53 protein-coding genes (1 of these 53 only partly in view) are annotated in these 55,505 nt (G+C 65.9%); 20 read left to right on the top strand and 33 right to left on the bottom strand.

Annotation, left to right across the window (positions count from 1 at the left end; all coding sequences use genetic code 11):
• Window positions 1-502: 502 nt before the first annotated feature.
• A complete protein-coding gene (locus tag O5M90_RS00575) occupies window positions 503-1,042 on the top strand; it encodes a hypothetical protein (protein WP_269838490.1) in 540 nt (179 codons plus the stop codon).
• Window positions 1,042-1,152, top strand: coding sequence for a hypothetical protein (locus O5M90_RS00580; RefSeq protein WP_440401767.1), 111 nt, complete (start codon window positions 1,042-1,044; stop codon window positions 1,150-1,152). The genes O5M90_RS00575 and O5M90_RS00580 overlap by 1 nt, the downstream gene beginning before the upstream one ends.
• A 69-nt stretch (window positions 1,153-1,221) precedes the next feature.
• Here O5M90_RS00580 and O5M90_RS00585 read toward each other — a convergent pair whose 3' ends face one another.
• On the bottom strand, window positions 1,222-2,007 hold the full coding sequence (locus O5M90_RS00585) for a helix-turn-helix transcriptional regulator (RefSeq protein ID WP_269838491.1): 786 nt from the start codon (window positions 2,005-2,007) through the stop codon (window positions 1,222-1,224).
• Here O5M90_RS00585 and O5M90_RS00590 point away from each other — a divergent pair.
• The 5 genes from O5M90_RS00590 to O5M90_RS00610 all read left to right on the top strand — a co-directional run bounded on the left by O5M90_RS00590 (window position 2,006) and on the right by O5M90_RS00610 (window position 10,210).
• On the top strand, window positions 2,006-2,329 hold the full coding sequence (locus tag O5M90_RS00590) for a hypothetical protein (RefSeq protein WP_269838492.1): 324 nt from the start codon (window positions 2,006-2,008) through the stop codon (window positions 2,327-2,329). The genes O5M90_RS00585 and O5M90_RS00590 overlap by 2 nt on opposite strands.
• 363 nt (window positions 2,330-2,692) lie before the next feature.
• Complete coding sequence (locus O5M90_RS00595; protein ID WP_262973531.1) at window positions 2,693-3,193, top strand: RNA polymerase sigma factor; 501 nt, start codon at window positions 2,693-2,695, stop codon at window positions 3,191-3,193.
• Between the two features lie 2 nt (window positions 3,194-3,195).
• A complete protein-coding gene (locus O5M90_RS00600; protein ID WP_269838493.1) occupies window positions 3,196-4,296 on the top strand; it encodes a FecR family protein in 1,101 nt (366 codons plus the stop codon).
• 73 nt (window positions 4,297-4,369) lie between these two features.
• Window positions 4,370-7,444 carry a TonB-dependent receptor gene (locus tag O5M90_RS00605; protein ID WP_269838494.1) on the top strand — a complete coding sequence of 1,025 codons (3,075 nt, stop codon included), beginning with the start codon at window positions 4,370-4,372 and terminating at the stop codon, window positions 7,442-7,444.
• A 150-nt stretch (window positions 7,445-7,594) separates the two neighbouring features.
• On the top strand, window positions 7,595-10,210 hold the full coding sequence (locus O5M90_RS00610; RefSeq protein ID WP_440401768.1) for a hypothetical protein: 2,616 nt from the start codon (window positions 7,595-7,597) through the stop codon (window positions 10,208-10,210).
• 265 nt (window positions 10,211-10,475) lie between these two features.
• Here the strand turns inward: O5M90_RS00610 and O5M90_RS00615 are convergent, their stop codons facing one another.
• The 5 genes from O5M90_RS00615 to O5M90_RS00635 form a co-directional block, all read right to left on the bottom strand.
• Window positions 10,476-11,630: a Fic family protein gene (locus O5M90_RS00615; protein WP_440401769.1), complete on the bottom strand. Its 1,155-nt coding sequence runs from the start codon at window positions 11,628-11,630 to the stop codon at window positions 10,476-10,478.
• A gap of 133 nt (window positions 11,631-11,763) precedes the next feature.
• Window positions 11,764-13,632 carry an ABC transporter ATP-binding protein gene (locus O5M90_RS00620; protein WP_440401770.1) on the bottom strand — a complete coding sequence of 623 codons (1,869 nt, stop codon included), beginning with the start codon at window positions 13,630-13,632 and terminating at the stop codon, window positions 11,764-11,766.
• Window positions 13,633-13,663: 31 nt separating this feature from the next.
• Window positions 13,664-15,379, bottom strand: coding sequence for an asparagine synthase-related protein (locus tag O5M90_RS00625; protein ID WP_269838499.1), 1,716 nt, complete (start codon window positions 15,377-15,379; stop codon window positions 13,664-13,666).
• A gap of 122 nt (window positions 15,380-15,501) precedes the next feature.
• The gene (locus tag O5M90_RS00630; RefSeq protein ID WP_269838500.1) at window positions 15,502-16,449 is read right to left on the bottom strand and encodes a lasso peptide biosynthesis B2 protein; all 948 of its coding nucleotides are present in this window, start codon (window positions 16,447-16,449) and stop codon (window positions 15,502-15,504) included.
• Between the two features lie 22 nt (window positions 16,450-16,471).
• On the bottom strand, window positions 16,472-16,606 hold the full coding sequence (locus O5M90_RS00635; protein ID WP_269838501.1) for a hypothetical protein: 135 nt from the start codon (window positions 16,604-16,606) through the stop codon (window positions 16,472-16,474).
• Window positions 16,607-16,914: 308 nt separating this feature from the next.
• On the opposite strand from O5M90_RS00635, the gene O5M90_RS00640 reads away from it, so the two are divergent.
• Both O5M90_RS00640 and O5M90_RS00645 read left to right on the top strand, forming a co-directional pair.
• A complete protein-coding gene (locus tag O5M90_RS00640; protein ID WP_269838502.1) occupies window positions 16,915-17,949 on the top strand; it encodes a hypothetical protein in 1,035 nt (344 codons plus the stop codon).
• A gap of 92 nt (window positions 17,950-18,041) precedes the next feature.
• Window positions 18,042-18,452, top strand: a complete 411-nt coding sequence (locus O5M90_RS00645; RefSeq protein ID WP_269838503.1) for a hypothetical protein — start codon at window positions 18,042-18,044, stop codon at window positions 18,450-18,452.
• Here the strand turns inward: O5M90_RS00645 and O5M90_RS00650 are convergent, their stop codons facing one another.
• The gene (locus O5M90_RS00650; RefSeq protein WP_269838504.1) at window positions 18,453-18,671 is read right to left on the bottom strand and encodes a helix-turn-helix transcriptional regulator; all 219 of its coding nucleotides are present in this window, start codon (window positions 18,669-18,671) and stop codon (window positions 18,453-18,455) included.
• Window positions 18,672-18,972: 301 nt separating this feature from the next.
• On the opposite strand from O5M90_RS00650, the gene O5M90_RS00655 reads away from it, so the two are divergent.
• Window positions 18,973-19,914, top strand: coding sequence for a nucleotidyl transferase AbiEii/AbiGii toxin family protein (locus O5M90_RS00655; protein WP_269838505.1), 942 nt, complete (start codon window positions 18,973-18,975; stop codon window positions 19,912-19,914).
• A gap of 7 nt (window positions 19,915-19,921) precedes the next feature.
• Here the strand turns inward: O5M90_RS00655 and O5M90_RS00660 are convergent, their stop codons facing one another.
• A complete protein-coding gene (locus tag O5M90_RS00660) occupies window positions 19,922-20,806 on the bottom strand; it encodes a type IV toxin-antitoxin system AbiEi family antitoxin domain-containing protein (protein ID WP_269838506.1) in 885 nt (294 codons plus the stop codon).
• A gap of 1,298 nt (window positions 20,807-22,104) precedes the next feature.
• On the opposite strand from O5M90_RS00660, the gene O5M90_RS00665 reads away from it, so the two are divergent.
• Genes O5M90_RS00665 through O5M90_RS00675 form a run of 3 tightly spaced genes read left to right on the top strand, consistent with a single transcriptional unit; the run spans window position 22,105 to window position 24,755 of the window.
• Window positions 22,105-23,655, top strand: a complete 1,551-nt coding sequence (locus tag O5M90_RS00665) for a multicopper oxidase domain-containing protein (protein ID WP_440401771.1) — start codon at window positions 22,105-22,107, stop codon at window positions 23,653-23,655.
• Entirely contained in the window at window positions 23,652-24,047 is a 396-nt protein-coding gene (locus tag O5M90_RS00670) for a hypothetical protein (protein WP_262973516.1), read from the top strand. Before O5M90_RS00665 ends, O5M90_RS00670 begins: the two co-directional genes overlap by 4 nt.
• 9 nt (window positions 24,048-24,056) lie before the next feature.
• The gene (locus O5M90_RS00675) at window positions 24,057-24,755 is read left to right on the top strand and encodes a succinate dehydrogenase iron-sulfur subunit (protein WP_269838508.1); all 699 of its coding nucleotides are present in this window, start codon (window positions 24,057-24,059) and stop codon (window positions 24,753-24,755) included.
• A 210-nt stretch (window positions 24,756-24,965) separates the two neighbouring features.
• Here O5M90_RS00675 and O5M90_RS00680 read toward each other — a convergent pair whose 3' ends face one another.
• The 4 genes from O5M90_RS00680 to O5M90_RS00695 form a co-directional block, all read right to left on the bottom strand.
• Window positions 24,966-26,999 (bottom strand): nitric oxide reductase activation protein NorD, encoded by a 2,034-nt coding sequence (locus O5M90_RS00680; RefSeq protein WP_269838509.1) that lies wholly within the window; start codon window positions 26,997-26,999, stop codon window positions 24,966-24,968.
• A gap of 15 nt (window positions 27,000-27,014) precedes the next feature.
• A complete protein-coding gene (locus O5M90_RS00685; protein WP_269838510.1) occupies window positions 27,015-27,848 on the bottom strand; it encodes a CbbQ/NirQ/NorQ/GpvN family protein in 834 nt (277 codons plus the stop codon).
• Window positions 27,845-29,215: a cbb3-type cytochrome c oxidase subunit I gene (locus tag O5M90_RS00690; protein WP_269838511.1), complete on the bottom strand. Its 1,371-nt coding sequence runs from the start codon at window positions 29,213-29,215 to the stop codon at window positions 27,845-27,847. Before O5M90_RS00690 ends, O5M90_RS00685 begins: the two co-directional genes overlap by 4 nt.
• 66 nt (window positions 29,216-29,281) lie before the next feature.
• Window positions 29,282-30,139: a c-type cytochrome gene (locus tag O5M90_RS00695; protein WP_269838512.1), complete on the bottom strand. Its 858-nt coding sequence runs from the start codon at window positions 30,137-30,139 to the stop codon at window positions 29,282-29,284.
• Window positions 30,140-30,461: 322 nt separating this feature from the next.
• On the opposite strand from O5M90_RS00695, the gene O5M90_RS00700 reads away from it, so the two are divergent.
• Window positions 30,462-30,683, top strand: coding sequence for an HNH endonuclease (locus O5M90_RS00700; protein WP_262973511.1), 222 nt, complete (start codon window positions 30,462-30,464; stop codon window positions 30,681-30,683).
• A 267-nt stretch (window positions 30,684-30,950) separates the two neighbouring features.
• Here O5M90_RS00700 and O5M90_RS00705 read toward each other — a convergent pair whose 3' ends face one another.
• On the bottom strand, window positions 30,951-32,165 hold the full coding sequence (locus O5M90_RS00705) for a hypothetical protein (protein WP_269838513.1): 1,215 nt from the start codon (window positions 32,163-32,165) through the stop codon (window positions 30,951-30,953).
• A 670-nt stretch (window positions 32,166-32,835) separates the two neighbouring features.
• Between O5M90_RS00705 and O5M90_RS00710 the strand changes: the two genes are divergently transcribed.
• The 3 genes from O5M90_RS00710 (at window position 32,836) to O5M90_RS00720 (ending at window position 36,924) form a co-directional block, all read left to right on the top strand.
• Window positions 32,836-34,935 (top strand): ParB/RepB/Spo0J family partition protein, encoded by a 2,100-nt coding sequence (locus tag O5M90_RS00710; RefSeq protein WP_269838514.1) that lies wholly within the window; start codon window positions 32,836-32,838, stop codon window positions 34,933-34,935.
• 630 nt (window positions 34,936-35,565) lie between these two features.
• Window positions 35,566-36,024, top strand: coding sequence for a single-stranded DNA-binding protein (locus O5M90_RS00715; protein WP_269838515.1), 459 nt, complete (start codon window positions 35,566-35,568; stop codon window positions 36,022-36,024).
• A gap of 39 nt (window positions 36,025-36,063) precedes the next feature.
• Window positions 36,064-36,924, top strand: coding sequence for a DUF932 domain-containing protein (locus tag O5M90_RS00720; protein WP_269838516.1), 861 nt, complete (start codon window positions 36,064-36,066; stop codon window positions 36,922-36,924).
• Between the two features lie 58 nt (window positions 36,925-36,982).
• On the opposite strand, the gene O5M90_RS00725 is transcribed toward O5M90_RS00720, so the two are convergent.
• From O5M90_RS00725 to O5M90_RS00735, 3 genes are read right to left on the bottom strand one after another with little or no spacing between them, the layout of a single operon-like run.
• On the bottom strand, window positions 36,983-37,441 hold the full coding sequence (locus O5M90_RS00725) for a hypothetical protein (protein ID WP_269838517.1): 459 nt from the start codon (window positions 37,439-37,441) through the stop codon (window positions 36,983-36,985).
• Entirely contained in the window at window positions 37,438-38,178 is a 741-nt protein-coding gene (stbB, locus tag O5M90_RS00730) for a StbB family protein (protein ID WP_269838518.1), read from the bottom strand. The genes O5M90_RS00725 and stbB overlap by 4 nt, the downstream gene beginning before the upstream one ends.
• Window positions 38,175-38,570: a hypothetical protein gene (locus tag O5M90_RS00735; RefSeq protein WP_262973502.1), complete on the bottom strand. Its 396-nt coding sequence runs from the start codon at window positions 38,568-38,570 to the stop codon at window positions 38,175-38,177. The genes stbB and O5M90_RS00735 overlap by 4 nt, the downstream gene beginning before the upstream one ends.
• A gap of 309 nt (window positions 38,571-38,879) precedes the next feature.
• On the opposite strand from O5M90_RS00735, the gene O5M90_RS00740 reads away from it, so the two are divergent.
• Window positions 38,880-39,473, top strand: coding sequence for a hypothetical protein (locus O5M90_RS00740; RefSeq protein WP_262973501.1), 594 nt, complete (start codon window positions 38,880-38,882; stop codon window positions 39,471-39,473).
• On the top strand, window positions 39,466-40,416 hold the full coding sequence (locus tag O5M90_RS00745) for a relaxase/mobilization nuclease domain-containing protein (protein ID WP_262973500.1): 951 nt from the start codon (window positions 39,466-39,468) through the stop codon (window positions 40,414-40,416). Before O5M90_RS00740 ends, O5M90_RS00745 begins: the two co-directional genes overlap by 8 nt.
• A 674-nt stretch (window positions 40,417-41,090) precedes the next feature.
• On the opposite strand, the gene feoB is transcribed toward O5M90_RS00745, so the two are convergent.
• The 7 genes from feoB to O5M90_RS00780 form a co-directional block, all read right to left on the bottom strand.
• On the bottom strand, window positions 41,091-42,980 hold the full coding sequence (gene feoB, locus O5M90_RS00750; protein WP_262973498.1) for a ferrous iron transporter B: 1,890 nt from the start codon (window positions 42,978-42,980) through the stop codon (window positions 41,091-41,093).
• Window positions 42,973-43,269 (bottom strand): FeoA family protein, encoded by a 297-nt coding sequence (locus tag O5M90_RS00755; protein ID WP_262973497.1) that lies wholly within the window; start codon window positions 43,267-43,269, stop codon window positions 42,973-42,975. Before O5M90_RS00755 ends, feoB begins: the two co-directional genes overlap by 8 nt.
• 2 nt (window positions 43,270-43,271) lie before the next feature.
• Entirely contained in the window at window positions 43,272-43,622 is a 351-nt protein-coding gene (locus O5M90_RS00760; RefSeq protein ID WP_269841798.1) for an ExbD/TolR family protein, read from the bottom strand.
• Between the two features lie 221 nt (window positions 43,623-43,843).
• A complete protein-coding gene (locus O5M90_RS00765) occupies window positions 43,844-44,527 on the bottom strand; it encodes an anaerobic ribonucleoside-triphosphate reductase activating protein (protein ID WP_440402503.1) in 684 nt (227 codons plus the stop codon).
• Window positions 44,528-44,529: 2 nt separating this feature from the next.
• Window positions 44,530-44,715, bottom strand: a complete 186-nt coding sequence (nrdD, locus tag O5M90_RS00770; protein WP_262973494.1) for an anaerobic ribonucleoside-triphosphate reductase — start codon at window positions 44,713-44,715, stop codon at window positions 44,530-44,532.
• Window positions 44,712-46,772 carry a ribonucleoside triphosphate reductase gene (locus O5M90_RS00775; protein ID WP_269841797.1) on the bottom strand — a complete coding sequence of 687 codons (2,061 nt, stop codon included), beginning with the start codon at window positions 46,770-46,772 and terminating at the stop codon, window positions 44,712-44,714. The genes nrdD and O5M90_RS00775 overlap by 4 nt, the downstream gene beginning before the upstream one ends.
• A gap of 113 nt (window positions 46,773-46,885) precedes the next feature.
• Window positions 46,886-47,293 (bottom strand): ribonucleotide reductase subunit alpha, encoded by a 408-nt coding sequence (locus O5M90_RS00780; protein ID WP_262973493.1) that lies wholly within the window; start codon window positions 47,291-47,293, stop codon window positions 46,886-46,888.
• 100 nt (window positions 47,294-47,393) lie between these two features.
• Here O5M90_RS00780 and O5M90_RS00785 point away from each other — a divergent pair, with 100 nt between their 5' ends.
• On the top strand, window positions 47,394-47,837 hold the full coding sequence (locus tag O5M90_RS00785) for a putative zinc-binding protein (RefSeq protein ID WP_262973492.1): 444 nt from the start codon (window positions 47,394-47,396) through the stop codon (window positions 47,835-47,837).
• On the opposite strand, the gene O5M90_RS00790 is transcribed toward O5M90_RS00785, so the two are convergent.
• From O5M90_RS00790 to ubiU, 10 genes are all read right to left on the bottom strand, one after another.
• Entirely contained in the window at window positions 47,797-48,189 is a 393-nt protein-coding gene (locus O5M90_RS00790; RefSeq protein ID WP_262973491.1) for a SirB2 family protein, read from the bottom strand. The genes O5M90_RS00785 and O5M90_RS00790 overlap by 41 nt on opposite strands.
• Window positions 48,190-48,199: 10 nt before the next feature.
• A complete protein-coding gene (locus tag O5M90_RS00795) occupies window positions 48,200-49,399 on the bottom strand; it encodes an NnrS family protein (protein ID WP_262973610.1) in 1,200 nt (399 codons plus the stop codon).
• Complete coding sequence (locus tag O5M90_RS00800) at window positions 49,399-50,505, bottom strand: hypothetical protein (RefSeq protein ID WP_262973490.1); 1,107 nt, start codon at window positions 50,503-50,505, stop codon at window positions 49,399-49,401. Before O5M90_RS00800 ends, O5M90_RS00795 begins: the two co-directional genes overlap by 1 nt.
• Window positions 50,502-50,831 carry a metal-sulfur cluster assembly factor gene (locus tag O5M90_RS00805; RefSeq protein WP_262973489.1) on the bottom strand — a complete coding sequence of 110 codons (330 nt, stop codon included), beginning with the start codon at window positions 50,829-50,831 and terminating at the stop codon, window positions 50,502-50,504. Before O5M90_RS00805 ends, O5M90_RS00800 begins: the two co-directional genes overlap by 4 nt.
• Window positions 50,828-51,292: an Rrf2 family transcriptional regulator gene (locus O5M90_RS00810; protein WP_262973488.1), complete on the bottom strand. Its 465-nt coding sequence runs from the start codon at window positions 51,290-51,292 to the stop codon at window positions 50,828-50,830. Before O5M90_RS00810 ends, O5M90_RS00805 begins: the two co-directional genes overlap by 4 nt.
• A 9-nt stretch (window positions 51,293-51,301) precedes the next feature.
• The gene (locus O5M90_RS00815; protein WP_440401772.1) at window positions 51,302-53,566 is read right to left on the bottom strand and encodes a nitric-oxide reductase large subunit; all 2,265 of its coding nucleotides are present in this window, start codon (window positions 53,564-53,566) and stop codon (window positions 51,302-51,304) included.
• 37 nt (window positions 53,567-53,603) lie between these two features.
• Window positions 53,604-53,879, bottom strand: coding sequence for a DUF2249 domain-containing protein (locus O5M90_RS00820; RefSeq protein ID WP_262973486.1), 276 nt, complete (start codon window positions 53,877-53,879; stop codon window positions 53,604-53,606).
• A 104-nt stretch (window positions 53,880-53,983) separates the two neighbouring features.
• On the bottom strand, window positions 53,984-54,400 hold the full coding sequence (gene ubiT, locus O5M90_RS00825) for a ubiquinone anaerobic biosynthesis accessory factor UbiT (protein ID WP_262973485.1): 417 nt from the start codon (window positions 54,398-54,400) through the stop codon (window positions 53,984-53,986).
• The gene (locus tag O5M90_RS00830; protein ID WP_269841794.1) at window positions 54,397-55,329 is read right to left on the bottom strand and encodes a U32 family peptidase; all 933 of its coding nucleotides are present in this window, start codon (window positions 55,327-55,329) and stop codon (window positions 54,397-54,399) included. The genes ubiT and O5M90_RS00830 overlap by 4 nt, the downstream gene beginning before the upstream one ends.
• 2 nt (window positions 55,330-55,331) lie before the next feature.
• Window positions 55,332-55,505, bottom strand: partial view of a ubiquinone anaerobic biosynthesis protein UbiU gene (gene ubiU / locus O5M90_RS00835; RefSeq protein ID WP_269841793.1) — the end only. It continues 840 nt past the right edge of the window; only the last 174 of its 1,014 coding nucleotides appear in the window; its start codon lies beyond the right edge, outside the window; the stop codon is at window positions 55,332-55,334.

Below are 55,505 nucleotides of genomic sequence, written 5' to 3' on the forward strand. Positions count from 1 at the left end.
CAGTTAGGCTTGTTGAACCAGCGGGCACCAGACACCCCCGCAGTCCAATGGACTACTGTGTCAGATGTTATGGACGGAAATCCCGCTCAAACCTCCCGAACGAAGATCTCCGAACGCCTAAGGCAGCCGATAGCAGCCCACCGGCCCATTCAAACCCAGCAAGCCTCGCCTCAACTTCCGGTAGGCTGACGGCACATGCCCACAGAAAATCTCGCCATCTTCCTGCGCCTTTAGCACGCGACAACGCTCGCGGACATTCTTCTGGAGCTTGCGAACGACCATCCGGACGTGCACAAGCGTCTTCAGTGCCTGCAACTCTCCGACAGCCCCAGCAAGCTCGCGGCCGTGTTCAAGCAGACGCTTGCCGGCTGGCGCCGTTCGAGCCAACTGCCCTACGAAGTTATCAACGTGTCGGCTGCCCTGTCTCTGATCGGGGATGCGCTCAAGGATCCGGACGTCAAGTTCCGCGCTCATCCTGAGCTATCGGCCTTACCCGAACCCGATGCAGACGGAGGCGATCGTCCGGGCCTACCTGGAGGTCGACCGTCCAGAAAACACAATGAAGTGGCTGGAAGGCAGTTGGGGCCATTTGGACGACCGCCGGCAGCGCCTCCTGGCGCAAGCCCACGGCCAACTCGGCAACGCAGAACTCAGCCATCCTCTGTGGCAAGCGCCCTTCGAGAAGTCACCGTCGATCGAAGCCGTGCACCTGTGGCTCGACCAGTTGCCGCCTCAGCAACGGGTCGCGGCGATGGAGCGCGCGGGGCATGTCGCCTTAGCCTTGCCGAATCCAGGCCTGGCTGCACAGATCCTTGTCGAGCTTCATCGCGAGGCTGACGCCGAGGCCGTGCTGGTCGGCATGGCAGCGGCCATCGACGCGGCAGACTATTTCATGCTGCCGACGCTGCCGAAGACGCTGGCCGAGGGCGGACGACTCAAGGCTGCGACGGCCATCTACCGGGCCTTGCTGCTCAACATCCTGCAACGCGCTAATGCACGGCCTATGACCATGCTGCTCGGTACCTGGAGCGCCTGCAACTAATGTCCCCGACGGATCTCGCGCCATTGCCGCCGCATGAAGACTTCCTGGCTCAGCTCCGGAGCAAGCATGGGCGCAAGACTGCGTTCTGGTCCCTGGTCGCAGGCGCTTGAATACCCCACTTTGTCGCTGGTGGTGGTCGTTGCGCCAGCCTTGTTTCGCCATCTGACTGGCGTGCATGCTCACCGTGGCTCCAGAAGGCCGTAGGCCACCGCTCGCAGTGCCGACGCCCTGCGGCTTGAGCAGTGCAGCCGCATGTTGATGCGTTGGAATCGCGAGTCGACGGATGCCCGGCTTAGTCCGGTGAGTGTCGCGATTTCCTTGCTTTGCAAGCCTCTTTGTTCCAGGGCGAGCAACTGCATATCTGTCTCCTCCAGCTTTGCGGTTTTGACCAGGCGCTCATGGAGGTAGTGCATAAGCCAGTCATGCAGCTCTGCTGCAAGCGCTCTGGCAAGGGTTCGTACGACCCCGGCCTCGGGGCCTTCGAAGTCGTCGGGGTGTTCGCTGCCTACGCACAGCATGCCAAGTCGGTCAAGGTCTTGGCCCGAGGCGGTGGGGACGACGAAGTACGCCCGAAATCCATAATCACGGGCGAGCTGCAGGGCGGCTGCGTCGGTCGCTTCCTCGATGCCAACCTGGCGGTCGCTGCCCGATGTCAGATGAGTTCGCGCGAATCTGAACCAGGGGTGCGCGGTGAGGGGTCCGATCTCGTTCTGGGCATGCGCGTAGGCCGGATGGCCGGCGAGCAGGCTGAAGCAGGAGAGATCACGATCGCCTTCGAGGACCGCCGCGGTGTAAAGGCTCGCGCTGGCGCCCAGCGCCGCCGTGGCATCGGCCAGTCGTCCGATCAGCGTCTGCGGGTCGGTCGCTCCAGCGATCTGAACAATCGCTGCCAGCGCTCGTGCGCTGTAGTCCGATGCCTGTGCTTGTTCCCGGATCGATGCGTGTGCTGGCAGGGTCGAAGACATGATCGAAGTCCCTTCGGAGTTGCTCGAACAGGGGCGGATCCTCGAAGCGAAGGGGATCTGCGGTCAGGGAGGCATCGACCTGTTCGCGCGTGATGAACAAGGTCCACCACTCGGCGAGGACGTTGCCTTGCACGCGACTGGCTGTGCGGGCGGCTATGCCGGCGGGCACGGGGTACAGGCGGTAGCATGGGCGGCGCTCGCGGCGTTTACCGGCTCCGTGGTCGGCGTCAGGCTGGCGGTAGTCGTCGCGGGTCCGATGCATGACCATCTCCTCCCTGGAGGCGCTGTTCGCGCGATGCCGGGTCTGCGCCTTGAATGCTGATGATCTCGGCCTGCGGGATCAAGTGCGGGAGTGCGAAGACTTTTTGGCGTTTGATTGTTGATGGCCTCCTGCAAGGGGCGCGGAGCAGGTTCGTCGATCTGTTGCACGCTCAGACCATCTGGCGGCATTCCATAGGGGAAACTCGCGTGATTCGCTTGCGCGCGCGGTCATGGGTTGACGCTCTCAGCGCGGTAGTCGCACTGTTCTCTTGGCGTGGTGCTGCGCTGGGAACATGCATGTTTTCGTTTGAATTTCGGGATCGCAGGCGGTTCGGTGCAGATGTAAGCGGCGCTTTCCCGTCGTGATTTACGCGCCTAAGATCGATGTCGCAACACCGAAAACACTCGGGTTGAAGGGGATGGCATGGCTGCACTCATCGACTGGGGACGCGTCTTGTCGCATGTCAGGGCGGTGCTGCGGCGCCGTGGGTGCAGCGGCCAGGATGCGGATGATCTGATCCAGGATGCGTACCTGAGGCTGGACGGCTACCAGCGGACCCATGAGGTGTCGCACCCCGATGCCTTCCTGATTCGCGCGGCATGGAACCTCGCCATCGATGCGCACCGTGCGCAGCGCAGCCATGGCGAGACCCTCCTGCTTGACGAGGAACTGGCCCAGGGCTCGTGCGGCGAGCAGAGTGCTTCATCCACCGAGGATGCCGTGCTGAGCGCAGAGCGGCTGACCCGTCTGAGCTTGACGGTCCCTGCGCTTGACATGCGCACTCGCGCGATCTTCATCGCGCATGTGTTCTATGGCATGAGCTACCCGGAGATTGCGGCGGTGCTCGGCCTCAGTGTGCGGGTGGTCGGCAAGCACGTCGGCAAAGCCACGGCGGCGCTGATGCGCCGGATGGAAGGATGGTGAGCATGGTGCCCAATGACAGGCAGGGCAGACAGGGCAGGGCGCAGAACCCGCTGGACGGTGGGCGCGAGCCGCCCGTCGTGACACGCAGGGTTGCCGAAGAGGCTGCGGCCTGGATTGCCCGCCTGCATGGGCCGGACCGCTCGGCCGAGATGGATCGCAAGTTTCGTGAGTGGGTCTCACGTTCGCCGGCACACGGGTATGCGTTCGAGCGCTGCACCGACATCTGGACGGATGTGGCGTCCATGAAACCTGAGCAGATCGTCGCCGGCATGGCAGGCGCCAAAGCGAGGGACACCCTCGCGCGCGAGCGCCGCTGGCAACGGATGCGGTGGCCCCTGGGGGCATTGCTGGCCGTGTCTGTCGTGGTGGCAGCCTATGCCTTGCATCGATGGCTGGCCGTGGCCGTGTACGCCACCGAGGTCGGCGGCCAGCAACAGGTCCTGCTGGCAGATGGCACCCGTATCTCTCTGAACACCGACACGAGGGTGCGCGTGGAGCTTGACAGCGCCCGGCGGACTGTGAGCCTTGATGCCGGAGAGGTGATGTTCGAGGTCGCCAAGGATCCGCTTCGACCCTTTGTCGTGCGCGCTGGGGGCAGCGAGGTCATTGCGGTGGGCACGGTCTTCTCGGTGCGTGTGCCCGGCAGGAGCAGCGAGGGCCGCGAGGGCCGTGAGGCCGCCCTGGCCGTGGCTCTGATCGAAGGAGCGGTCACCGTGCAGCCCGTCTCGGCCGGGCAGGAGGCGGGTATGGCGCCGCAGCAGCGGATCACACTGCAGCCGGGTGAGCGCATGCGGCTGGCCAAACCGCAGACCGTGTCGACCGCCCCTGCGTTGGTCCAGATTGATCGGCCGCCGCTGGAGCCGCTCTTTGCCTGGAAACACGGCAAGGCGATTTTCGAGAATGTTTCGCTGGGCGAGGCAGTAGCAGAGATGAACCGCTACTCCCCCATCTCCGTCGTGCTCTTTGGCAATGTGGCCAGCCTCCGGGTCGGCGGTGCATACGACATCGGCGATGCCCGGGGCTTTGTCCGGGCCGTTGCGGAGCTTCACGGGCTTCAGGTCCGGGAGCAGGCGGGCCGGCTGGAACTCGCGGCACCTCAGTAGGGCAAGCCCTCAGGGGGTCACCGGCGCAAGCCGCGTCATCTTGTTCACCCCCACAACAAGATGAGAGGCAAGCATGATCGGCAAATTCCTTCCACGAGCCAGCACGTACCACAGCGTTCTGCGTGATGGCGCGTTCGTGGCCTTGATGCTCGGCTGCAACCTGGCTTGCGCTGCCGACGAGCCAGCCGGTGCGCGGTATCGCATCGAGCAGCCTTCGCAACCACTGGCTGATTCCCTGCGTGCCATTGGACGGCAGACCGGTGTGTCCGTTCTTTTCGATCCGGTCAAGCTCGGAGATCGCACCTCGCGTGCTGTGTCAGGGCAGTTGACTGCGGTGGAGGCGATTGCCCAGGCCCTCGAAGGCTCGGGCTTCGAGCTCACGCAGATGCCTGGTGGGGCGGTCGTGGTCAAGGCGCGTCTATCCCCAGGCCCGGCACCGGCTGCGCTGCCTGGCCAGTTCCCCGCCGGCCAGGCAGGCTCGGTGGGTGCCGAAAAACCAGGCCGGATGGAAGAGGCCGGTGGGTCGGCCGGACCGGTCGTGCAGGCGTCTCCGGTGACCCCCGCCGACAAGGGCGGCGCCAGCTTGGTGGAGGCGCCGGTTTCGCTGACCCGCGTCGAGGTGACCGGCACGCGGCTCAAGCTAATCGATTCCTATGGTCCAACGCCTGTGAATGTCTATTCGCGGGCGGACATCGAGCGCAGCGGGCAGCCGTCGCTGGAGCGATTCCTGAGCAGCCTGAACGAGGCGGCGATGTCCCCCGGCGAAGGTACCTTGGGCGTGACGAACGGGCAGGGCGCCGTGCAGCTGCGCGGCTTGCCGCTGGGCTCCACCCTGGTCCTGATCAACGGCCGGCGCGTGCAGGTTTCTGGTGCCTCCGGCTCGCGCTTCTTCAACCTCAACCTCATCCCGATGGCGGCGGTCGAGCGGGTCGAGATCGTGCCAGTGGGCTCGTCCGCCGTCTATGGCGGCGATGCGCTGGCCGGTGTCGTCAACATCATCCTGAAGAAGCAGATCGACGGCATCGCACTCGACGCACGGGTGGGCTCCGCCAAGGGCGCAGGCGACGGCAGTATTTCGCTGGCCACAGGGGGCGGGGACGCGTCCAGCTCGTACCTGGTGCTGGGCTCGTACCGCAAGACCACGCCGCTGACGATGGCCGAGCGGGACTTCTTCCTGGACGCGGACTATCGCCGCATGGGCGGCGTCGACAGCCGTGCCCGCTATTGCACCCCGGGTACGGTGAGCAGCAACTCATCGGCGAACTTGCCAGGGTTGAACTCCAGCTTTGCAGCCATTCCTCCACGCGGTACCGGCCAGGGCCTCTCCATCGCGGACTTCGCCGCCACGGCAGGCCAGGCCAATCTGTGCAGCTCCTATGCCACCGGCAAGGGCTATGTGTTGGCCCACGGCACCGAGACCCTGGGGCTGCATGCGGCTGGCGATTTCCAGTTTCGCGGGGGCTGGTCGGCGTTCGGCGAACTGACGCTGTCCAAGGACCGCCTGCGGGCCGAGGAGACGGGAATCCTGATGGCCAATGTGCTGGTGCCTGCCTCCAACGCCTTCAACCCCTTCGGCGTGGCGGTGCGCGTCAGTTCCCGACTGGGCGCGGAGAACGGTGTGGAGACCTTGCAGCGCGACACGAAATTTGCCCGCGCGCTGCTGGGCGTGCGTGGCGAGATGCTGCCGGGCTGGGAGCTGGAGGCGACCGCCTCGTCCACGCTGGATGACGGCCAGCACCGGACGTGGAACGTTACCGCCAACGCAGCCGCACGCACGGCCGCCCTGGCGTCCTCGGATCCGGCGCAGGCACTCAACCTGTTCACGGCGGGACGCGCCGCCAGCGACGAGGTGCTGACCGCAATCTTTCCGGGTGTGGTGCGCAATGACGAGGGCCGCAAGGACCAGGTCGGTGCTTTCTTGCGAGGCTCGCCGCTGAACCTGCCGGCCGGCCCGGTCGACGTCATCATCGGTGGCGAGGCGGCGCGTGATCGCTACCTGAGCCAGATCGTCGGTGGGACTCGCTCTGGCGGGAATCGCTCCAGCAGCGCGGTCTATGGCGAGGCCCGCGTTCCCCTGTGGCGCGAGGGGGCCGGCGCCAGCGGTGCGGGGAGCAAGGCCTGGGATCTGGCCACGCTCACGCTGGCGGCGCGACGAGATGTCTACAGCGACTTCGGCGGCGCCAACACCTACCAGGCAGGCCTTGAGATTCGGCCGGTGCGATCGATGCTGCTGCGCGGCTCCGCCGCGAGCTCGTTCAAGCCACCGACCCTGGTGCAGATGAACATCAACAATGTGTCGCTCACCACCGACGCCTATGGCATCCGGGATCCGCAGCGCGGCAACGCCCTGGTCACCGGCGGCGAGGTGCTGCGGACCGCGAATCGGGACCTGGGTCCGGAGAAGGGCAATGCCTATTCGCTGGGGGCGGTGTGGGAGCCCGCGTCGCTGTCCGGTACGCGCTTCGGCGTGACCGCCTGGCAGGTGAAGATCGATGGACTCATTGGCCTGCTATGGCCGCAGACCGCAGTCGACAACGAGGCGCAGTTCCCCGGCTTCGTCACCCGGGCGCCGGCAAGCGGCGGCGTGCCGGGCCAGATCACCCGGGTGCTGTACTCGGAGGTGAACTACGGGCGGCTCGAAACCTCGGGCGCCGACATGGAGATCGCGCACGCCTGGAAGAGCGGCGCGACGAAGTGGTCCGCGTCCGCCAGCGCGACCCGGACGCGCCAGTACGACGTCGCGCTGACCCCAGGTGCGGCGGCTTCGTCACGCTTGGGCGTGCGGGCCGTCGACTACTGGGCTCCCAAGTGGAAAGGCCGGCTCCAACTGGCTGTCGAGCAGGGCCCCTGGGGCGTAGGCCTCACGAATCGCTACCTGGGGGCCTACCGGGATTCAGGGGCTGAGGGACGCAGGCTCGGCGGCTACTGGCTTCATGACGTCGCGGCCTCGGTCAACCTGAAGCGTCTCGGACTCGGCTCCGGGCTCAGCGCTGGACTGAGCGGTGTCAAGGATGCGCGCCTGTCGCTGGCCATTGCCAACCTGGCGGACCGCCTCCCGGAGTACGTCGGCAGCTCGCCGTACTACGACGTCACCCAGGCCGACTGGCGCGGCCGCTACGCGAGCCTGCAGCTGTCCGTGAGCTGGTAGCGCGGCTCCCGCTCGACGACGCGGCGCCTTTGCGTCGGCGTGCGCCGGTGCCGGCCTCGCTCTCTGCAGGGCTCCCGACAACGCCCCCTTCAGCGCGCCCAACAACGCCCCCTACAACTTCTACGCCCGGCCGAGCGCCGGCATCGCCCCATGCTGTGCAGACCCTTCTTCAAGTCATTGCCTTTGACCCAGTCGATCCGGCTCGTGCCCCGATTGCTCCTGGCTGCCCGACGGCAGCTATCCATGGGGTCTCTGGCCTCACTGGCGCCCCTGGCACTGGTTGCCGGGCTGCCCCTGGCCTTGCCTGCCGCGCCGGCGACGGCCGCCGTGGGCCCGACCGTCCAGGAGGTGGTCGAGTTCACCCGGATCATCCAGCCTGTCCTCTACGACGACGAGACGCTGCAAACCCAGGTCTCGCCGGATGGTGGGCAGCTGTTCATCGTCACGCGCAAGGCCAATGTGGCGACGGACCGCAACCGCTTTGAGATCCTCTTGATGGACGTGAGTCCTGCTCGCCTGGCTGCGCTGGCCCGAGAGGGCTCGAGGTCGCAAGCCGGTACGCCGACTTCCTCCGCGCCCCCTCCTGCACCGCCATCGCTCTTGCTGGCGGTGGAGTCATCGAGGGACCGTGCCGACTCGGACCCCTCCCTGAGGGAAGCACGTTGGGTCGGGAGCCGGACCATCGTGTTCCGCGCGCGGATGAACGATGAGGCGCACCAAGTCTATAAGGTGGATGTGATCACCCGCGAGGTCAAGCAACTGACCTATGCGCCCCACAGTGTTCTCGGTTTCGAGGTGCCTGACGATCTGCGTCGGGTGGTCTATGTCTCCCAGGTGCCCAACCCCGCGCGGGAGGCTGGCGCGCGCGCGATCATCGTGGGGACCAAGTCGTTCTGGAGCGTCCATGGGCAGCAGGACGATCTCTATCCGCAGGACCGGCTGCACCAGTTCTTCGTCGCGGAGGCCGGGGTGCGGATGCCTGCTCGACCGCTCGGCGAGGCTTTCCCGAGGGCTGGCTATCCGCCGCTGGCCAGCATCTCGCCAGACGGTCGCTGGGTGCTGTTGCCGACGGACCAGCCCGCGCGCCAAATGGCCTGGTCCAAGGTCTATCCCCAGGTGGCCGAGCTCAGCAAGCAGTACGGTGCTTCGGCGGCGGTGGACCCCCTCGGCTATTTCTCCCGCCCGACGAACTACGCCCCGCGGCAGATGATGGCGTACCGGGCGAGCGACGGCCAGGCGCGTGTCGTGCTTGACGCGCCGGACGACTCTGCGCCGGGAGGCCGGCAGCGCGTTGATCGACTGTGGCAGAACGGTGGCACCTCCGTCGTGATCGCCGGCACCTACTTGCCCGTGGGTGCCGCAGGCGGCGCAAAGGCGGCCGACAAGGCGGCCGGCAAGGCTTCACCTGAGGCGTCCCACATCATCGAATACTGGCCCGCCTCCGGCGAGTGGAAGCACATCGCCGCGCTCAAGGCGCGTCTGCAGAAGGTGGAGGCTGCAGCCGGCGAGGAGGGCCGGTTCACGGCCATCGATGGCGAGCAGCGTCGCATCTTCAAGCGCCTGCCGGATGGCCGCTGGCATGAAGCGGTGGGAGATGCGGTGGCAGATGCGGTGGACGTTTCTGCAACCCGGCGTGCAGATGATGGTAAGCGTGCCGGGGACGGTGGCGCAAAGCGCCAGGGGATGCCCGGTGGCAAGGGCGAGGGCAAGGCTGCCCGGCAGACTTGGCGCCTGCAGGTACGTCAGGCGCTGAACCAGCCGGCGGACATCGTGGCGGTAGGGCCGTCCGGGGGCGAGATTCGCCTGACGCAGCTCAATCCACAATTCGTGGCCGAGCAGTGGGGCACGATGAAGGAGTACAGCTGGACGGATGGTCAGGGGCGGCGCTGGGATGGCGGCCTGATGGTGCCCGCTGACTTCAAGCCCGGTGTGCGGTACCCGCTGGTGATCCAGTCCTATGGCTTCGATCCGAAACGCTTTTATCGGGATGGGACGAACGACTACGACGGTGCGACAAGCGGTTTCGCGGGCCGTGCCTTCCTGCGCGAGGGCATCCTGGTGCTCGCGCTGCCGTGGCGAGCGGCGACCGGGGCACCTCGGGACGAGCATGGCTCGATCGTTGCGTTCGCCGATGGTGTGAGCGGCGCCATCGATGCGCTGGTGGCGCAGGGCCTTGTGGACCGGGATCGGATCGGCATCCTGGGTTGGAGCGCGACTGGCGTGCGGGTGCAGAACCTGATCACCTTCACGGACGCGCCGATCCGTGCCGCCACGATCCTGGACGGCGACGTCAACACGCTGTACTCGCTGACGATCACCTATGCCTTCGCCGACAGCACGCTGAAGTCGAAGGAGGAGGGCAACCAGGGACCGCCCTTCGGCAAGACGCGGGAACGCTGGATCCGCAACGATCCCTCGCTGCACACGGACTGCATCCGGGCCGCCTTGCGCATCGAGTCGTACGGCGCCGAGGCGAAGAACAACTCCGACATTTACGCGCTGCTGCGACGGCAGTACCGGCCTGTCGAGATGCTCAAGTTCCCGGACGGCGGCCACGCGCTGTCACGACCCAGCGAGCGCATGATCTCGCTGCAAGGCAATGTGGACTGGTACCGTTTCTGGCTGAAGGGCGAGAAGCGGTTGGCGCCGGTGATCCCTGGCGAGACGATGCAAGGCCTGCAGGCGCAGTACGCGCGCTGGGACCAGATGGCATTGATGAAGGTTGAGGCCGATGCCAAGCCGCGGTGCATCCGCAAGGCCCTTTGACTCCCGGCGCGGTCAAGCTTGAGTTGACATTCAATCGGGCTGGGTGCCCCCTCAGTGGCGGTTTGGTGCTCGGCCCTGCCTTCGAGCGAACTGGTCGCTCATCGTGCATACCGGCGATGAGCGGTCCATTCGGCCTGGGTGGCGGGCCCCCTCGGACTGCCGCCGGCCGCACCACTTGGAGAATTGGCGGGTCGGGCTAAAAAAGGGACGCCTAAGGCAGCCGAGTTGGGCTGGGCGCCCTTGATGCAGCCACTGGCGCTTCCACTCAAGACCCTGCGCCGGGGGTGAGGAAGTCGCGCAGCAGGTCGCCATGGCTGCGCTTGCCGGAGTTGACGTAGTCGACCAACTGCTCGACCAACTGCTTGTCGTCATTCTGAATTCGCAGTGCGGCCGGCAGGTTGCTGCTACGCACGATCGATCGCGCGTAGCCTTCAATGAAAGCCTGCTCGATGACATGCAAGGAGCCGAGTTCGTAGAAGGCCGCCATGCCTCGGATGTAGCTGGCCTTGTTGATGTCGACGAAGGAGAAGGGCGCCAAACCCGCCGCGAGCAGTGGCGCATTGGCCGCGATGCGCGAGGTGCGCTTGTTGCCGTTCGCGAACGACTGCACGTAGGCGATCCGCGTCAGCAGGTACACCGCAGCCTCCAACGGCGGGAGCCCCTTGGAGGTGTCGATGATCTGCTGGAGCACTGCCTGGGCGTGACCTGTGCCAGGACGGAAGGGCGGAATGTAGGCGGAGTTCGCCAGGTTCACGTCTTCGAACTCTCGAGGCCGCCCACGTTGCGCCTTAGGCAGGAAGTGGTCCGACTCACCCTCCGCCATGATCCCGTGGTCGTCTGTCAGGAGGTCGTGCATCGCGCACACCGTCTCCATCGACAACTCACGGTGATCCCACAGGTACTGGCCTGCCAGCTTGTGATTCAGGGCGAGGAGCGCATCCTCCATCGGCTTGTCAGGATTCCTCTCCCCATACTTGATCAGCGCCTCCGTATCCAACTCCGAGTACGTGCTTCCTTCAAGCAAGGACGAGGACCATGCGAACAGGACGAGGAACTGAGCGAGGTACTTTCGGTCCGGCTTGTGGGCCAGGCCCTGGATTTGCGTACATCGCAATGCTCGTTCCGGGTCGATGTTGGGAGTCGGATCAAGCAACTCCTCCCGGAACGGAGCCAGTGGACGTTCGGCCGCCGGCCGGGCAAAGTAGGCGTCGACCTCTGCGCGCGAGAAGGGCGTGGTGCTCACGTAGCGCGTCGACCGACCTTTCCCGAGCGGCTTGATGCTTCCTTCGGCAACGAGCGCCGAAAGCTGGCGATTGAGCGTGGAACGGCTCAGCCGCTCCTCAAGGGACGTCATCAGCATGTCCGGGGCCATTCCGGAGGCTCCGGATGCACGAATGAGACTCAGAATCTCTTTGCCCATGACAAGATTGTAGAGAGCTATCTAATTGATTTGCAAAGAGTTTATGTTTTTTTGTCAAACTTTTCTGAAAGTCTCCGAATCTCCTCAGGCTGCCGTGGTGGCGGCGACTCCTGAAATCGAAGCACGGTTTATCTCAGCACCTGCGTTCCGCGGCCGTTTGGTGCTGCCACATCGCCGCGTAGGTGCCGCCTAGCGCCATCAGCGTGGCGTGGGCGCCTCTTTCTACGACGGCGCCGCCCGCCAGCACGGCGATGTCGTCGGCATGCCGGATGGTGGCGAGTCGGTGAGCGATCAGGATCAGGGTGCGCCCTTGCGAGAGCGCCAGCAGGTTCTGCATGATCTCTTGCTCGGTGTGGGCATCGAGCATCGAGGTCGCCTCGTCGAGGATGAAGAGGCGGGGGCGCCGAAGGATCGCTCGGGCGATCGCAATGCGCTGACGCTCGCCACCTGACAGCTTGAGCCCGCGCTCGCCGATCACGGTCTCGTAGCCGCAGGGGAGGGCGGCGACGAAGTCATGCAGCTTGGCGAGGCGCGCGGCATTCGCAATGCTGGCGCGTGTCGCGCTGCCCATGCCGAGTGCGATGTTCGCCGCGACCGTGCCGTTGAGCAGGGCCAGGTCTTGCGGCACCACGGCGATCATCGAGCGCAGTTCGTCGACGGGTATCGCATCGATCCGGGTTCCCGCCAGGGTGATGGCCCCTGCATCGGGCTCCTGGAGCCGCAGCAGCAGGCGAACGAGCGACGATTTGCCGCAGCCGCTCGCGCCGACGATGGCCAGGGACTTCCCTGGCGAGACGTCAAGGCTGAAGTCCCGGAGCACGGGTGGGCCTCTGTCATAGGCCAGGCACACCCCCCGAAAACTCACGGCGACACCGGCCTGGACCGGCGAGGCCATGGCCATGCCTTTCGCGCTCATCGTGTGCATAGCGCTGGCCGGCTCGCCTCCCGAGTTCCCCTGTTGGACCCTGGGTGGCTGCGGGGGTGTGCCCGGGGAGATGCCTAGGTCCTCCAGCAGGGGGCGGAGGAAGGCCAGGCCCTGCGAGGCATCGCGCGCGGCGCTGCTCAGCAGTTCGAGCGGTCGAATGATCTGCACCATGTACAGCGTGGCGAGCACGAAGCCGCCCAAGCTCAATCGGCCCTGCGACACGGCGAGGAGCGCGATCGCCAGGGAGCTCGCGACGCTGAGGGTGAAGACCATCGTGACCGAGGCTCCGATGGCGAGGCGCCGGTGCAGCAGGTCCCGCCAGTGGGTTTCGAGGGCGAGGCATTGCTCACCAAAGCGGTTCAGGGTCTCTCTCTCGGCACCGAAGCACTTGATGGGCTCGTAATTGATCAGGCTGTCCGCCATCAAGCCCTGCAGATCGACCATGCTGCCCGTGACCGCGCGTGCGCTGATGCGCAGCTGCGGCATGTGCCTGCCGACCGCCAGGGCGAGTGCGATGCCGGTGAGCACGAAGGTGGCGGCCAGGGCGGGCTGGCCCAGGGTGAGCAGCACGATGGCCACGGTCACCCCCTCCACCAGGACGGGAATGAAGCCGTGGACGAGGCTGGCCAGGATGAGCTGGTATCCGGAGACCGCCTGCTGAAGACGCTGACCCATGGCGCCGCTCTGGCGAGCCAGGTGGAAGGAGAGCGGCAGGTCCAGCAGGTGCGTGAAGTAGCGGACCCGCAAGCCCGTGTAGAGCCGCTGCTCGACGCCCCCGACGAGGAAGGGGCGGATCTCGGACGCGAGCCTCGCGGCGCTCAGGCAGAGCAGATAGACGATGCCCAGCGCCGAGATCCATGCCCACGGCTCGGTGGCACGGTTGTTGGTGTCGCTGGGCTGGCGGCTCACGACATCGATCAGCTCTTTCAGGGCCAGAGGCGCCAATCCGGCCAGTACGCCACCGAGCAGCGCCAGTGCATTCGCACCCGCGAGGCGCCAAGCCATGGATCGGTCCAGGCCTTCGCACAGGACCATCAGCGCTGAGCGGAGTTCCCGGAGTTCCTTCAGCGATGGCATGCCGCGTTCCCCAGTTCGCGAGAGGCTGCTGCTAGCCGAGCCAGCGTGTGAGCCAGGCTTCGACGGCGACCAGCTCATGGATCAGACCGGGCGACCAGTCCAGCGTCGTGGGATCCCCGCGCAGGGCTGCCTCCAGACGGGGCCGATCAATGAACCCGCGGCGGACGAGGTGGCCTTCGAGCAGCAGTCCGCGCACGAAATCGAGGTTGTTCTGCAGCACTGCCTTGATGTGGTCGTCGGTGCCGCCCTTGGACCTGCGGGCAGCGATCTGCTTTGGCAGCTCGGCGGCGAAGGCGCGCCGGGCCAGTGCCCGGCCACGCCCACCTCGAATCAGCAGGTAGGTGGGCAACCGAAGGCAGAGCTCCACCAGGGGCTGGGAGAACAGCGGGTGGACGGCCTCGGGCGCAGCCGCCTGCTCGAACGGGTCGTAGTAGCCGATCGGGTGCATCAGTGCGGCGGTCTGCATGTACTTGCCGATCGGGAGATCGGTCGCTGCGCGAAGTTCCGGGTGTGCGAAGCGAAGCCCATCCACCCGGTCATGAGCGAAATCGCCGGGCAGCCAATCGGCTCGAGTCGTTGCTGTCCTCGCGGCCAGATCGGGCTTGACATGCTCCCGGGTGGCGAGTTTGAGGCAGCGCCAGAGCGAGACCCGGCCGACGCGGGCCGCGTCCAGGGCCGCAGGCAGGAAGCCTGTGTCCCAGCCGCGGTCGCGCAGATAGTCGGCCGCCGGCCACCAGCTGGCCATCTCATAGAAGAGCGGATCACCCCCGGCGCCGGTGAACATCGCGCTGGCCCGGTAGGCCGCTGCCAGCTTGGCGTCGGTGGCTGCGTTCATCGCGCCGACATAGGTGACAGGGTTGGGCATGCGGGCCGACTCCAGCACGCGCTGGATGCGGAAGGCAGGATCACGCTCGCGGGTGAGCAGATCGCGTCCGGCTTGGCCGGCCGCGAGCATCGCGTAGCGCCGCTCGTCCGTGTCCGAGCCGGGCGAGTAGTAGTTGATGCAGACCACGTCGGCCGGTGTGTGGCCGGCCGCGAGGCAGTTGACGAGGATCGAGGAGTCCACGCCACCGGACAGCCGCAGCAGCAGGGTGTCGTAGCAGCTGGCCCACGAGCGTGTGCACGAGCGCACGGCGTGGCCCAGCAGGGTCGCCGCTTCGATGCCATCCCGGTCTGCGGCCGCCCGTGCGTGACTCACGGCGCTCCACAGCAGCGTGGACGTTCCGGCCTGCGAGTCCAGCAGTTCGCCGGGCAAGACCTGGGTGATCTCGGTGAGGGCGGTTTCGCGACCATTCTGAGCGCCGTACAGGAAGCGGTGAGCCAGGACGTCCCAGTTCACCGTCCAAGCCGCAGGGCTTGCGGTTTCTCCTTCTCCACCGGTCGCGGCGGTGATTTGCAGTGCGTCCTCAAGCCACGAGAAGTAGATCCAGACGTCGCCATGCCGAAGCTTGAAGCAGGGAAGGGAGCCGCTCGGATCGCGAAGGATCAGGGTGGCGTCCGTAGGGGCTGGCAGGAAGGCCACGTAGCGACCCCAGAATTGCTCTACCAGCGCGCGGCCGCCGGTGTCCAGGATGCTTTCGGTATCCGCTTCGCTGAGGGTGGCGCCGGGCGCTGGCGTGGCATCGAATTCGACGCGGCGGAACAGCTTGCCGAGCACGAGGCCGAGACCGCCATGGAGAACCTGGGCTTCGTTGATGCCAGGCCGTTCACCCGTGGTGAACACCTGCAGGCCCGGTCGGCGCAGCACGGAGCGCCAGTCCGTCTGCCGCTGCCAGATGCTTCCGAGCCGTTGTGCGGAGGCGGACGGTCTTGGCTGGGACGCGTTCCACACCAGGGCGAGGTACCGGAACATAGTGGCGCTGCCCGGTGCTACACGACCAGGATGGGTCGGAACTGCCGGACATACTCGTGCTGGTCGTTCAGCACGGTCGAACCTTCCTGCAACCAGGCATGGGCAGCAAACGGTCCCGTTCTGACGCCGAGAACCCAGCGTGGGGCCAGGCCCTCATGCGACAGGAAGTGGAGCAGGGCCAGGGAATCCAGCAGGCATTCGTCGCGAGCGGTGAACACGAAAGGCCGCAGGGCATCGTAGGCCGCCAGGGCTGGCTTCATCGCCTCGATGGCTTCGTCGGCTTCGGGAGCCTCCTTGCGTTCTGCACGCGACCCCTGGAGTTGGGTCCGCCGTCGTGCAATATCGCGTGTGATGGCCTGCAAGGTGCGGCAACGGATCCAGCAGGCGGCGGTGGCCACGCTGCGCACGAAGCGCAGCGAGCGCCGGATGTGCACGGTCGTCCGATGTGGCTTGCCTGGGGCCGAGGTCAGGCCATGACCCAGGTCCTGATCCAGCTCGATGGTCGACGTCGCTTCTTCGATGCTGTCGACCGGGCGCGTGTGGAACGCACTGCTGATATCGGTGTTTCTTATGCCGGTGTTTCTTGTCCAGGTGGTCGTGGCGTCCACTACCAGACCCTGCGAGACGAGCTGGTGCAGCAGGGCGGCCGTGGCCGAGGAGCTGAGGGAGGTGCCGCTGTGCTGCGCCGTGATCGGCCAGTCCTGGAGCCTTTGGGCCAGCATTTGCGAGGCGGGGCCACCGATGCCGAGGTAGCGGCTGCGACGCAGGTCGAGGAGGATGACCTGACCATCGCATGCGCACGCACGGACATGGCTCGCCAAGGTCAGCTCGTGGGGAGCACCGACGTGGATCATCTGGGCCTCCCGCTGGTGGATCAATCTGATCGGCCGCCGCGGCCGCGTCGCGAGGGAGATCGCGATGGTGGACCGCAGCGGCACTTGTGGCCTCAGGCGTGCGTCGGACATTGATGACGCACGCCGTGGCCGTTCAGGGGACCTTCTTCCCCTCGATCTCGACGCTGTCCTCGTACGAGTTGGGTTGCGGGAGGCCCTGCGTCAGTGCCTTCGCGTCGCCCAGGTCGATGAGTTGCGGCTCCGGTGCCGCTTGCGCTTGCTTGTCCATGATGAACTCCTTCAGGTTGAGACTCGAACTGCCCTCGGCGTTTCAGGCGTCGGGCGAAATGAAGGTAATGCCGGCTGGCGGGGCCGTCGAGAGTTCATGGCGGGCGATCTTGGGCGTTTGATTTGGTCCTGGGCGATCCACCGCTGGAGAAGAGCTTCAATTCGAGGGGAGCCCCTAACTTCGCAACGACGGTGTTTCGGTTCGATTTCGGTGGCTCGGCATGGGCACCGAGTGGATCGCCGCAGCGGGTGTTTCAATCGCTTACAAGAAAGTGGGGTGCAGCAGGCCTGCGATTTCGTCTTACCGCCATGGGAGCAGAAAAGCCAAAGGGCGAGGCGAGTGCCCTCGAGAAAACCTGGAGCTTGAGCTGGCAGGCGGCTCCAGGCCGCGACTTCCTCGCCCACGAGCGCACGTCCGAGAGGATCCGGGAGCGACTGATTGCTGCGCACCGTCAGTCGGGGCGGCAGCTGCTGTACTACGTGCTGATGCCGACCGAGATCCACATCGTCGCGCGCATCGACGACGGGGACGGCATCGTGGGCGTCATGCGTTCTTGCAGCCACATCCTGTCGCGGTGGGTCCGCGCGGCCCATGTACGACGCGGGCCGGCCTTCGCTGCGAAGTGCCGTGCCGAACCCCTCGAGTCCAGACAGGCCTTGCGGCGCGAGATCCTCATGCTGGCATGGCGCCCGGTCAAGCTGGGCCTGTGCAAACGGCCGAAGCGTTACCCGAACGCGGCACTGAGCGTCGTCACGGGTTTGAAGTCCGGTGAGGGCTTCGATGCGAAGCCGCTGCTGTCGCTCTATGGAGAGCTCATCACCGTGGCGCGCGCGGCGCTCGATGCCACGCTGCGTGCGCGACCCTCTGACGAAGCGTGGCGCGTGTGGGAGCTCACACGGGGCCTTGAGGAGCCGGCGACGCAGCAGAGCCTTGCCTCTGCCGCAGCCACTCGCCGAGCTGTTGATCCCATGGCGGCCTCACTGATCGCCGCAGGCGGCGGCTATGGCGTCGAAGGCGCGCTGTCGCTGCTGGAGGCCTGGGTGTGTGCCAAGATCGATGCATCCGGCAGGCTCGATACGCCGACATGTCCCCGCGGGCTGAAGGTCAGGGCTCGCGCCCTGGTCGCCTGCATGGCGGCCGATTGCCGGCTGTGTTCCTCCGCATTTGTCGCACGACATTACGGCTGCAGCAAAGGCACGCTGAGCGTGCAGATGGCCCGCCGCCGGTCTCATGTCTCGGATAGGAAGCTGCTTGCGATGCCACTCCAGCGGGTTCTTCAGGACGTGGCGGAATTGCGCAGGGCAGGTTTGATGCGAAGCATCCCCGGAAAAGATCATGCGTAGGCATCTGCTGCGTCGCCCTTGCCTTCGGCTGAAGACTGACGCCGAGTCGCGCTGCTGGCGATACTGCGCCGCGCAATGGCTACACTTCCCACATGGGTGCAGTACCAGATGCCAGTGTATTGGCGGTGTCGAGTGAAGCGTTGAAGTCACGGGTTGCCAAGCTGGTCTCAGACGTGGACGCGCTGGCCGTGGTGCTTCCCAAGGCGTTCGCGAAATCCCGCCTGGAGACGGTGCGGATCATAGCCAGGGATGTGGCCGAACGGTCGCAGGCCGTCGTGCTCTCGATGAGCTTGAGTCGGCCACCAGCGGAGGTTCTTGAGACGGTCGAAGCGCTGCGGGCCTTGCTTGCTCGTCTGCGCTTGCTGAGCTCCCGAACTCGCATCGAACAGGGCACGCTGCTGTCCATCGTGCTGATGGAGACGCTCACCGCAAGCTTGTGCGTGGACTTGGATGCATGGCAGGCGAGTCGGGATGCAGGTCTTTCGGTTGCTGACGCCGGTTGATCAGGCAGTTGGCGTGCGCGCTTCGATCCAATCGGCAATGTCTGTCTGGCGCCATGCGACGGCCCTGACGCTGATTTTGATCGGTCTGGGAAACTGCTTCTTGGCGACCATGCGATAGATCGTGGATCGACCCAGCCCGGTGGTGTTCATGACCTTAGGTAGGCGCAGCAAAGCCTGGGGCGTCAGACTCGACGACACGCTGTGTGGATGTGCTTGCATGTTGTGCTCCCGTGTCCTGTTCCATTCAGTTTAGGCACGGACAGCTCGGTTCTAGCTGCTGAAATTCAGCAAAATTCAGCGCCCTCGTCCCTGCCGCGATCGCCGGGATTCGTGGCCTTGCACTGCGCCTGGCTGCATTGCTGTGGACGCTGGCGTGTTCTGAGCCCCATGCCTGCAGTGGCTGCGACCCCTGGCATGCGCTGCTGCGCGGTATGCACCTCCTTGGGGGCGCGTGCTGCGCTGGCCGCCAAAGCTCCGAGAATGGAGCCGGACATCGACGACCGCTGAAGGCGAGGCGTGCATGGCAAAAGGTGAGGCCAGGGCGAAGGGCAAGGCTATGGGCAAGACAATGGCCAAGGTCAAGGACGCCGAGCTGGAGACGCTCGCGAAGATCAAGCGGCTCGCCGTCGCCGCCATGTTCTCTGACGACGATCTCATGGACGAACTGGTGCTCAAGGGCGGGAACGCCATGGCCCTCATCCACAAGCTGACGTCCCGCCAGTCCATCGACCTGGACTTCTCCATGGCCAGGGACTTCGAAGGCGGGGTCGATGGCGTCCAGGCCAAGATCGTGCGTGCGCTGCAGCAGACCTTTCGGGTCGCGGGGTACGAGCCATTCGACTTCAAGATGTCGGAGAAGCCCGCGCAGGTCTCGCCCGAGTTGGCCGGCTTCTGGGGCGGTTACGACATCGAGTTCAAGCTCGCCCCGACCGAACAGTACGAGGCCCTGAAGCAGGACATGGACAAGCTGCGGAAATCGGCGCTGAACATCGGGCAGGGGACGAAGTTCAGTATCGACATCAGCCGCTTCGAGTACGTCGAGGACAAGGAGCCCGCCGAGGTCGATGGCTACCGCATCTTTGTCTACTCGCCAACGATGATCGCCTGCGAGAAGCTGCGGGCCATCTGTCAGCAGATGGAGGTCTACGGTCCGGTGGTGAAGCGCTCACGGCCGGGCGCGCCGCGCGCTCGCGATTTCATCGACATCTACGTGCTGGTCGAGGAGCTGGGCCTGACCTTGATGCAGGCGAGGGCGCTCCAGATCACGCGGGAGATGTTCAAGGTGAAGCATGTCGAGCTGGCCTGGCTGGCCGACATCGACAAGGAGCGCGAGTTCCATCGCCAGAACTTCGAGGCCGTCAGACAGACGATGGCCACTGCCTACGACCTCAAGGAATTCGACTTCTACTTCGACTATGTGGTCAAGCTGGCGAACGAGGTCCTGGCAGCGATGACGCCCTGACTTGGGATCAGAAGCTCTTGGGGACGTGCAGGCGCCAAGCCGATTCGTAGCGGGTGTCGGCCATGTCGTGCGTGAGGTAGAAGTCGTGCTTCATGGGGAAGCGCCGGATGATGTCGACGACGCCGTCCCGGTAGCCGGCGCGTTCCAGATAGAACCCGATGGCCTGGTGGTAGGGGTAGGTGAAGCCCATCTTGCTCAGCATGGCACCCAGGGCGTTCACTGAGAACTTGCCCCTGGCGAGCTCGAACGCTTTGGCCACCTCCGCGACGTCGCCGCAGTAGGTGGGGCGCACTGCCGCGTCGATGAGCGTCCGCTCGATGCTGGTGACCCGCACTTTGGCGGCGTGGCCTTCGCCTTGCTGGTGCTCCTGATCGACGACGCCAAGCTCGCCCGTGTTTGCGCTGTTGAGGAGCACGATGCGAAGCTCCCCGAAGTCCACCGCGTTCTGGCTGACTCGAGCTGGTTGGCGGAAGGCCTTGTCGATGGCCGCCTGCGTGATGTCGTCGCCCGTCGAGGACGGGGTTGACCGTTCGTGGCTGATGTAGACGAGCTTGGGAACCTGCTCTGTGAGGCCATGCATGCGCAGGGCCGTGTAGTGGCTGAAGTAGCTGTTGGCCTTGAGGTGCAACAGCAGCTCCATCGTCGCAGGTGTGCCCCAGGTGTACACGGTCTCCGGCCTGTTGGGGAAGTCGAACTTGTGCCGCTTGAGCCGCCCGCTTTTGAGCAGAAACTCGATGAAGGCAGTGAGCGTGGTGCTTTGGGCCAACCGCCACCCTTTGCGCTGCTGCGCCAGGGCGGACGCAATCTGCCGCTCCCTCAGGATCGGAGGCATCTCCTCGCTGAAAAACGCCAGGATGTCTGGCTTGGCGATCTGTATGCGAGTTCGGTTCATAGGAACCAGTCGTTCGTCGTGCTATGAGGCATTTATGCCTCATAGCATGATGTTGATTCGAAATACTGTCAAGATCTTGAGCCCCTTCGTTCCCTCGATTGAGGGAATTCAAGACAAAGATACGAGTAAATTTCTATGACCTTCGCGTCGCTGCTGGCCCAGCCAAGTAGGGGCAAATGCTGTCTTTGTTATAATCAGGAGCTTATAAGCTCCTGATTACGGCAAAATTATCTATCTGCGCGCCTGGTCGCTTGTCCGGCACGTGGTGTGGGTTGGCTCCGGGCACCGCCTGCACGGGATGTGATACCGCTGCTGTTTGTCGCGGTAGAACTTGGGCCCGAGCTTGGGGAGGAACTTTCGCTTAAGCCATGCGGCCCGTACCCGTGCCAGGGGTCGGCGGGCTGGTTCCTTCCCGCTTCGCGTGAACGGCCCGCCTGCCGAACTGGCTTGCCAGATCGGCCCCCTGGCACCCGCCACGCCCGGTGCCGGGCCGCTCCGCCCTCGCGCTGTGCGCGAGAAGGTGCCACGTTGCGCAAGGGCTCGCCAGTTCGCCTGGGCGAGGTCCTGGCCAGCCCATGCCCGGATCTTCCGCCTCGCGGGGCGGGTGCGGCGCTAGCGGCGGCCCTGTGTGCTCAGGGCCGCGACAGGCGCTGCATTGAACTGACTTGGAGCGCCTGTCCCCTCGTGCCTCACCGGGAGCTTTTGCGGCATAAACCGAGCCTGTCCGAGGCCGCACCAGGCGGCGAGCTGTCCGGGTGCAGCCTAGGCAGCCGCTATCTATTCCACGTCGCCTGGTGTTCCGCCCCGCTGCGGCGCCTCAGGACCGACCGGATCTGGCCTGCTTGACTATCCATTCAAGCTTGCAGTGCTCTCCTAAAGTGCGCTGCCGAACAGACCCCGAGACCCGAGCTAGTGCAAGGTCAGTCATCCCTTGCGCCAATGCCAACTGCCCCCATCACCCCGAGAACTGAACCAAATCGACTTGCGTACGAGCTGCGGGCGGGGGGCTCTGTGGCTGCTCGAATATCGACCGTGTTTCCCGCTGCTCATTGGTCTCGCTGTCTTGTTGATCGCGTCCTCGGCACTTCAGATCGCAGCGGCCCTGGGCCGCCCTGATCTGTGGGGAGACTGTGGCTCGCGCGCAAGATGTTGTTTGGCTTTGCGCTTGCGCTGAATCTGGAGCTCCTCTTCATGGCAGAGCGGAACTGCTCGGGCCAGCCGACCTCGACCGGCCCGTTGCCCAAAGTACTCGCCTCCGCAGCGCCGTGGTCTGCGGCCTGCTTCTTGTTCACCCTGCAATGCCCGCTCGTGCTGACGCACCAACGTCTCGACGGGAAACCGGGCTGACTTGCCAGCCGCGCAAAGGAGAACCCATGAACCACACCGCCCCGACACACGCCGCCTGGCTCGCCATGCTGGTGCTGACTCTCGCAGCTTGCGGGGAGCGTGAACCGCCGGCACGCCCTATCGCGCCAGCGCCCGCCGTCAGTACACCAGCTACAGCGGGTGCGGATGACGCCTACGACGTGACAAAAATGGACTTCAAGACACCTCCTGCGGTGCTTTCAAACGAACGCCACACCGGCCCGTTTGCCAGCGGTGATGCGCTCAGCCTGGACGCTTTGCTGAAGCCGCTGCTGCCGGGACCGGTGAAGGAGATCCGCCTCGACACCACACACAAGATCATCGAAATCGCGCCGGGCGTGAAGTTCAGCGCCTGGACCTTCGGCGACCAGGTGCCAGGCCCGGCCATCCGCGCGCGCGTCGGTGACCGCATCAAGTTCACGATGACCAACCGTTCCGACGAGCCCGCGCCCGGCGTCCAGATGACGGCCGCGCCGATGATGCATTCGATGGACTTTCACGCGGCCATGGTGTCGCCGCAGGACAAGTACCGCTCGATTGCACCGGGTCAAACCATTTCCTTCGAGTTCACCCTCAACTATCCCGGCGTCTTCATGTACCACTGCGGCACGCCGATGGTGCTGGAGCACATTGCCTCAGGCATGTACGGCATGGTGGTCGTTGAGCCGAGCGGGGGCTACCCCACCAAGGTAGACCGAGAGTACACGGTGGTCCAGAGCGAGTTCTACACCCGGCCCGATCCGGCCAAACGCAAGCTCGATGGCCAGCCGCTGCACGTGCTGGACAACGATCGACTGCGCAGCAAGCAGCCCAACTACACGGTGTTCAACGGCCGCTACAACGGCATGATCGACGTGCCGCTGCAGGCCAAGCCGGGCGAGCGCGTGCGCCTGTTTGTGCTGAACGTCGGGCCGTCCAACACCTCGAGCTTTCACGTCGTCGGCACTATCTTCGACCGCGTGTGGATGGACGGAAACCCCGACAACCAGTTTCGCGGCATGCAGACGGTGCTGCTGGGCTCTTCCAGTGGTGCCATTGTTGAGTTCATCATCCCCGAGGCCGGCAGCTACGTGATGGTGGATCACCACTTCGCCAACGCCGCGCAGGGCGCGGTGGGCCTGATTGCCGCCGGCGGTCCGGCCGGTGACCCTGAGCACCACAACATGCCCGCGACCGCAACGCCCGACAACGCGCAGGCAGTGGCCGGCAAGCTGGCCTTCGAATCGAAGTGCCTGGCCTGCCACTCCATCGGCGGAGGCGACAAGCTGGGCCCAGACCTGCTGGGCACCACCCAGCGCAACGATGACGCGTGGCTGACACGCTGGCTCAAGTCGCCGGAAGAGATGATGAAGACTGACACCAAGGCCAAGGCAATGCTCGAGAAATGGAAGATCGCCATGCCCAACCAGGGCTTGAGCGACGAGGAAATCAAGCAGTACCTGGCCTACTTCAAGTGGGCAGATGCGAACGTCAAGAAGCCATGAATGGGCTTGCTGTAAGCGCAAAGCTACTGCCGGACGAGGCAGAACGTAGGCGCCTGCGCCTGATTGCCTTGTCTCGATGGGACAACGAAGGTGGTGCCGGCTCCGACATGCCGGCACTAGACGCTGGAGCCGGCAATGCGCCCGTCGATAAGGCAACTTCGTCCGATACCGAAGCCGTGCAGCTTCGCATTCGTGTCATTGCGCTGGAGAACCTGGTGATCGCCCTGCTGGCGCAGGCATCCATGGCTCAGCTGGAACTGGTGGGCGAGATGGCGGACTACATCTCTCCGCGCCCTGGCTTCACACCCCACCACCTGACCCTTCGCGCGGCCGACGAGATGCGCAGTCTGGTGAACCGCGCAAGCCCCTTCCGCAACGCTCCCGTAACTTGATCAGTCCCCATGCACAGCTTTCACATCTACCGCTACGACCCGGATCAGGACAAGGCGCCGCGCATGCAGGTGCTCGAACTGGCGGTGAACCCCAGCGACCGCATGCTGCTGGACGTGCTGATACGGCTGAAGGCGCTCGACCCGAGCTTCAGCTTCCGGCGCTCCTGTCGCGAAGGCATCTGCGGCTCGGATGCGATGAACATCAATGGCAAGAACGGGCTGGCATGCATCACCAATATGCGCGCGCTGCCCGCCAAGGTGGTGCTAAAGCCGCTGCCGGGCCTGCCCGTGATCCGCGACCTGATCGTCGACATGACGCAGTTCTTCAAGCAGTACCACTCCATCACACCCTATCTGATCAACAACGAGCCGGCGCCCGAACGTGAGCGGCTGCAGTCGCCCGAGCAGCGAGAGTCGCTCAACGGCTTGTACGAATGCATCCTGTGCGCCTGCTGTTCATCGGCCTGCCCAAGCTATTGGTGGAACCCTGACAAGTACGTCGGCCCTGCTGGCCTGCTGCAGGCCTATCGCTTCCTGGTGGACAGCCGCGACACGGCAACGTCCGAGCGCCTGGACAACCTGCAGGATCCCTATCGCCTGTTCCGCTGTCGAGACATCCTGAACTGCGTGGATGTATGCCCGAAGAACCTGCTGCCTGCGGCGGCCATCGGCAAGATCAAGGAGATGATGGTGCGGCGTGCTGTCTGATCTCGCTGCGTGCGGAGTCGCCGACCAGTCTGTTCTCGGAGAGGAAGATCCGGGCGCAGCCATGGACACTTTCTACAGAGGCCAGGAAGCCGACACCTTGCCCCCGGAGGTCGTGCCGTCCGAGCTCGTGAATTCTGAAGAGCCGTCCGTATCGAGTGTTCAAGAGGCGGCTTGCCTTGTGACGTTCATGGTTGATCCGTCGAACCGTTCCTAGCTTTTCACCAGTCGCTGTATCCAGTCCAGCAACACGGCTGGCAGCGCTCCCGGTGTCGCGAGCAGGGCGTAGTGGTGGGCACCAAACAGGGTGGACAGATAGCTGGCGGCTTGCCGCTCCACCGTCAAGCAGAACGGCGCGATACCCTGAAGCTTCGCCTCGGCCACGGCCTGTCTTGTGTCTTCGATGCCGTAGCGGCCTTCATAGATGTCGCAGTCGTTCGGCTTGCCGTCCGACAGCAGCAATAGCAAGCGGTGAGCAGCACCCTCGCGCATCAGCGTCGCGCTGGCGTGGCGGAGGGCAGCGCCCGTGCGTGTGTACTGGTCGGGCGCCAACGCCGCAATGCGCAGTGCCACTGCGGGGCCGTAGGGCTCGTCGAAACGCTTGATATCCCACAGGCTCACCGCCTTGGGCCCGTTCCCCGAAAAGGCCTGCACCGCGAAGGGTTCGCCCATAGCGGCCAGTGCAATGCAGACGAGCAGCAAGGCTTCGCGCTCGACATCGATGACACTTCGCTGCTTCGCAATCCAACCATCGGTGGATCCGCTGACATCGATGAGCAGGAGGATCGCCATATCGCGCCGGGCTCGCTGCTCAGAGCAGTACAGCGCCTGTGCCATGGGCCACCCGGCGCGCCGGTTTACCAGGTTCTCCACACAGGCTTCGAGGTCGATGTCATCCCCGTCCGGCTGGCGGCGCCTGCGGGTGCGCCGGGGTCGCAGGGCCGCAAAGCGTTGGCCTATGACGCCAAGCAGCGAGCGATGCTGGGCCAGCGTGTCATCCACCCACCGCTGCGCCCCGTCCGGCCCCATCAGTACCCGCACCGTGGCACCTGGATGGCGATAGCCCTCAATGCGGCAATCCCACTCCGGGTAACAGAACTCCTGAGGCGCTTCTGTGGCGGACGAGGTCGTGTGCCTGGGTCGGACCGTGGGCGGGTCATCGGACAGCAGCACCTCCGGTGCATGGCCCGGGCTCCAGACCAGGCGTGCCTGGGCCAGCTCGGAGACCATGTCGGCGAACTCGTCGGCGGCCGCAGCCTGGTCGCGGTCGGTGGGCCGCTGCATCCCGAATGGATCCTCGGCCTGCTCGTGCGGCACCTCGGGAGGGATCATCCACGCACCCGGCGTGGCCTCGTCCTCCTGCGCAGAACCTTCGCGCACTTCGGGGCGACGGGTCAGGCGTGCGCTGCGAGCAGCGCGAGCCTCGTGGCTGTTGAAACCGTTGCTGTCGACGAGAGGCGAGCCGATGGCATCGCCCGGCATGCGCAAGTCGCCGGTCCAGCAGTCCCGGAACAGGGCTGCGTGGCCCAGGGGCGCTGCGCTGGGGATGTCGCGAACCATGTCCGCCGCAAGCCCTTGCGCGATGCCCCTCGATGCCAGCGGTGATGCACACAAGGGTGCGTGCGCATTCGGCCCCTCGCAAGGCTGCGCCATCAGGGCTCGCACCCAGGCCTCCAGCGGGCGGCGCGTTGCCGGGAACTGTGCCAAGGGCGGACGAGCCGCGAGCGCTTCGCTGCGCATCCTGTTCAAGGCAGCGCTCATCCCGGGCAGCAAGCGGGCCAGTGCCGCGTCCGCCGCAACGGCTTCCATCAGCAGGTAGATGTCAAGAACCAGCGGCGCCGCACAGAATTCCGCGCCTGCTGCGCTGCCCCGGCTCGCCCGCATGGCCTGTACCAGGGCCAGGGTGCGAAAGCGCTCCGAGGCCAGGCCGGCATCCGTGAGGCCGGTCTCGGACGGCAACCAGATGCTGTGGCCATCGGTGGCCGGCAGTGTCAGGTGCGCTCGCGGGAAGGCGCTGCGCTGGAAGGTTCTGGCCAGCCAAGTGGGACGTGCCGGCAGCTGCGCGGTGCGCAGACGATAGGAAGTGCCGAACACCGCCTCGATCAGCAAGCCCAGCCGCGGCGCCACATCCGTCAGCCGGGTCACGGGCCGACTTGCTGTCTTGGCCCGGTGCTGTCGCCAGAAGTTCTGCGTGAAGACGGTCGCGTGTCGGGCCAGGTCGGTGATCACGTCCTCGGCTTCGGCCATTGCGGTCTTGCTCAATCAAACAAAGCTGGCGTCGACCAGGTCGCGCATCGCGTCCACCAGCGACTCGTCGTCGGACAGTGGCGACACCACGGCGCTGAGGCAGGCCTGCCGTACCGGGATGCCACTGACCACCAGCGCCGCCGCCGCGATCAGCAAGCGGGTGCTCGGCACCTCGGCCAGGCCACGGTCGCGCAAAGCGCGCAACCGATGCCCAAGCGATACCAGCGCCATGGCCGTGCCATGGTCGGTGCCGGTCTCGTTCTCGATGATCGCCGCTTCGCGAGGGCCAGGCGGGAAGTCGAAGTCGAGCGCGACGAAGCGCTGCCGCGTGCTGGGCTTGAGGTCCTTGAGCATGCGCTGGTAGCCTGGGTTGTAGGAGATGACCAGCTGAAAACCCGGGGCGGCCACCAGCGTTTCGCCAGTCTTGTCGATCGGCAGGATGCGGCGATGGTCGGTCAATGAATGCAAGACCACCATGGTGTCTTGGCGGGCCTCGACCACCTCGTCGAGATAGCAGATGGCGCCCTCGCGCACGGCGCGGGTGAGCGGGCCATCTTGCCAGGCCGTGCCATCATGGCGTATCAGGAAACGGCCGATCAGATCACTGGCGCTCAGATCGTCATGGCAAGAAATCGTGATCAGCGGACGTTGCAGCTTCCAGGCCATGTGCTCGACAAAGCGGGTCTTGCCACAACCGGTGGGTCCCTTGAGCATCACCGCCAGTTGCAGGGCGTGGCAGTGCTCGAACACGGCCACTTCTGCACCGGAAGCCTGGTAGTAGGGCTCATCGGCAGCGGATGGCTGCGACCCCTGCAAGGGGTCGACGGCGCGGATCAGCGCGGCGCTCAAGAGGCGCTCACGGCGTTGGGCGGAACCGTTGCAATGGCATCTTCCTCCAGGTCGAAGCGGGGTATGTGGCGGAAGAAGTCATAGATGAACAATCCCACGCCGATTGCGAACAGCGAACCGGTGGCAATCAGCATCACGAAGTGCACCTGTATCTTCAGCTGTGCGTCGAGATAGCCCATGCCCATGATGCGCTCCAGGTACACCTGTGCAATGCCGGCGGTGGCAAAGGACAGGGTCATACCGAACATGCCGCCCAGTTGCATCCAGAAGGCCCAGTAGCCGAGACTGCTGCCCTGCTCGCTGCGTCCCGGCGTCATCGCCGGGAGGGCATAGGTGATCATCGCCATCACGATCATGGCGTAAGCGCCATAGAAAGCCGCATGCCCGTGCATCGCGGTGATCAGCGTGCCGTGGGTCCATTTGTTGACGTCGGGGAAGGTATGCGCCAGGCCCAGCAGGCCGGCCCCGAACAGCGTGAACAGCGCGCTGCCGATGGTCCAATGCAAGGCCAGCGTATTGGGGTGCGAGAAGCCCGCCCGCCGCATGGCCGAGTAGGCGAACATCGCCATGCCCACCAGTGCCGCAGGCTCAAGCGCGCTGAAGATGCCGCCGATGGGCAACCAGTAGGACGGGACGCCCACCCAGTAGTAATGGTGCGCCGTGCCCAGAATGCCGGCGATGAAGACCAGGCCGACGATCACATACAGCCACTTCTCCATGACCTCCCGGTCGGCACCGGACAGGCGTATCAGCAGGTAGGCCAGGAAGCCGCCTTGGATCATCACCCAGACCCCCTCGACCCAGAGGTGAATCGTCCACCAGCGGTAATAGATGGATACGGTGTAGTTCTCGTACTCCAGCAAGGCGGGCAGGTACAGCAGAGCGCCCAGAGCCAGGCCGAGCACGAGCACGCCCTCTGTCGTGGTGAAGCGTTTGGATTGCCAGATCGTCATGCCGATGTTGTAGAGAAAGATCAGCATGCAGATCACGATCACGATCTTGTGGGGCAGCGGCTGCTCCAGCAGCTTGTTGCCCGTGCCGTAGCGGAACAGATAGCCCACCACGGCGGTCACACCCATCAGGGTCCAGAGGACCAGTTGCACATAGGCGAGCTTGGTGCTGTAGAGCTCGGTGCGCGATTCGTCCGGCACCATCCAGTATGTAGCGCCCATGAAGCCGGTCAGCACCCACACGATCAGCAGATTGGTGTGGATGACCTTGGTCACATCAAAGGGCAGGATGTTCAGCAGCGGATCAGGCCCGACATACTTGGCGGCCGACAGCAGCCCGAACACCAGTTGCAGCCCGAACAGGACCATCGCCACGGCGAAGTACCAGTAGGCAACCGATTGAGACCTGTAGCGCATGGGGATGCTCCTTCAGAGGCGGCCGCAGTGGACTGCTGCCTGTTTTGGAATGGGCGCGAAATTCCGCTACTTGAAGGTCGCCAGGTACGCAGCGAGGTGGCCGAGCTGTTCGGCGCTCAGGTCTTTCTCGTAGGTGTTCGGCATGAACGAAACCCCATCGGCCGAGTACATGGCGCCCGCCACCAGGTGCGCGCTGGGGTGGGTGACGGATTCGCGAATGAACGCCTCGAGGTCGGTGGCCTTGCCCTTGTAGGCAGGAGACGCCAAGGTCTGCTGAGTGCGGGTGGCGATGCCGGCAAGTGAAGGTCCGGCCATATCGACGCCCGCCACGATGGAGTGGCAGGCGGTGCAAGCGGGTGCGGCGCTTCTGAACACCCGCTCGCCCAGAGCCACCGGATCCTTGCCGGAATCGGTCGCGCGCGATCCCGCAACTGACGTTGCAGGCCCAGCCAGTGCGGCCTGAGGAAGGATCGCGACTCCCGCCGCTGTGCCAGCGCCGGTGACCGTGATCGGCCGCGGCGGCCAGCCCTGGTTGTCCACGCGGCTGACCCAATCCAAGAATGCGATCAAACCATCGATATCGGCGTCGCTGAGATCTTGCTGCGGCATCAGCCGGCGGTGGCGCTGTTCGTCGTAGAACTTCGACGGATCCTTCAGGAAGGCTCGCAAGTAAGGCGCACCGCGCTGTTGCGCGATCTTGGTGAGGTCCGGTGCGTAATAGGCACCCTCGCCGAAGATCGTGTGGCAGTTGATGCAGTTGTTCTTGTGCCAGACGTTCTTGCCCAAGGTGACCGCCGGCGTGATGTTCTGCGCGTTGGTCAGTTTCGGAAACTGGCGGTGACTGTCGACGGTGAGCCCCAGAAAGATCAGTGTGGCGACCAGCGTGGAGCCGATTGCAAAGTAGCGTGCTTGGCGTTTGTTCATGGGGCTGCGACCTGCGTCAGACGCTGATGCCTGTCCAGTAGATGACGCTAATGGCGCCTGCGTACGCGATACCGGCGCCCATCAAACCCAGCACGACATAGCTGAACACCTGGAAACTTCGGAACGCGGTCATGGGAGCCACCTCACCTTTGCTTCCACGCGCTCTCTCAGGGGCAAAAGAGGCTGTGAGCCCATGCAGGGTGGCGAGTCCGGCTCTCGCAGTCAGTGCGGCAGCGCACATAGCTGAAACTCTTGCAAACGTGCGTGCGTCTCGAACGCCCAGATGCCCGCATCGGAATGACCCGGCGACGCGCCAATTTGAATGACCGCTCATTCGCCAACAGCAGGGGAAGGCTGCGGGCTGAGCTTGCGCCAATCTCTGCTGTTGCGATGCACCGCCGAGCATCTGCGGGCGCGGCAGGACGGCGGAGGCGACGGCCAAGCCAATATCGCTGCGGCCTGCGCCCACTGCAACGCATTGCGGCATCGGGCTCGGGATCCCCTGTCGCCGCTTGCTTTCGCGGCCCATGTCCAGCACCGCTGAATCGGGGTGCTTGGCTGCCTATCGGGATGCTGGGCAAGCTGGGCGGGCGGGGCGGCGTTGCGCGCCGAAGTTAGAAGCTGTTGCGCATCGGCTTGTCGCGCGGGATGCAGGCTTGGACGCAATTGGACTGGGCGGGGCAGCCCGTCCCGTGCCAGGGGTAGCGGGCCTGTTTCCTTCCCGCGTTGCGGGAACGGCCCGCCTGGCCGAACTGGCGCTGCCAGATCGCCGGTCCTGGCACCCGCCACGCCCGATGCCGGGCTGCCCTTGCTACGTCGGGCTTGGCTTCTGCTTCGTCCTGCGATCTGGTGGTGGTGGTGCGGGCGCAGGTTTTGGTTCTGCGGACAGCTTCTCGGTGCTGGGATCTTCAGCCTTCTGATGAATCTCGCTCATGAGCTTGTCGAAGGCACTTGGCGGCTGGTCGTCGATGAACTTGAGGTCGCTTTGGGCCAGGAGCCAATACAGGGGCGCGGGGCTGTCGAGCCCGCAGGCGGCGCAAGAAGCTCGCTCTGTGAGGAAGAGCGACATCGCGTTGGGCCGGTCGAACTTGAATGGCTTTTTGCAATGCAGGCAGGTCAGCATCGATTTCAGCGCATTGGTGATGAACTTTGTCGATGGCCGCGGTCCACGGCTCAGGAGGTTCTCGTGTGCGCACAGCGAAACCAAGACCAAGTGATTGGCCGTCGCAACGTTTGCGTGGGCGATCTCGGAGAATGCGCGCAGCGACAGTTGTACGAGGAACAGCATCAGGTACGGGAGCATGGTGTAGGCCGCGTCATAGAGGTGGTCCGACCTGGCATCGTTGAAGATGAAGTTGATATTCAGGTCTTCGGTCCTCAGGTGCCTGCCCTGGCTGGTGATGAGGTGGGTCGCCTTTTGCCATAGAGGTTCCAGTCCGTTCTCCATCTCCTTGGAAAACACCCATTGCTCGATGAGGTTGCCGTCGAAGGCCTCCTTCATCGCGAGCTTGTCTGCGGCGAGCTTGAAGATTTCCTGCCTGCGTGCCGGCTGCAGTCCGTTGAGCGAGCTGTAGTTGTCCTTCTCGAACCGGGCCAGAAAGTCTTCCGGGTCTGCCAGCAGCCAGGCGAGGAACAGCATGTTCTCCTTGAACGGCTTGCGCAGCAAGGAGAACGCCACGGCGAACTTGCGCTTCTCCAGGCAACGCATCCCCTCATACAGGAAGTGGAGCATGTCGGCCGTGAGCGCGAGCACCAGGTGCCCGATGAGTACATGCTTCACCGCCTCGGTCAGACCTGCCTCCTTCAGGAGGTCCAAGACGTCCAACTCGCCCTGGCGTCCGGCTTCCGTCGCAGCTTTTGCAATGGCGTCCGCGACCCATTGATGCGCACCCGAGGCTTCGTACTGAACCAGCAGTTCGCCGATCTGGTCATGCAGGTAGAAGCAGTACTCGTGATGGGGCCAGTACTTCGGCGGAATGTGCTGCAGGTCATCCGGCGGACGTATGCCGAGATAGTGCGGTTTCATCGATCCTCCCTCGTGGTGCATTCGTATTCGGCAGCTTTCGCGTTTGGCCTTGATTTTTGATCAGATTGCCGGTTCCCGCCGTCTCAGGCATGACGGCATTGATTCGACCGTACGGCGATCCTGCACTGACGCGACGCGCTTGCCCTGCGCATTGCCTTGCTGAAGAGGCGAGGGGATGAAAAGTCGAAAGGGCGAGCCGGTGGGTGGCGCTTGCCGAGCGGGTTCTTGCACCTTCGCGCATGGCCTCATCCACGCTGGATCGGGGACTGCTGCGCAGTCTTGCCTGCACCCTCTCGCTGTTGTACCGGTAGGTGCCGGCCGGCGCCTGCCGGTGCTGAAGTGCACCGCTGCGCGGTGAGGTGGCGCAGCGGGCTAGCCGCCGCGCGCTGCCGCAGGTGGTGGTGTTTTGACCCGCTGTCCTTGCTCGCGCGTCTGTTCAGGCGGTTTGGGTGGTGGCCTGCTTCCGAGCCGTCCGGTTCTCGACGTGTAGCGCAGCGCCCGCCGGCGGCAAGGGTGCGGCTGCGCCCCGGGTCCTCGCCCGGTCCCTCCGCTGCACTCCGGGCTGCGGCCTGCGGCCCGGCCCTTGCCTTTGGCGCGCCCCGCGCTCCTGGTCCGTCGAGACGGCTCCAGGAAGCAGGGTTTTTCCACCACCAACGCAGAAAGGCGTGCCATGAGCAAGACAGCAACCCCAACCACCCGCGGCAGCAACAGCCGTGCAGCGGACGTTCCCTCCGCACCTCCCGAGACTCACCAGGAAGCAGGCCTGGAAGCCGGCATCGCCCTGCGGGCGCAAAGCCCGGAGGCGGAACTGCAGTACCTGCCGCTGCGCGGGCTACGGCTGGACGAGCGCAATGTGCGCAAGGATCCGCCGACCGAGGGCGAGATCGAGGAGCTGGCAGACCTGATCGACGCGCAGGGCCTGCTGCAAAACCTGACGGTGATTGCCTACGACACGCCTCGGCGCGGCAAGGGTCGCGAGAAGCACCGCATCTACACGCATGGCGTGATCGCGGGCGGGCGTCGCCTGCGCGCATTGCTCCTGCTGGTCAAGCGCGGGCCCATCGTCCTGGACTATCTCGTGGCCTGCGGGGTCGTGCCCGTCGAGCGTGCCATCGCGGTCAGCATGGCCGAGAACCAGGGTCAGAAGCCGATGAGCATCGCTGACACGGTCCAGGCGTTCGCGAACATGGTGGCGGCGGGCGCCGGCATCGAGGACATTGCCGTTTGCTTTGGCCTGACACCGCTGACGGTGAAGCGGCGCCTGAAGCTGGCCGGCGTCTCGCCCAAGCTGTTCGCGATGTTTCGTGCGGGCGAGCTGAACATGGACCAGCTGATGGCGCTGTCGCTGGCCGACACGCATGCCAAGCAGGAGAGCGCCTGGGAATGCCTGCCGGTCTACAGCCGCGATCCTGCCGCGCTGCGGCGCGCGATCCTGGGCACCGGCGTGCGCGGTGCGCTGGTTCGCTTCGTCGGGCTGGACGCCTACGAGCTAGCAGGCGGCGTCGTGATACGTGACCTGTTCAGCGACGAACAGAGCGAATCGGATCACATCGGCGATCCGGCACTGATGCAGCGTCTGGCGCTGGAGCGTCTGCAGGCCAAGGCCGAGGAACTGTGCGCCCTGGAGGGTTGGCCCTGGGCCGAGGTGGCCATCGACTTCGGCTACGAGGTGCAGCAGCGCTATCACGATGCCCCGACACAGCGACGCGAACCCTCCGCTGAGCAGGCACAGGAGCTTGCCGCGCTGGAGCGGGAGCAGGAAGGCATGGACGAGCGGCTGGAAGCCCTGTATGACCGTGAGCCGGAGGACGAAGGCGAGGGCGACGGCGAGAGCGCAGAGCGGGCCATCGAGGCACTGGAAGTGCGTCAGCAGGTCGTGCAGGCCCGAATCGACGAGATCGAGCAGCAACTGGCCTACTGCGAGCCCGAGGTGGCCGCGCTGGCTGGTGCCCTGCTGACGCTGGACCGGGAGGGCACGCTGGTCGTGAAGCGGCACCTGCTGCGCGACGAGGACTATCGCCAGCTGCGCAGCGCCATGGGCGGGGTCGCGGGCCGCTGCCACGCGCTTGGCGATGGCGACAATGTCGCGGGAATGGGCACCGGGCAGTATGTCGATGCAGACGCCAGGCTCTCGGCGGCGCTGTGCCGCGAGTTGGCGGCATACAAAACCGAGGCCTTGCAGGTAACGCTGATGCGCAAGCCGCAGGTGGCCCTGGCCGCGCTCGCTCATGCCATGGCGACTGTGCTGCTGTACGACGATTGCACCGCGCGCTTCGCCTCGCCCACGGCACTGACCGTCTCGGTGCAAAGCTGCAACTGGTCGTTGATTCAGGTCACGCCCCGGCTGAAGGAGAGCTCGGCGCATGCCGCGCTGTCGACCCTGGTCGCGGGCTGGCGCGAGCGGCTGCCTGCCGAGCCGGTGGCCTTGCTCCCCTATCTGCTGGAGCAGTCCGTGGAGACTTTGCTCGACCTGCTGGTGCTGTGTGCGGCTCTGACCGCGAACGCGACGCATGGCTCGACGCACGCAAAGCCGGCCCAGACGCTGGCGAGCGCCACCGGCCTGGACATGGCCGACTGGTGGCAGGCCTCGGGCGAGACCTATTTGGGTCGGGTGTCCAAGGCGCAGATCGGGCAGGCGCTGGCTGAGGCAGGCGAGGGCGAGGCCGGCGTCGGTCTGGCCAAGCTGAAGAAGGAGCAGCTCGTGGAGATGGCCGGGGCGCTGCTGGACGGCAAGCGCTGGCTGCCGGCCCTGCTGCGGGCGCAGGCTTGAGCGAGCGATCCGGGGCAAGGGCGGCGCCCTTGCCCTGTACCCTTGCCCTGGTCCGGCGGCCCGATCCCGTGCCAGGGGACGGCGGGCTTGTTCCTTCCCGCTGCGCGGGAACGGCCCGCCGGCTGCCGAACTGGCCTTGCCAGATCGGCACCCCTAGCACCCGCCACGCCCGACGCCGGGCCGCCTCTTGAGGTGATCGCCCCGGCTCGAACGGCGCGCCAGCCGCTGCGCTTGATGGCACGCCGCCCGCGAAAGACGCCGGGGCTCAGCCAGGCGACAGTCCTTCGGCGCAGCCTGGTGCCAGGGGACCTGGCACGGCGGCCGCGATGCCTGCGAACCGGTGATGGGGCAGTCCCCGCGCCGAGCAGGCCCACCGCGATCCCCCCACGGCGCCCCCATCCGTGGGTGAGGGGGACTTGTGGGGGGATCTTCAAGCGGCGGGCCGGGACAGCGGCGCGCCGCTCGGGCTGCCGATGAAGACACCCCACCCATCCCCCACCCCTTCCCGTGAGGGAAGGGGCCATGCCCACCCCCCGCCCGCCCGTGGGCGGGAGCGAGGAGTCCGAGCGAGAGGATCTGCTGGGAGGCTTCCATCATGGGGCCGGCAGGTCTACTCAAAGGAGTCCCATCATGGCATCCGTTCGTGTGGAACAGCGCAATGCGCATCTGGCCGGCGCGGTCCGGCTTGAGTACCTGGTCAACGGCGAGGAGCGGCTGGCCAAAGCCGTGTTGACCGCGATCAGCAATGTCCGACGCGGCAGCGGCGAGGCGCGGGAGGAGGAGATCACCGCCGTGCAGTGGACCCTCTGGGGAAAGCTCGCGGAAAACGCGAACCAGTACCTGGGCAAGGGCTCGCACGTGAACATCGTCGGCCGGCTGCGCAATAGCAACTACCAGGACAAGAGCGGCGCGGAGGTCTACGCCTTCAGCTTCACGGCCGAGGAGATCGACTTCCTGGACAGCCGGGCGAAGGCGTCGGAGCGCGGCAGGGTGCCAGAAGACGAAGGCTGGGGCGAGTCTTCGCTCGAGCCGCCGGCCTGGCGGGGCCGCTCAGCCCCCAGCGGCTCCGGTGCGCGGGCCAAGCGGTGAACCCTCGGTCTTCATCATCTCTACCGACAGGAGATCATCATGCCCTCTTCTTCCATACTGGCCGTACGCTTCGGCCGTGGCAGCCGCATGCTGCAAAGCGCTGTCCCGCTGGCTGAAGACCAGATGCGCGCTGCCGCTCCATCGATCTTTGCGGCCGGCAAGCACTGCAGCCGCTCGGACCGCTATGCCTATATTCCGACCATTGAGGTTTTGCGTGCCCTGCGCATGGAGGGCTTCGAGCCATTCATGGTTGTGCAGAGCGCGAGCCGCATTGCCGGCAAGGCCGAGTTCACCAAGCACATGATCCGGATGCGCCATGCCGGGCAGCTGCAGCAGGGCAAGTCCGAGGCCAATGAGATCATCCTGATTAACAGCCATGATGGCGCCAGCTCCTACCAGCTGCTGGCCGGGGTGTTCCGTTTTGTCTGCTGTAACGGCCTGGTGGTGGGCGATGTGGTCGAGGACATCCGCATTCCCCATAAGGGGGATATCCAGGGTGAGGTGATCGAGGGCGCGTTCCGCGTGCTGGAGGACTTCGAGGCGGTGGACGCTGCGCTTGATGACATGAAGGCCGTGAAGCTGCGCGCCGAGGAGCAGCAAGCCTTCGCGACGGCCGCGCTGGCGCTGCGCTACGGCGAGCAGGCGGCGGGTGCCACCACGCCGGCGGCGCCGATCACAGCGCAGCAACTGATGCAGCCCCGTCGCATGGAGGACCAGGACGACAGCCTGTGGATGAGTTTCCAGCGTGCCCAAGAAAACCTGATGCGCGGTGGACAACCGGGGCGCAGCACCCAGGGCCGGCGCATGCACACAAGGGCCGTGGGCGGCATCGACCGGGGCGTGCAGCTCAATCGTGCGCTGTGGGTGCTGGCCGAGGAGATGCGCAGGCTGAAGGCCTGAGCGCGGCGCGGGATGCAGTGGCCGCACTCGCGGCCGCTGCACCCGCAAGCACCGCCCATCAGCCCATGAAGTACAAGGTCAGGGCCGAGGATAGGATGGCCGAAGCGAGCGCCGACGATGCGCAGGCCCACCCAACGACCTGCGACCACCCTCGACGCTCGGCGCAGGCTGTTGCGGCTTGCTGGAGGGTACGCAAGGTCGGGTACAGCTCGGAGTGGAACAGCGCGCGGGCGAAGGCCGCCATCGAGTGACGCTCGGACTCGGCTGCGGAGTGCAGGATCTCGCGGGTGCTCCGAGCGATGTGCTTGGCCGCCACGCCCTGGGCATGTTCGGCCAATTGGGCCATGCGCGGCTCCATCGAGGCTGCCTGGGATTGAAGCCGTTCACTGGCTTGCGTCACCTTGTCGCCAGTGGCGCTCAACTGTGCAGCCAGCGCGTCAACGCGGTCGAGCAACCCCGCGATGTCACCCAGCGCTTCGAGGACAAGCGCCTCGCGCGCTGTCTGGGCCGAGTTCACGAGTAATGCACCGCGGGTGAAGTGACCGGGTTCGCGAGCTCGTCCAGGCCAAGCGCGGCAAAGCAGGCATCCAGCTCGGGAAGCACGCCGATCGCCAGCCGGCGCGTGGCCAGTTGCTGCGCCAGTTCGGACTTCTCCGCAGCTCCCGTCGCGTGCTGGATCATCCCCTTGTAGTCGGTGGTGTCGAAAGCCAACTGGCGCAGGTCGCGTCCGCTCGCCATCGCACGCCGGTACACCTCATTGAAGGACAGCCTGCAGTCCAGGCTGGCATGCGCGATGGGGTGCTCCGCAAGGAAGGCCAGCAGCACGAAGAACGAGGCCTCGATGCTCTCGATGCCGTCGTTCATGTTGAACACTAGCTTCAGCCGCTCAGGCGGCACGCCGAGCCGTGACAAGTCCACCAGCGTGGCGATGGTGTCCTTCTGCTGCTTCAGTGCGGGCACGGTGGGGATGACGAAGGCGTCGACATCCTCATGGCTGCCCTGATAGCGGCGCATCAGCGCCAGCAGGTCCTCGACATTGCTGGCGCCGATGTCGATCACTGCGTGGTCGATCGTTTGCAAGTACTCCTGCAGCGCCCCGAACTCGCGGCCGCGCACGGCCCGCCCGGTGTTCTCGTCGGCGTTCAGGCTTTCCACCGACAGCAGCTCGGCGTCGGGGATGCGAGGCAAGAGCAGATGGCGGGCGATGGTGGACTTTCCGACATTGCCCGAGAAATTGATGACGGCGATTTTCATCGATGACTCCTTGAACGAAACAGCGGATTGGTGATGACGGTCTTCATGAACGCGTCGGCGAGTTCCCTGCCGGAGGCGGGCTCTCGCGGCGCGGGCGTGATTGCGGGCCGCGTGGTCGGTGATGGGGCTGGCGAAGGCCATGTCGAAGACACTGCGACAGCCTCGGGATGGTCGCCTGCGTACGGGCCAGCCATGGCAGCACCGCTCACGCCGACATGCCGCAGCTCTCGCGAAATCGTCGCGAGACTCACCTCGATGCCGGCATCGGCGAGTAACTGGCGAATCGCTGACAGCGTGTAGCCCAGCGCGCGCAATCGCACGATCTCGCCGTGGTACACGAGTGCCTTGCGGCTGGCTCGACCCGGCGGGCCGGTGGGTGTCAGTCGAACCATGGTGTCTCGCCCTTCTTCAGTAGGCTCATTGAGGCGATGGATCGAGCTGACGGAAAAGGAACGTCTGTCTGCATGGTTTTCACCTTTTTGCAGTTGCTTTGCAGTCCCTTTGCATCGGTCTCGTGGGCTGATGCGGTCGGGGTCGATGCCCTAATGTTCGTCTACAAATCGACGATTTGAGGTGCTGAATTTTGCTAAGAATCAGCGCCTCAAAAGCGCGATTTCGGACCAATACTTGGTCATGGGTTAGTGCAGCGATAGGGGCGAAGGCGCCCCGATGTATTGCACCCATCCGCGATGGAGGTGGCCATGGACAAGTCGAATCGAGAGCTCTTCTGCGTCGACCTGAAAGGGATGCGAGCAGCGCTGCTGGCGCGTGCGCGACTTGAGGGCGTGTCGCGCTCAAACCTCCTGCGGCGCGTGCTGGCTGAGCTGTTGGGTAAAGAGCAGAGGCGCGACCTCGTTCCCGCTGTGCACATCAATCCCGTGAGCCGTGGACCGGTTCGTTTGTCGCTGCGCCTGAGCGCCGCAGACGCCCAACTCATCCGCCTGGCTGCTCGGCAGGCCCGATTGTCACCAGGCGCCTACCTCGTGGGGCTTGTGAGTGAGGTGCCGTCGTTAACCGGAGGAGGAGGGCGGCCTGCGTTGCTGAACGAGCTGCATGCTTCGACAGATGAGCTGGTGACCGTACGCCGGGGACTCCTGCAACTGGCTGCTTTGCTGAGGCACGGGGAAGGTGAGGCAGCGCGCGCATACCGGGACTTGTTGCTGCGGATCGAAGCGCCCATCCTCCGGCACCTGAAGCTGGCCTCGGTGGCCTTGGCTGAGGCCGGGTTGGGCAGGCCAGGATCTCGGGCGGGCTCAGCTGGACGCGCCCGAGCGAGCGGAGAACGTCATGAATGAGCAGCCGCAGTGGATCGACGGCCTGCTAGTGCAATGGGGTGACAGGCTCTTCTATCCACCAAACCGTGTGGTGAGGAGCTTGACCCCCAAGCTCTCGGTGCAGTCCGTCCATCAACGCGCCGACGAGATTCGCCGTCACATCGGGGCGGTGGTGCTGCGGCGCGTACCGCAGGTCATGGTCAAGGTGACAGGGGGCGGGCGCGGCATGAAAGCGATTGCCGCGCACTTTCGCTACATCAGCAAGGCGGGGCGGCTGGAGATCGAAGACGAGCTGGGAATGAAGGCCTCCGGGCGTGAAGCGGTGCGCGAACTGACGGACGCTTGGCGCTATGGCGGGTCGAGGATTCCGGAGGAGGGCCCGCGGCGGGAGGCGCTCAATGTCATGCTGTCGATGCCGCAGGGTACAGATCCGCTGGCCGTGCTGCGGGCGGCCCGGGAGTTTGCACAGATCGAGTTCAAGGACCACCGATACGTGATGGTGCTGCACGATCACCAGGCCAACCCCCACGTGCACCTCAGCGTGCGGATGGAGTCCAAGCATGGGCATCGACTGAATCCGAGGAAGGCGGACTTGCGGCGCTGGCGTGAGCTCTTTGCCGAGCGGTTGAAGGGATGGGGTGTCGAGGCTGGCGCCAGCTCGCGCGCGTCACGAGGAGCCATTAGGGGCTACGAGCCGCTGTGGCGCATTCGTGCTCGCAGTGAGGGACGCCTGCTCGTGGCGGAGCGTAGGCCGAAGATGGAGGCAAAGGCGGCGCCTGCCAAAGCACGCAGCAATGCATGGCAGGCCATCATCCAAGTGCTGGAGTCGTCGGAGGATTCTGCGGATGTGAAGCTGGCAAGTGCGGTTCGTGGCTATATGAAGGGCTGCATGAAACCCACGGCTGTATGCGAGCTACACATCTGGCGCGCGATGGAGTGTGATTGGGAGCGAGTAAGCCGGTGAAACCAACCGCTCGCTGGACCAGCGGACCCCCGGCAGAGCAGCGCATTGCATGGCGTCAGGGTCACGGCGCGGACCATGATCGCGGAGCGTCTCAACTTGTCCCCGGAGATCATTGAAGCTCAGCTCGCGCATGCCGTCTTCGACCCATTGGTACGTGCCAACAATCGCACTCAGTTCCTCAGTCAACGCAGGAAGTTGATGCAGTCGTGGGCAAACTATCTGGATAGGATCCGTGCTGGCGCTGATGTGGTGCCGCTGCGCAGAAGCAGGACCGCCTGAGCATTCGGCATCGAGTACCCCCGATCGTTTGGGTGCAGCGCTGGCTGCAACGCACGCTGATTTTTCGCAGAAGACAGCACTCGCCCTGGCCCGATCCTGGCGCGTGTTTGTTGTCGTTGATCGCTCATCCTCGATTTACCAGCACCACCCAACAGGCGCCCCTGGGCCACCCGTCGTCTGCGGTTGTCGGTCGAGCTCCGGCGAGTGGGCCAGCCTTGGAGGCGCTTGCGAGCTTTCGGCTCATGCCGATAGCTGCGCGTTTGTGAGTTGCCGAGAGTGCGTCAGTCGTAGCCCGAGCGCTGCGGACACAATAGCATGACAACATAGGGGCCTCAGGGCAAAGGGGAGTGGGCTCAGCGCTGGCGGGTGACTCGACCTTCATCCTGAAGCTGCCGTCAACCCGTCGCCCACGAAGTGACCCGATAGGTCACGAATGAGGCCGCGTACGCCAGCACAAACAGATAGCCGGCTGCAATCCAGGCCCAGCGTTTGCCCGCCTCTCGCCGGATGGTGACCAGTGTGGCCAGGCACATCGGTGCAAACACATACCAGGCCAGCAGGGAGAAGGCGGTGGCCAGGCTCCAACCTTGCGCGATCAGCGGCGTGAGCGCGACGGCCGTGTCATCGCTGACTGCGGACAGTGCATAGACGGTGCCCAGGGCGCTGACAGCTACCTCGCGCGCTGCAAGCCCTGGCACCAGCGAGATGCTGATCTGCCAATTGAAACCGATAGGCTCGAACACCACCGCCAGTGCCCGCCCCAGCGTGCCGGCAAAGCTGTATTCAATGGCATTGCCGGCGGCCCCCGCCGGTGGCGCCGGAAAACTTGCAAGCAACCACAGCAGGACCGAGAGCACCAGAATGATCCCGCCGACGCGACGCAGGAAGATCTTCACCCGTTGCCACAAGCCAATGAGCACATTGCGCGCAGTGGGCCAGTGGTAGCGCGGCAACTCCATCATGAGGGTACGCGTCTGGCCACCCGCCGTCAGGCGCTTGAGCACCCAGGCCACTGCCAGAGCGACCATGATGCCGGCAAGGTAGAGCGCAAACAGCACCAACCCCTGAAGTTCTAGGCTACCCAGCACCTGGCGACGCGGCACAAAGGCGCCAATCAGCAACGCATACACCGGCAGCCGCGCCGAGCAGGTCATCAGTGGCGCGATCAGAATCGTCACCAATCTATCCCGGGGGTTGGCGATGGTGCGAGCAGCCATGATGCCCGGGATAGCACAGGCAAAGCTCGAGAGTAGGGGAATGAACGAGCGGCCAGACAGCCCCACACTGCCCATCAGCCGGTCGAGCAAGAAAGCTGCACGTGGCAGGTAGCCTGATTCTTCCAGCACCAGGATGAAGAAGAACAAGATAACGATTTGCGGCAGGAACACCACCACGCCGCCAGCGCCCGAAATCACCCCGCCTACCAGCAGGCTGCGGAGCCAGGTTTCTGGCAGCGCGTTCGACACTCGCTCACCCGCCCAGGCCGTTGCGGATTCGATCCAGCCCATCGGTACCTCGGCCCAAGAAAACACCGCCTGGAATACGAAGAAGAGCAGGGTGGCCAGGATGATCGGCCCTATCACCGGGTGGAGGACGACCCGATCCATCCGGTCACTGGTGGTGTTGGGCACCGCGCTGGCAAGACCGAGCCGTTGCAATGTGCCTCGCACTGCCTCGTGATCGCCCCTAGCATCGTGTTCCAGGGGCTCGCTGCTTGCAGGCTGAGCATCGAGCGACACCGTCTGCCACGCCGAGGGCTGATCCAGCAGGGCTCGCAAGCCTTCCGCCCCTTCTCCATGTACTGCCACCGTCCGAACCACCGGCACGCCCAGTTCGCGCGCCAGCGCGTTGGTGTCAATACGCAGCCCCTGCTGCTCAGCCAGATCGGCCATGTTGAGCGCCACCACGCAGGGCAGGCTCATGCGTTTGACGGCCAGTACCAAACGCAAGTTGCGCCGCAGGTTGGTGGCATCGACCACGCAAATCACCAGGTCGGGCCGTTTTTCGCCGACAGCCTGACCGCGCAACACCTCCACCGTGACGGTCTCATCGGGCGAGCGCGGATTGAGGCTGTAAACGCCCGGCAAGTCCAGGAGTCGCAGTGCTCGCCCAGCGGCGCTGGTCAGGCGGCCCTCCTTGCGCTCCACGGTGACGCCGGCGTAGTTTGCTACCTTCTGATGGCTTCCCGTGAGGCGGTTGAACAGGGCTGTCTTGCCGCAGTTGGGGTTGCCCACCAGCGCCAGCAGCCGACCCGGCGGGTGAAGGTGAATGACGGATTCATGCATGGCTTCTGCCTTCTTCGGCGGGTGGGTTGGCGGTTTCAACCGTCACGCAGGCCGCCTCCTCCCGCCGCAGCGCGAAAGTGGAATCACCCACGCGCACCACCAGCGGGTCGTTTCCGGGTAACCCCCGCGCCAACACGCTCACCCACTCGCCGGGCCAGAAGCCTATCTCTTCCAGTCGCGCGAGCCACTCCGGTGCGCCTGCCGGCGTGCTCAAGCTGACCACTCGCATGGGCCGATGCAGATCCAGCGTGTCCAGTGTGATCGGGATGCGGGTGCTGTTGCTGCGCATCTTCAGTTCCCCGGCTCGGCCACCAAGCCGAGCTTCGGTATGCCCGAGCGCTGCACGGCGGCCATCACCTGCGCCACGCACTCGTATTGCACCTTGCGATCACTACGGGCAATCACCTCGGGCTGCAGACGCTGTGGCGATAGCGTGTGCTGATCTTCGGGCGGGGCATCCAGGGCGTCGTCGCGGCGCACTGAGCGGTAGACCAAGGCGCACAGATCCGGCGCGGCCTGGCCAGAGGATCGGGCGGCGAGCACATGCGCAAGGCTCTGCTGCGTGCGGCCGGCTGCGGTGTGGCGGTCGTTGACTTGGCGTGAGAAAAAACTCAACCGTTCGCGGTAGTAAAGCTCCAGCACGTACAGACCCTGGCAAGGATGAAGGAAACGCCTGGTCCCGTGCGTGAAAACTGGCGGTGGCTGGTCTGCGGCTTCGGCGTAATAGGGACCTTTATTATCCGTAAGGAATGACACGATTGAGCACACTGGACACGCTGAATCGCCACATTGCGGTTGACTTTGATCGACAGCAATAGCTGACGATTGAGGCCTTGCAGCGTCCCGTCAAACCAGGAGCCGGTCTAGCGCTGACAGAAGCTCTCGAACAATGTGGTGATGTCGCAGATCTCCTCGGATGTCAGCGACGTGGCGGGCACTCCATTGATGCTCGCGCGCTGCACTGCCCAATGGCGAACGCCTAGCGCTGCCAGCTTGCGGGCCAATTGCAGCAGCTCGTGCAGAGGGTACAAACTCGGGTGCCAAGTGGTGCGGCACTCATAGGCCACGCCGCTGCTAAGGACCAGCTGTAGCGCCGCTTGGACCTTGGCGCTGCTGCCTGGCACGCCGCTGATCGCATCGATCTTGTCCAGTGGCGCCTTGATGTCCAGGCCCAGCCAGTCGATCAGCGGAAGCACGGCGGCCAGCCGCCCGGGGTAGGCGCCGGCGGTGTGCAGGCCGACCGCGAAGCCGAGCGCACGAACCTCGGCGATGGCCGCAGGCAGGGCGGCCTGCAGTGCTGGTTCGCCGCCAGAGAACACCACGCTGTCGAGCAGGCCGCGGCGGCGCTTCAGAAAGGCCAACACGGCGTCCCATGATTGCGCCGTCGGCGCGTCGGCAAGCAGCAGACCCGGGTTATGGCAATAGCTGCAGCGCCAGGGGCAGCCCTGCAAAAACACCACTGCCGCGAGGCGACCCGGAAAGTCGATCGTGGTCAGTGGCGTCAGGCCGCCAACCCGCAACGTGGCGGCGGCTTGGCTCAGGTGGATGGTCACGCGGCCCTGCGCGGGCCGGGCTCGGCGAAGAAGCGGCGCTCCTCATGCTCGCCCTGCTTGCCGGTGTTGAAACTCGAGACTGGCCGGTGGTAGCCCATTACGCGCGTCCAGACTTCGCAGGGTTGACGCTCATCGTCGCGCAGCGCGATGGCTGTTTCGGTCATCGGGGTAGGGTGGATCATTGCAGAGTCTCCTTGGTGGTTGAACAGGGGATGGAATCGTTGGCGGCGGCCCGGCGGCGCTTCTGTTCGAGCCGCTCTTCATCGCAAGCGGGGCAGAAAGGGTGTTCTCCGGCCAGATAACCATGGCTCGGGCAGATCGAGAAGGTCGGCGTGACCGTGATGTAAGGCAGGCGGAAGCGGCTCAGCGCGCGCCGCACCAGTTCGCGGCACGCAGCGCCACTCGAGACGCGCTCACCCATATAGAGATGCAGCACGGTGCCGCCGGTGTACTTGGCCTGCAGCGCCTCCTGGCGTTCCAGCGCCTCGAAGGGGTCGTCGGTGAAGCCGACCGGCAGCTGCGAGGAGTTGGTGTAGTAGGGACGGTCTGCGCTGCCGGCCTGCAGGATCTCTGGCCAGCGTTTGCGGTCCTCGCGGGCGAAGCGGTAGGTCGTGCCCTCGGCCGGCGTCGCCTCCAGGTTGTAGAGGTGGCCGGTTTCTTCCTGGAACTCGACGATGCGGGCGCGCACATGGTCGAGCAGGCGCAGCGCCAGCGCATGGCCGCGCGCGTCGGTGATGTCGTAGGCGTCGGCGCTGAAGTTGCGGATCATCTCGTTGAGGCCGTTGACGCCCAGGGTCGAGAAATGGTTGCGCAAGGTGCCCAGATAGCGCTTGCTGTAGGGAAACAGGCCCTGGTCCATCAGGCGCTGGATCAGCTCGCGCTTGAGTTCCAGGCTCTGCCTGCCGAACTCAAGAAGTCGGTCCAGCGCAGCCAGCAGGCCAGCCTCGTCGCCGCAGTGCAGATGGCCCAGGCGCGCGCAATTGATCGTGACCACACCGATGCTGCCGGTCTGTTCGGCGCTGCCGAACAGACCGTTGCCGCGCTTGAGCAGCTCGCGCAGGTCCAGCTGCAGCCGGCAGCACATCGAGCGCACCATATTCGGCTCCAGCTCCGAGTTCACGAAGTTCTGGAAGTAGGGCAGGCCGTACTTGGCCGTCATCTCGAACAGTGCGGCGGCGTTCTCGGATTCCCAGGGGAAATCGGGTGTGATGTTGTAGGTCGGGATCGGGAAAGTGAAGACCCGGCCTTTGGCATCGCCGGCCGTCATCACGTCGATGTAAGCGCGGTTGATCATGTCCATCTCGAGCTGCAGATCGCCGTAGGAAAACGGCATCTCCCGGCCGGCAATCACCGGCACCTGCTCGCGCAGGTCCGCTGGGCAGGTCCAGTCGAAGGTCAGGTTGGTGAAGGGCGTCTGCGTGCCCCAGCGCGAGGGCACGTTGAGGTTGTAGACCAGCTCCTGGATGCACTGGCGCACCTCGGCGTAGCTCATGCGATCGGCACGCACAAAGGGCGCCATATAGGTATCGAAGGAAGAGAAGGCCTGCGCACCGGCCCACTCGTTCTGCAAGGTGCCGAGGAAATTGACGATCTGGCCGACCGCCGAGCTCATGTGTTTGGGGGGGCCGGCCTCGACCTTGCCCGGCACGCCGTTCAGGCCTTCGTGCAAGAGCGTGCGCAGCGACCAGCCGGCGCAGTAGCCGCTGAGCATGTCGAGATCGTGGATGTGCAGGTCGCCGTCTCGATGGGCCTGGCCGATCTCGGGTGCATAGACATGCGAGAGCCAGTAGTTGGCCGTCATCTTGCCGGACACATTGAGGATCAGGCCGCCCAGCGAATAGCCCTGGTTGGCATTGGCGTTGACGCGCCAGTCGTCGCGGTTCAGGTACTCGTTGATCGAGCGCTCGACATCCACCAGGGTCTTGCGATCCTCACGCAGCCGCGCATGCTGCTCGCGGTAGACGATGTAGGCGCGCGCGGTCTTCAGATGATTGGACGCGATCAAGGTCTGCTCGACGATGTCCTGGATCTGCTCGACGCCGGGTGCCTGACCGTGGAAGCGGTGCGCCAGCACCTTCAGCACGCTGGCGCACAACAAGGCCTGTTCGTCGGCGCCGTACTCGCCGCTGGCAATGCCGGCGCGTTGCAGTGCCAGCGCGATCTTCTGGGCGTCGAAGGCCGCGTGGCGCCCATCGCGCTTGAGAACCTGGGCGGGAAGGCTGGCATGGATGTTTGACATGGATGGTTCTGAACACTAGATATGGTGCGCAGCCTATCCTTCAAACACTAAATGTGGATTTGCGCTGACGCAAACTCCCGATTCGAACTGGCGCCGCAGGCGCCACGGCGGGGTCAGCCGAAACTCAGCGGGCGGCCTTCGATGTCCAGTGCCAGCAACCCCTCAAGCTGGCCGCTGCGGATGCGCTCGACCATGGTGCGCAGCGCCTGCTCGATGCGGGCCTCGGTCGCCGGCTTGCCGCCCTGGCCGGACAGGGCGGCGATGAAGACAACCTGCCAGGGTGGCCCGGCCTTGGCGGACTCGGCACGCAAGGCCTCGAAGCTGCCGAGCTCTGCAGGCGCCTTGTCCACGCAGACCCGTGGTGAGAGCGTGCCGCCCTGGCCGCTGGCAAAACGCTCACGCTGCTCAGGACTGGGGTCCTCGGGCAGTTCGGCCGTCGTGAAGACGAAGAGCAGTCGCTGGGGCTCGGCCTGGAGGGTGGCGCCGCGCAGGAGCAGCTCGAAAGGTGTGTCGCTTGTCATGGGCGCAAGCGTCGCGCCTGTCGCGTCCAGAGGGTTTGCTCTGGATCAAGACAGCATCGCGGATTCGCTGCGCCAATATCAAAAACTGCGGAAGGTTTGGATGACAAGCAGCACACCCGTCCCCGCCAGGCGCCCACTGCCCCTGGTGTATTCCTGCTCGGGCTGCTCCAGTGCGGCCCAGCTGGCCAACTATCTGGCTCTGCGCCTGGACCGCGAGGGCGAAGCCGAGATGTCCTGCATTTCCGGTGTCGGCGGCAATGTGCGCAGCTTGGTGCGCCGTGCCCGCGATGCGGCTGCCGAGGGCAGGCCCATCATTGCCATTGATGGCTGTGCGCTGGCCTGCGCCAAGCAGTGTCTGGCCGAGCGCAGTGTCGCGCCGACCTGGCATCTGCTGCTGGCATCGTCGGGCGTCGCCAAGCGCTACCACGCCGATTTCGACACTGCACAGGCGGAGCAGATCTATCCGGTGCTGGTCGAGCAGGTGCAGGCGCTGCGTGACGCGCCTATCCCAGGTAGATCCACCACCCCAGCGGGTTCTTGCTGATCGCCACCGAGGCGATCCAGCCGACGGTTGCCAGCGCTGCGAGCCAGGCGGTCGCGCGCAGCGCCAGTGGCCGGCCGGGTTTCAGCGCCAGCATGCCCAGCGCGATATAGAGCAGCAGGCCGAGGAGCTTGGCCAGCAACCAGGGCGCCTCGAGCGGCGATAGCCGCAGCATCCAGGCCAGCGCGAGCGCCGACAGCAGCAGCACCGAGTCGACCAGATGGGGCAAGGTCCTGGCCGGCCGGCTGCCGACCCAGGCAGCGCCCAGCAAGGACCCGAGGCCGCGCGCGAAGAAGCCGCTGACCGAGAGCAGCACGGCGCCCTGGTGCAGGGTCTTGATCGTTAGATAGTCCATGGCCGGATTCTCAGCCCGGCCGGCCATCGAGGCGGGCGCGCGTCAGGATCGGCCAGTAGCGCAGCGCGTAGAGCGCGAAGCCGGCCGACCACAGCGCGGCCGACAGCAGCACCGCGTGGACGGTCTGCGCCGGCGCCAGCAGCGGCCAGCCGACACGCACGACAGCGGCGGCCGCGACCAGCGCGTAGCTCGCCACATCGCCCCGGCTGGCCCGCAGCAGCCGGCCGGTGTGGCCCAGAGCGGTGCGCGTCATCATGCCGATGACCAGCCCGCCGATGGCGCCCAGGGTCAGCGCGTGGGTCGCCAGCGTCGGGGCCAGCAGGCCCAGCGCCGCCAGGCCGCGCAGCAGCAGGTGCAGCGGGATCCACAGATAGGCCAGATGCAGCACCCAGACCAGCGGCGTGCGCAGCGTCTTCAGCGGCTGCCACAGCAGCCAGCGCGCCAGATGGGCGGCCGAGCAGACGCCGGCCAGCAGGGCCAGCGGCAGGCCGCCCAGCCCCAGCCCATCGCCGGCCAGCAGCGCCAGCGTGCCGCCCAGCGCGGCCTGTTCCAGCCAGGGCCGGCGCGTCGCATTGGCGCCGGGCACGCCGTTGTTGGTGAACATCGGGATCACGCGGCCGGCCATCACCGCCATGATGAAGAGTACGACATCGAGCCCCAGCTGGATGCCGACCCAGCCGGGCAGCTGCAGCAGGCCCAGCTGGCTCAGGTGCACGCCGGCCTGGGCCAGAGTCAGCAGCGCCAGCAGGCCGATGAAGAAGTAGTTGCGGTGGTTGCGGGCGGCGATGAAGGGCAGGGCCAGCGCGATCGTGGCCAGCAGCGGGAAGGCGATATTGACCAGGGCTGCCGCCCAGCCCCAGGGCGTCAGCACCAGCACGCGGCCGGCCAGCCACAGCCCCGCCAGTGCGGCCAGCGCGGCACCGGTGGGTGTCGGGCGATTGCTCCAGTTGCGGCCGGCGGTGAACAGAAAGCCCACCAGCACGGCCAGGGTGAAACCGAACAGCATCTCGTGCGCATGCCATAGCGGCCCCTGCAGATAGGCCTGCGATCCCAGCAGACCCGCGAACTGCAGCGCCCACAGCGCGATCGACAGCGCGGCGAAGCCGCTGGCCAGCAGGTAGAAGGGGCGGAAGCCGAGCTGCCAGAGCGCGAAGGCCGGTGCAGCCGCCGGGCGTGGGGGTTCCTCGATCTTGATGAATGACGCAGCCATCATGGCAACTTTCTGGCGCCGGTGGCGCCATGGCGGCGGCGCCACGCGAACGCGGCGCCGATCAGGGTCAGGGCAAACAGTGCGAGGGCGCCGGCATTCAGGCCGGCTCCCCAGGCACGCAGCGAGTCGTTCACGAAGCCACCGCCCAGCCGCAGCAGCAGGGACAGATGCAGAAGCGCCAGCGGCAGGTAGAAGGCCGGTCCGAACTGCAGCTTGATGCGGGCCACGGCCGGCAGGATCACCGGCGCATGGCCCATCATCATGCTGACGATGAAACCCAGCCCCAGCGCATGCAGGGCGGTGTCGCGGGCTGTGTGAAAGCCCAGCGCCGTGGCGGCCCAGGCCAGGCCGGCCAGCGCCAGCCAGACATAGCCGCCGAGCAGGCAGACCGCCATATAGCGGCTCAGGCCCTGGGCGAAGACCGTGCGGCGGGCGATGTCGAACAACAGCAGCCACAGGGCCAGCATCGCGAGGGCGGCGCCATAGAGCAGCGCTGACAGCGCCGCGCCCAGCAGCAGGGCGGCGAGCACCAGATACAGCGAGGCCTCGGCGCCGGGCCGGCGGCGCATCAGCCGCGTCATCTCCAGGCGCTCGGCCGCGATGGTCAGCACCAGGAAGGCGAACCAGCAGCGCAGCACGGCGTCGGCCGCGATGCCGGCCGCAAACAAGGCATTGCCGGCCAGCCAGGCCAGCGCGCCGAGCAGCAGCAGCGCGGTGTGCGCGGCCGGTTGGCGCCGCACGACGACGAGGTTGACCGCGACGAAGGCCAGCGCCGCCAGCGCAGCCAGCCCCGCAGCGGCGGCGCCGTAGCCCAGCAGCCAGCACAGGCCGGCCAGGCCGGACATGAACGGCCCGATGAAGGCGGCGCGGTGGCGCAGCGCCACCGCCCGCTCGATCGCGATCACGGTCCCCAGGAAACCGCCGCTCATCAGCGCCGCGTGCTCGAGGCCGGCGTGGCTCAGCCAGAGGGCATCGCTCAGCGGCAGGCCGGCGCGCAGCAGGCCCCCGGCCACGCCGCCCAGCAGCGACAACGCCACCAGAGCCAGCAGCAGCGGCCGCGCCAGCCGGGCGGATGCCGCAGGATGGAGCGCGCGGCGCGGTCTCACCAGCGCATGAAGCGCTTGGCCCGTTCGCTCATGCGATCGGTGCTCCATGGCGGCTCCCAGACCAGTTCGACCTCGATCGCCAGCGCGGCCGGCACCACCCGGTCCAGCTCGGCCTCGACCTCGTCGATGATGACGTCGGCCACCGGGCAGGCCGCCGAGGTCATCGTCAGACGCACATGGACCTTGTCGGCGCCGACCTCGACGCCGTAGATCAGGCCCACATCGACGATGCTCATCGCCACCTCCGGGTCGACCACGCGGCTCAGCGCGTCGACGAGGGGCTGGCGCAGATCCTCCGGGCCGCTGTAGGGGAAGGGCGTGTTCATGACGACGGACGCGCGGTGCGCGCAGCGGGCTCGATGAACAGCATCCGCGCCAGGGCCTGGCGGTTGTGCACCAGGTCGGCCAGGGTGTAGCGGTCCAGCACCTTGTAGAAGGCATCGACCGCCTCGCCCATCACGTCGCGCAGCTTGCAGATCGGCGTGATGGCGCAATGCCCGCCCTCGGCGCTGAAACACTCGGCGGGCAAGGCCGCGCCCTCGGTCAGGCGCACGACGGCGCCGACGCCGATCAGCTCGGGCGCCAGCCCCAGCTCCAGCCCGCCGCCCTTGCCGCGCACATTGGCCAGCCAGCCGGTCTTGCCGAGAAAATGCACGACCTTGGTCAGGTGGTTCTCCGAGATCGCGAAGCTGGCGGCGATCTCGGCAATGGTGGCGCGCCGGCCCGGCCGGGCGGCCAGGTAGATCAGCACGCGCAGCGCGTAGTCGGTGAAGCTGGTGAGTTTCATGGCGGAGGGTCAGTTCAGGCTCGGTGCCGCGCGGCGCACCGGCTCGGGGGGCGGCCGGCGCAGCAAGCGCATGGCATAGGCCGCCAGCATAAGCGCGCCGGCCGCGAACAGCATGTCACCGGGCACACGCAGCCAGACCAGGGCCTCCATCACCGGCGAGTGGATGATCTCCGGCGAGCGGGCGTACCACAGGCCGCGGCTGACGCTGGCCCAGGCCTGGTAGATGCCGGCCGGCAGCAGCGACAGGAAGACCATCATCGCCAGCCCGAGGTTCAGGCCCCAGAAGGCGGGCTTGAGCAGGTGGTCGGCATGCAGATGGCGCGCATACAGGCCGCGCAGGCAGAACAGCATCAGGCCGATGCCCAGCATGCCGTAGACGCCGAACAGCGCCGCATGGCCGTGGGCCGCCGTCATGTTCAGCCCCTGCACGTAGTACAGCGAGGCGGGCGGGTTGATCGCGAAGCCCAGCACGCCGGCGCCGACGGTGTTCCAGAAACCGACCGCGACGAAGCACAGGATCGGCCACTTGTAGGCGGCCAGCCAGGGCATGGACTTCGAGCGGCGCCAGGTCTGCAGCGCCTCCAGCCCGATCAGGGTCAGCGGCACGACTTCCAGCGCCGAGAACACCGCGCCGACGGCGATCACCGAGGTCGGTGTGCCGGTGAAGTAGAGATGGTGCAGGGTGCCGAGGATGCCGCCGAACAGGAACACGATGGTCTCGGCAATGATGGCGCGGTTGGCGCTGGCCGAGCGCACCAGGCCCAGCTTAGTGAAGATCAGCGCGACCACGGCGGTGGCGAAGACCTCGAAGAATCCCTCCACCCACAGATGCACCAGCCACCAGCGCCAGTACTCGACCATCGAGTAATGGGTGTGCTGGCCCCAGGTCAGCGACGAGGCATAGAAGCCGCCGATGCAGGTGGCCGACAGGAAGACCATCGCGATCAGGCCGCGGGTCTCGGACGGCTTGGTCAGCGCCGGCCACAGCGCGCGGCCCAGCAGCAGGACCCAGAACAGCAGGCCGGCGAACAGCAGCAGCTGCCAGACGCGGCCCATGCTGGTGAACTCCAGGCCCTGATTGCCGAGCCAGAAGCTGAAGTCGACGCCGCGGTGCTGCAGGGTGCCCAGCCAGCCGGTGACGGTGGAGCCGACGACGACGAAGATCAGCGCCCAGAACAGCAGGTCGACGCCGAGCTTCTGCCACTTCGGCTCGCGGCCCGACAGCAGCGGCGCGATGTAGAGGCCGGTGGCCAGCCAGGCGGTGGCGATCCAGAAGATGCCGACCTGGGTGTGGACGGTGCGGCTGACCACATAGGGCAGCAGCTCGGCCAAGGGCAGGCCGAAGAAGCTCTGGCCCTCGACCGCGTAATGCGCGGTGATGACGCCCATCGCGATCTGCAGCAGCATCAGGCCGACGACCGCGAAGAAATACTTGCGGGTAGCCTTCATCGAGGGTGTTGCCACCGCACCCAGCAGCGGATCGGCGCTGGGCGGCTCGGCCTCGGGCTCATGCTTGTTGCTGCCGTGCAGCCACAGCATCGCGGCGATGCCGGCCAGCAGCAGCACGATGCTGACCATGGACCAGATCGCGGCCGAGCTCGACAAGGTGTTGCCGACCAGCGGCTCGTGCGGCCAGTTGCTGGTGTAGGAAAGCCCGGTCTCGCCGGGCCGGTCCGTCACGGCGGCCCAGGAAGCCCAGAAGAAGAAGGCGGTCAGCGCCTGGCGATCGCTGGCCTCGGGCAGGGCGCCGGCCGTCATCGCATACTGCTCGCGCAAGGTGTCGAGTGAGGCGTCGCTGCCGAACAAGGCCTCGTAGTGGGCCGCCACCTCGCGGATGGCCTGGGCCCGCTCGACCGAGACGGTGAGCTTGCCGCTCTCCGCGTCATAGCTGTTGTGGCGCATCTCCTGCTGCAGCGTCGCCTGGATCGCCCCCTGGTCGGCCACGCTCAGGGTCGCGACGGCGCGGAGCTGCTGGCTGCGGATCGCCCGCAGGGCCAGGGCTTCGCGGTGCAGCCAGTCGGCCGACCAGTCGGGCGCCACATAGCTGCCATGGCCCCAGACGGTGCCCAGCTGCTGGCCACCGGCCGCCAGCCAGGCTTGCTGGCCGCGCTGGATCTGCGCGCCGGTGAACAGCACATCGCCCTCGGTGCTGACGACGCTTTTCGGAATCGGCGGCGCCGTCAGATAGATCTGCCAGCCGAGGTAGCCGAGCGCCCCGAACGACAGCACGAAGATTAGGCCCAGCCAGCGCCAGAGCCTGTGGTTGGTGTTCATCGCAAGTTCCTGCGGATAGAAGAGGGGAGCCGTGGGCTCAGGCCTGGCCGCCGCAGCTGCCGCAGCAGGGGCTGTGCGTCGGTGCGTTCTTGGTGATCGCGACGCGCCAGACCTCGGGGCCGCTCTCCAGATAGTCCCAGCGGAAACCGTTGGGCAGCTCGGCCTGGAACTGGTAGTACAGCGGCTTCGGGTCATGGTCGTTGACCAGCTCCATCGCCTGGCCGGCCGGCAGCTGGGCGAAGGTCGAGAAGATCAGCGGGTGGCGTTCGCGCGGGATGATGTGGCGAACGTCGATCAGTGTGGGGTGGCTCATCAGGGCTCCGTGGTGGCTCGTTTCTATAAGGTGTGCAAATTGTGCACCTTTAAAAACAAGCTGTCACCCGCGCCGGTTTGATCTGGCGCAACAGGCCGGCTGGTTCACGCCCACAGCGGCCCGATCGCGTCCAGCGTGTTCTTCAGCACCAGGCCCAGTTCGGTGTCACCCTCCATCACCAGCGCGCGCTCGAAGAACAGACGGTCGGCGTCGTCGCTGCCGCGCAGCAGCCGCCAGTAGCTCGGGGCGGCGGCGGCAATGCGCAGCGCCACTGCGGCGCCTGGCGGTGCGGGTCGGAAGCCGCGCTCGTCGAGCAGCAAAGGCAGCGACAGGCCGAGGTCGATGACATCGATGCGTACGGCCCGGCGCGACAAGGTCGCGCGTGCATCGGCGGGCAGCCGCGGCAATAGCCAGCGGTTCAGCGCCAGCGCCAGCGCCTGGGTCGGTGGTTGCATCGGCAAGCGGCTCAGCACCGGCTTCAAGCGGCCCGTCATCTCGGGGGACAGCAGCAGGCTGATCATGGTTTGACGCTCCAGTCCATGCCGGGCCGGCCACGGGCGAACCCGTTGGCCAGGCCACCGGGCAGCGCCCCAGCCTGCAGGCCTTGCAGCGCCGGGCCGGCCGGCTCGCCGCCATTCATCACGGCCTCGAAGGCCGCGATCACCTCAGCGAAGCGCTGCGAGCTCGGCGAGAGCCGCAGCCGTGACACGCCGGCCGCCCGCAGGATCTCACGCTCGCCGAGCAGGCATTGCTGCGCCGCCGACTGGGTCTGTATGCCGTTCAGCACCAGAAAGGGCGCGCCGTCACTGGTCGACAGCAGCAGGCCGTCGCCGTCGTCGCGGCAGCGGAACTCGCACTGGTCCTTGCTGAGCCGGTGATGGCGGGCTGTGAAGCAGCGCGCCGAGAAGGCCAGCGGCATGCGGCCGTAGGCGAACACCTCGCAGGGCAGGTCCGGCTGCCCGCTATTGACGGCCTGGATCGCGTCCAGCGCCAGCTCGACCGGCGCGACCCAGCGCACGGCGCCCAGGCGCCGATACTCGTCCAGCGCCGCGCGGCTGTAGACATTGATGTGCGGGCCCAGCACGAAGCGGGCACCAAGGCCGTCGAGCATGTTCAGTGCCGAGGCGTCGCCAGCCTCGACCAGGAAATCGCCTTGCTCGGCGATGCGGCGCAGCAGGCGCAGATCGGCCTCGGAGGCAATCAGCGCCTGGGTCGCCAGCACCACCTCCTTGCCGGCGCTGCGCAGGTCCTGCGCCAACGCCAGCCAGTCGGCCAGCTTGATCTCGTGGCGGCGCTCGCAGACCACCTCGCCGAGCACGACGCTGTCGGCCACCGACTCGGCCACCTCGGCATAGAAATGCAGCAAGGCCTCGCGCGGCCAGTAGTACAGCACCGGGCCGATGCTCAGCGCCATCCGGTCCTGGGTGAGGAGGGGGTCAGGGTTTGTCATCGTCATCGCCATGGTCGGTCGTAGGCTCCCAGCGTATGTTGTTGGCCCTCGGCCAGATGGCCCAGCGCGGCGGTCCAGGCCGGCTCGACGCGGTAGCGTTCCGGCGCCGCGGCGGCCGCGTCGATGGCCTGGCGCCAGACCCGCGTGACCTGCTCGACATAGGCCGGGCTGCGCTG

Source organism: Paucibacter sp. M5-1 (genome assembly GCF_027498415.2).
In the GTDB taxonomy this organism is placed as follows: Bacteria; Pseudomonadota; Gammaproteobacteria; order Burkholderiales; family Burkholderiaceae_C; genus Roseateles_E.

Excerpts from the sequence above, each read along its gene's own strand:
- O5M90_RS00695 (WP_269838512.1), bottom strand. The coding sequence starts at position 30,139 with ATGAACAAACGCCAAGCACGCTACTTTGCAATCGGCTCCACGCTGGTC.
- O5M90_RS00795 (WP_262973610.1), bottom strand. The coding sequence starts at position 49,399 with ATGGCTGCGTCATTCATCAAGATCGAGGAACCCCCACGCCCGGCGGCT.
- ubiT (WP_262973485.1), bottom strand. The coding sequence starts at position 54,400 with ATGATCAGCCTGCTGCTGTCCCCCGAGATGACGGGCCGCTTGAAGCCG.
- O5M90_RS00680 (WP_269838509.1), bottom strand. The coding sequence starts at position 26,999 with ATGGCCGAAGCCGAGGACGTGATCACCGACCTGGCCCGACACGCGACC.
- O5M90_RS00830 (WP_269841794.1), bottom strand. The coding sequence starts at position 55,329 with ATGACAAACCCTGACCCCCTCCTCACCCAGGACCGGATGGCGCTGAGC.
- O5M90_RS00615 (WP_440401769.1), bottom strand. The coding sequence starts at position 11,630 with ATGGGCAAAGAGATTCTGAGTCTCATTCGTGCATCCGGAGCCTCCGGA.
- O5M90_RS00640 (WP_269838502.1), top strand. The coding sequence starts at position 16,915 with ATGGGAGCAGAAAAGCCAAAGGGCGAGGCGAGTGCCCTCGAGAAAACC.
- O5M90_RS00645 (WP_269838503.1), top strand. The coding sequence starts at position 18,042 with ATGGGTGCAGTACCAGATGCCAGTGTATTGGCGGTGTCGAGTGAAGCG.
- O5M90_RS00610 (WP_440401768.1), top strand. The coding sequence starts at position 7,595 with ATGCTGTGCAGACCCTTCTTCAAGTCATTGCCTTTGACCCAGTCGATC.
- O5M90_RS00590 (WP_269838492.1), top strand. The coding sequence starts at position 2,006 with ATGATCGAAGTCCCTTCGGAGTTGCTCGAACAGGGGCGGATCCTCGAA.
- nrdD (WP_262973494.1), bottom strand. The coding sequence starts at position 44,715 with ATGATCCACCCTACCCCGATGACCGAAACAGCCATCGCGCTGCGCGAC.
- stbB (WP_269838518.1), bottom strand. The coding sequence starts at position 38,178 with ATGAAAATCGCCGTCATCAATTTCTCGGGCAATGTCGGAAAGTCCACC.
- O5M90_RS00605 (WP_269838494.1), top strand. The coding sequence starts at position 4,370 with ATGATCGGCAAATTCCTTCCACGAGCCAGCACGTACCACAGCGTTCTG.
- O5M90_RS00740 (WP_262973501.1), top strand. The coding sequence starts at position 38,880 with ATGGACAAGTCGAATCGAGAGCTCTTCTGCGTCGACCTGAAAGGGATG.
- O5M90_RS00775 (WP_269841797.1), bottom strand. The coding sequence starts at position 46,772 with ATGTCAAACATCCATGCCAGCCTTCCCGCCCAGGTTCTCAAGCGCGAT.
- O5M90_RS00650 (WP_269838504.1), bottom strand. The coding sequence starts at position 18,671 with ATGCAAGCACATCCACACAGCGTGTCGTCGAGTCTGACGCCCCAGGCT.
- O5M90_RS00745 (WP_262973500.1), top strand. The coding sequence starts at position 39,466 with ATGAATGAGCAGCCGCAGTGGATCGACGGCCTGCTAGTGCAATGGGGT.
- O5M90_RS00655 (WP_269838505.1), top strand. The coding sequence starts at position 18,973 with ATGGCAAAAGGTGAGGCCAGGGCGAAGGGCAAGGCTATGGGCAAGACA.
- O5M90_RS00665 (WP_440401771.1), top strand. The coding sequence starts at position 22,105 with ATGCCCGCTCGTGCTGACGCACCAACGTCTCGACGGGAAACCGGGCTG.
- O5M90_RS00635 (WP_269838501.1), bottom strand. The coding sequence starts at position 16,606 with ATGGACAAGCAAGCGCAAGCGGCACCGGAGCCGCAACTCATCGACCTG.
- O5M90_RS00675 (WP_269838508.1), top strand. The coding sequence starts at position 24,057 with ATGCACAGCTTTCACATCTACCGCTACGACCCGGATCAGGACAAGGCG.
- O5M90_RS00820 (WP_262973486.1), bottom strand. The coding sequence starts at position 53,879 with ATGAGCCACCCCACACTGATCGACGTTCGCCACATCATCCCGCGCGAA.
- O5M90_RS00630 (WP_269838500.1), bottom strand. The coding sequence starts at position 16,449 with ATGTCCGACGCACGCCTGAGGCCACAAGTGCCGCTGCGGTCCACCATC.
- feoB (WP_262973498.1), bottom strand. The coding sequence starts at position 42,980 with ATGCATGAATCCGTCATTCACCTTCACCCGCCGGGTCGGCTGCTGGCG.
- O5M90_RS00785 (WP_262973492.1), top strand. The coding sequence starts at position 47,394 with ATGACAAGCAGCACACCCGTCCCCGCCAGGCGCCCACTGCCCCTGGTG.
- O5M90_RS00810 (WP_262973488.1), bottom strand. The coding sequence starts at position 51,292 with ATGAAACTCACCAGCTTCACCGACTACGCGCTGCGCGTGCTGATCTAC.
- O5M90_RS00805 (WP_262973489.1), bottom strand. The coding sequence starts at position 50,831 with ATGAACACGCCCTTCCCCTACAGCGGCCCGGAGGATCTGCGCCAGCCC.
- O5M90_RS00700 (WP_262973511.1), top strand. The coding sequence starts at position 30,462 with ATGACCGCTCATTCGCCAACAGCAGGGGAAGGCTGCGGGCTGAGCTTG.
- O5M90_RS00720 (WP_269838516.1), top strand. The coding sequence starts at position 36,064 with ATGCCCTCTTCTTCCATACTGGCCGTACGCTTCGGCCGTGGCAGCCGC.
- O5M90_RS00780 (WP_262973493.1), bottom strand. The coding sequence starts at position 47,293 with ATGACAAGCGACACACCTTTCGAGCTGCTCCTGCGCGGCGCCACCCTC.
- O5M90_RS00815 (WP_440401772.1), bottom strand. The coding sequence starts at position 53,566 with ATGAACACCAACCACAGGCTCTGGCGCTGGCTGGGCCTAATCTTCGTG.
- O5M90_RS00585 (WP_269838491.1), bottom strand. The coding sequence starts at position 2,007 with ATGTCTTCGACCCTGCCAGCACACGCATCGATCCGGGAACAAGCACAG.
- O5M90_RS00690 (WP_269838511.1), bottom strand. The coding sequence starts at position 29,215 with ATGCGCTACAGGTCTCAATCGGTTGCCTACTGGTACTTCGCCGTGGCG.
- O5M90_RS00735 (WP_262973502.1), bottom strand. The coding sequence starts at position 38,570 with ATGGTTCGACTGACACCCACCGGCCCGCCGGGTCGAGCCAGCCGCAAG.
- O5M90_RS00580 (WP_440401767.1), top strand. The coding sequence starts at position 1,042 with ATGTCCCCGACGGATCTCGCGCCATTGCCGCCGCATGAAGACTTCCTG.
- O5M90_RS00715 (WP_269838515.1), top strand. The coding sequence starts at position 35,566 with ATGGCATCCGTTCGTGTGGAACAGCGCAATGCGCATCTGGCCGGCGCG.
- O5M90_RS00660 (WP_269838506.1), bottom strand. The coding sequence starts at position 20,806 with ATGAACCGAACTCGCATACAGATCGCCAAGCCAGACATCCTGGCGTTT.
- O5M90_RS00670 (WP_262973516.1), top strand. The coding sequence starts at position 23,652 with ATGAATGGGCTTGCTGTAAGCGCAAAGCTACTGCCGGACGAGGCAGAA.
- O5M90_RS00755 (WP_262973497.1), bottom strand. The coding sequence starts at position 43,269 with ATGCGCAGCAACAGCACCCGCATCCCGATCACACTGGACACGCTGGAT.
- O5M90_RS00600 (WP_269838493.1), top strand. The coding sequence starts at position 3,196 with ATGGTGCCCAATGACAGGCAGGGCAGACAGGGCAGGGCGCAGAACCCG.
- O5M90_RS00790 (WP_262973491.1), bottom strand. The coding sequence starts at position 48,189 with ATGGACTATCTAACGATCAAGACCCTGCACCAGGGCGCCGTGCTGCTC.
- O5M90_RS00710 (WP_269838514.1), top strand. The coding sequence starts at position 32,836 with ATGAGCAAGACAGCAACCCCAACCACCCGCGGCAGCAACAGCCGTGCA.
- O5M90_RS00620 (WP_440401770.1), bottom strand. The coding sequence starts at position 13,632 with ATGCCATCGCTGAAGGAACTCCGGGAACTCCGCTCAGCGCTGATGGTC.
- O5M90_RS00595 (WP_262973531.1), top strand. The coding sequence starts at position 2,693 with ATGGCTGCACTCATCGACTGGGGACGCGTCTTGTCGCATGTCAGGGCG.
- O5M90_RS00575 (WP_269838490.1), top strand. The coding sequence starts at position 503 with ATGCAGACGGAGGCGATCGTCCGGGCCTACCTGGAGGTCGACCGTCCA.
- O5M90_RS00705 (WP_269838513.1), bottom strand. The coding sequence starts at position 32,165 with ATGAAACCGCACTATCTCGGCATACGTCCGCCGGATGACCTGCAGCAC.